This window comes from Nonomuraea sp. NPDC049269 (genome assembly GCF_043197155.1).
Lineage (GTDB): Bacteria > Actinomycetota > Actinomycetes > Streptosporangiales > Streptosporangiaceae > Nonomuraea.
In genome coordinates this window covers 730810-786506 of record NZ_JBICSO010000006.1, presented here as the reverse complement: position 1 = coordinate 786506, position 55697 = coordinate 730810, and the positions used below count along the sequence as shown (strand labels likewise).

At 69.7% G+C, this 55697-nt stretch carries 55 protein-coding genes (2 of these 55 only partly in view); 28 read left to right on the top strand and 27 right to left on the bottom strand.

Annotated features, from left to right (window positions below; translation table 11 throughout):
* From ACGFNP_RS35630 to ACGFNP_RS35615, 4 genes are all read left to right on the top strand, one after another.
* Positions 1 to 482 carry the 3' portion of an ATP-binding protein gene (locus ACGFNP_RS35630; protein WP_393326168.1) on the top strand. It extends 940 nt beyond the left edge of the window, so 482 of the gene's 1422 nt are visible here — the last part of the coding sequence; its start codon lies off the left edge, out of view; its stop codon occupies positions 480 to 482.
* A 65-nt stretch (positions 483 to 547) separates the two neighbouring features.
* Positions 548 to 1204, top strand: a complete 657-nt coding sequence (locus ACGFNP_RS35625; protein ID WP_358340608.1) for a response regulator transcription factor — start codon at positions 548 to 550, stop codon at positions 1202 to 1204.
* 9 nt (positions 1205 to 1213) lie between these two features.
* Complete coding sequence (locus ACGFNP_RS35620) at positions 1214 to 2989, top strand: ABC transporter (protein ID WP_393326164.1); 1776 nt, start codon at positions 1214 to 1216, stop codon at positions 2987 to 2989.
* On the top strand, positions 2986 to 4632 hold the full coding sequence (locus tag ACGFNP_RS35615) for a GTPase (protein ID WP_393326162.1): 1647 nt from the start codon (positions 2986 to 2988) through the stop codon (positions 4630 to 4632). The genes ACGFNP_RS35620 and ACGFNP_RS35615 overlap by 4 nt, the downstream gene beginning before the upstream one ends.
* 7 nt (positions 4633 to 4639) lie before the next feature.
* On the opposite strand, the gene ACGFNP_RS35610 is transcribed toward ACGFNP_RS35615, so the two are convergent.
* The 4 genes from ACGFNP_RS35610 to tdh all read right to left on the bottom strand — a co-directional run bounded on the left by ACGFNP_RS35610 (position 4640) and on the right by tdh (position 9122).
* Positions 4640 to 5812 (bottom strand): MFS transporter, encoded by a 1173-nt coding sequence (locus ACGFNP_RS35610; RefSeq protein WP_393326159.1) that lies wholly within the window; start codon positions 5810 to 5812, stop codon positions 4640 to 4642.
* 5 nt (positions 5813 to 5817) lie between these two features.
* Entirely contained in the window at positions 5818 to 6819 is a 1002-nt protein-coding gene (locus ACGFNP_RS35605) for a LysR family transcriptional regulator (protein ID WP_393326157.1), read from the bottom strand.
* Between the two features lie 99 nt (positions 6820 to 6918).
* A complete protein-coding gene (locus ACGFNP_RS35600; RefSeq protein WP_393326154.1) occupies positions 6919 to 8094 on the bottom strand; it encodes a glycine C-acetyltransferase in 1176 nt (391 codons plus the stop codon).
* The gene (tdh, locus tag ACGFNP_RS35595) at positions 8094 to 9122 is read right to left on the bottom strand and encodes an L-threonine 3-dehydrogenase (protein ID WP_358340544.1); all 1029 of its coding nucleotides are present in this window, start codon (positions 9120 to 9122) and stop codon (positions 8094 to 8096) included. Before tdh ends, ACGFNP_RS35600 begins: the two co-directional genes overlap by 1 nt.
* 177 nt (positions 9123 to 9299) lie before the next feature.
* Here tdh and ACGFNP_RS35590 point away from each other — a divergent pair, with 177 nt between their 5' ends.
* The 3 genes from ACGFNP_RS35590 to ACGFNP_RS35580 are packed head-to-tail and all read left to right on the top strand — an operon-like array spanning position 9300 to position 11659.
* Positions 9300 to 10475 (top strand): Gfo/Idh/MocA family protein, encoded by a 1176-nt coding sequence (locus ACGFNP_RS35590; protein ID WP_393326150.1) that lies wholly within the window; start codon positions 9300 to 9302, stop codon positions 10473 to 10475.
* A 30-nt stretch (positions 10476 to 10505) separates the two neighbouring features.
* Positions 10506 to 11093 carry an RNA polymerase sigma factor gene (locus ACGFNP_RS35585; protein ID WP_393326148.1) on the top strand — a complete coding sequence of 196 codons (588 nt, stop codon included), beginning with the start codon at positions 10506 to 10508 and terminating at the stop codon, positions 11091 to 11093.
* Entirely contained in the window at positions 11090 to 11659 is a 570-nt protein-coding gene (locus tag ACGFNP_RS35580) for a hypothetical protein (RefSeq protein WP_358340550.1), read from the top strand. The genes ACGFNP_RS35585 and ACGFNP_RS35580 overlap by 4 nt, the downstream gene beginning before the upstream one ends.
* A 27-nt stretch (positions 11660 to 11686) precedes the next feature.
* Here the strand turns inward: ACGFNP_RS35580 and ACGFNP_RS35575 are convergent, their stop codons facing one another.
* Together ACGFNP_RS35575 and ACGFNP_RS35570 are read right to left on the bottom strand one after the other, a co-directional pair.
* Positions 11687 to 12517: an oxidoreductase gene (locus ACGFNP_RS35575; RefSeq protein ID WP_393326145.1), complete on the bottom strand. Its 831-nt coding sequence runs from the start codon at positions 12515 to 12517 to the stop codon at positions 11687 to 11689.
* Between the two features lie 2 nt (positions 12518 to 12519).
* On the bottom strand, positions 12520 to 13377 hold the full coding sequence (locus ACGFNP_RS35570; RefSeq protein ID WP_393326143.1) for a helix-turn-helix transcriptional regulator: 858 nt from the start codon (positions 13375 to 13377) through the stop codon (positions 12520 to 12522).
* A gap of 121 nt (positions 13378 to 13498) precedes the next feature.
* Here ACGFNP_RS35570 and ACGFNP_RS35565 point away from each other — a divergent pair, with 121 nt between their 5' ends.
* Both ACGFNP_RS35565 and ACGFNP_RS35560 read left to right on the top strand, forming a co-directional pair.
* A complete protein-coding gene (locus tag ACGFNP_RS35565; RefSeq protein WP_358340556.1) occupies positions 13499 to 13753 on the top strand; it encodes a hypothetical protein in 255 nt (84 codons plus the stop codon).
* Complete coding sequence (locus ACGFNP_RS35560) at positions 13750 to 14388, top strand: hypothetical protein (protein WP_393326141.1); 639 nt, start codon at positions 13750 to 13752, stop codon at positions 14386 to 14388. The genes ACGFNP_RS35565 and ACGFNP_RS35560 overlap by 4 nt, the downstream gene beginning before the upstream one ends.
* Before the next feature lie 21 nt (positions 14389 to 14409).
* Here ACGFNP_RS35560 and ACGFNP_RS35555 read toward each other — a convergent pair whose 3' ends face one another.
* The 7 genes from ACGFNP_RS35555 to ACGFNP_RS35525 form a co-directional block, all read right to left on the bottom strand.
* Positions 14410 to 15483 (bottom strand): SPFH domain-containing protein, encoded by a 1074-nt coding sequence (locus tag ACGFNP_RS35555; protein ID WP_358340560.1) that lies wholly within the window; start codon positions 15481 to 15483, stop codon positions 14410 to 14412.
* A 2-nt stretch (positions 15484 to 15485) separates the two neighbouring features.
* Positions 15486 to 15917 carry an NfeD family protein gene (locus ACGFNP_RS35550; protein WP_358340562.1) on the bottom strand — a complete coding sequence of 144 codons (432 nt, stop codon included), beginning with the start codon at positions 15915 to 15917 and terminating at the stop codon, positions 15486 to 15488.
* A 72-nt stretch (positions 15918 to 15989) separates the two neighbouring features.
* Complete coding sequence (locus ACGFNP_RS35545) at positions 15990 to 17147, bottom strand: Ig-like domain-containing protein (protein WP_358340564.1); 1158 nt, start codon at positions 17145 to 17147, stop codon at positions 15990 to 15992.
* Positions 17148 to 17217: 70 nt separating this feature from the next.
* Positions 17218 to 18321, bottom strand: a complete 1104-nt coding sequence (gene fahA / locus ACGFNP_RS35540) for a fumarylacetoacetase (protein ID WP_393326137.1) — start codon at positions 18319 to 18321, stop codon at positions 17218 to 17220.
* Positions 18318 to 19088: a hypothetical protein gene (locus ACGFNP_RS35535; protein WP_358340568.1), complete on the bottom strand. Its 771-nt coding sequence runs from the start codon at positions 19086 to 19088 to the stop codon at positions 18318 to 18320. The genes fahA and ACGFNP_RS35535 overlap by 4 nt, the downstream gene beginning before the upstream one ends.
* On the bottom strand, positions 19070 to 20239 hold the full coding sequence (locus tag ACGFNP_RS35530) for a homogentisate 1,2-dioxygenase domain-containing protein (protein ID WP_358340570.1): 1170 nt from the start codon (positions 20237 to 20239) through the stop codon (positions 19070 to 19072). Before ACGFNP_RS35530 ends, ACGFNP_RS35535 begins: the two co-directional genes overlap by 19 nt.
* A gap of 78 nt (positions 20240 to 20317) precedes the next feature.
* Positions 20318 to 20947 (bottom strand): helix-turn-helix domain-containing protein, encoded by a 630-nt coding sequence (locus tag ACGFNP_RS35525; protein WP_358340572.1) that lies wholly within the window; start codon positions 20945 to 20947, stop codon positions 20318 to 20320.
* Positions 20948 to 21076: 129 nt separating this feature from the next.
* Between ACGFNP_RS35525 and ACGFNP_RS35520 the strand changes: the two genes are divergently transcribed.
* On the top strand, positions 21077 to 21658 hold the full coding sequence (locus ACGFNP_RS35520; RefSeq protein ID WP_393326133.1) for a hypothetical protein: 582 nt from the start codon (positions 21077 to 21079) through the stop codon (positions 21656 to 21658).
* 102 nt (positions 21659 to 21760) lie between these two features.
* Positions 21761 to 22297, top strand: a complete 537-nt coding sequence (locus tag ACGFNP_RS35515) for a hypothetical protein (protein ID WP_393326130.1) — start codon at positions 21761 to 21763, stop codon at positions 22295 to 22297.
* Here ACGFNP_RS35515 and ACGFNP_RS35510 read toward each other — a convergent pair.
* Positions 22256 to 23506, bottom strand: a complete 1251-nt coding sequence (locus ACGFNP_RS35510; protein WP_358340577.1) for an MFS transporter — start codon at positions 23504 to 23506, stop codon at positions 22256 to 22258. The two genes, ACGFNP_RS35515 and ACGFNP_RS35510, sit on opposite strands and share 42 nt — an antisense overlap.
* A 243-nt stretch (positions 23507 to 23749) precedes the next feature.
* On the opposite strand from ACGFNP_RS35510, the gene ACGFNP_RS35505 reads away from it, so the two are divergent.
* From ACGFNP_RS35505 to ACGFNP_RS35490, 4 genes are all read left to right on the top strand, one after another.
* On the top strand, positions 23750 to 26740 hold the full coding sequence (locus tag ACGFNP_RS35505; protein WP_393326128.1) for an MMPL family transporter: 2991 nt from the start codon (positions 23750 to 23752) through the stop codon (positions 26738 to 26740).
* A 229-nt stretch (positions 26741 to 26969) separates the two neighbouring features.
* On the top strand, positions 26970 to 27197 hold the full coding sequence (locus tag ACGFNP_RS35500) for a hypothetical protein (protein WP_393326125.1): 228 nt from the start codon (positions 26970 to 26972) through the stop codon (positions 27195 to 27197).
* Complete coding sequence (locus ACGFNP_RS35495; protein ID WP_393326122.1) at positions 27194 to 28423, top strand: glycosyltransferase; 1230 nt, start codon at positions 27194 to 27196, stop codon at positions 28421 to 28423. The genes ACGFNP_RS35500 and ACGFNP_RS35495 overlap by 4 nt, the downstream gene beginning before the upstream one ends.
* A gap of 154 nt (positions 28424 to 28577) precedes the next feature.
* Complete coding sequence (locus ACGFNP_RS35490; RefSeq protein ID WP_393326119.1) at positions 28578 to 29759, top strand: hypothetical protein; 1182 nt, start codon at positions 28578 to 28580, stop codon at positions 29757 to 29759.
* Between the two features lie 298 nt (positions 29760 to 30057).
* On the opposite strand, the gene ACGFNP_RS35485 is transcribed toward ACGFNP_RS35490, so the two are convergent.
* The 4 genes from ACGFNP_RS35485 to ACGFNP_RS35470 form a co-directional block, all read right to left on the bottom strand.
* Complete coding sequence (locus ACGFNP_RS35485) at positions 30058 to 30282, bottom strand: hypothetical protein (protein ID WP_219527799.1); 225 nt, start codon at positions 30280 to 30282, stop codon at positions 30058 to 30060.
* 182 nt (positions 30283 to 30464) lie between these two features.
* On the bottom strand, positions 30465 to 31655 hold the full coding sequence (locus ACGFNP_RS35480) for a helix-turn-helix domain-containing protein (protein ID WP_358340585.1): 1191 nt from the start codon (positions 31653 to 31655) through the stop codon (positions 30465 to 30467).
* A 60-nt stretch (positions 31656 to 31715) separates the two neighbouring features.
* Positions 31716 to 31919: an EF-hand domain-containing protein gene (locus tag ACGFNP_RS35475; RefSeq protein ID WP_358340587.1), complete on the bottom strand. Its 204-nt coding sequence runs from the start codon at positions 31917 to 31919 to the stop codon at positions 31716 to 31718.
* Positions 31920 to 31948: 29 nt separating this feature from the next.
* Positions 31949 to 32833 (bottom strand): LysR family transcriptional regulator, encoded by an 885-nt coding sequence (locus tag ACGFNP_RS35470; protein ID WP_393326115.1) that lies wholly within the window; start codon positions 32831 to 32833, stop codon positions 31949 to 31951.
* A 56-nt stretch (positions 32834 to 32889) separates the two neighbouring features.
* Between ACGFNP_RS35470 and ACGFNP_RS35465 the strand changes: the two genes are divergently transcribed.
* From ACGFNP_RS35465 to ACGFNP_RS35455, 3 genes are read left to right on the top strand one after another with little or no spacing between them, the layout of a single operon-like run.
* The gene (locus ACGFNP_RS35465; RefSeq protein WP_393326112.1) at positions 32890 to 33873 is read left to right on the top strand and encodes an aldo/keto reductase; all 984 of its coding nucleotides are present in this window, start codon (positions 32890 to 32892) and stop codon (positions 33871 to 33873) included.
* 33 nt (positions 33874 to 33906) lie between these two features.
* Positions 33907 to 35568, top strand: coding sequence for an alpha-amylase family protein (locus ACGFNP_RS35460; protein ID WP_393326109.1), 1662 nt, complete (start codon positions 33907 to 33909; stop codon positions 35566 to 35568).
* 54 nt (positions 35569 to 35622) lie between these two features.
* Positions 35623 to 37365, top strand: a complete 1743-nt coding sequence (locus ACGFNP_RS35455; protein ID WP_358340595.1) for a 5'-nucleotidase C-terminal domain-containing protein — start codon at positions 35623 to 35625, stop codon at positions 37363 to 37365.
* A 94-nt stretch (positions 37366 to 37459) separates the two neighbouring features.
* Here the strand turns inward: ACGFNP_RS35455 and ACGFNP_RS35450 are convergent, their stop codons facing one another.
* Positions 37460 to 37768 (bottom strand): hypothetical protein, encoded by a 309-nt coding sequence (locus tag ACGFNP_RS35450; protein WP_358340597.1) that lies wholly within the window; start codon positions 37766 to 37768, stop codon positions 37460 to 37462.
* A 29-nt stretch (positions 37769 to 37797) separates the two neighbouring features.
* A complete protein-coding gene (locus ACGFNP_RS35445) occupies positions 37798 to 38241 on the bottom strand; it encodes an ATP-binding protein (protein ID WP_393326106.1) in 444 nt (147 codons plus the stop codon).
* Positions 38242 to 38433: 192 nt separating this feature from the next.
* On the opposite strand from ACGFNP_RS35445, the gene ACGFNP_RS35440 reads away from it, so the two are divergent.
* The 7 genes from ACGFNP_RS35440 to ACGFNP_RS35410 all read left to right on the top strand — a co-directional run bounded on the left by ACGFNP_RS35440 (position 38434) and on the right by ACGFNP_RS35410 (position 44444).
* Entirely contained in the window at positions 38434 to 39255 is an 822-nt protein-coding gene (locus tag ACGFNP_RS35440; protein WP_393326281.1) for a Scr1 family TA system antitoxin-like transcriptional regulator, read from the top strand.
* Entirely contained in the window at positions 39248 to 39466 is a 219-nt protein-coding gene (locus ACGFNP_RS35435; protein ID WP_357957810.1) for a DUF397 domain-containing protein, read from the top strand. The genes ACGFNP_RS35440 and ACGFNP_RS35435 overlap by 8 nt, the downstream gene beginning before the upstream one ends.
* 457 nt (positions 39467 to 39923) lie before the next feature.
* Complete coding sequence (locus ACGFNP_RS35430; protein WP_393326103.1) at positions 39924 to 42374, top strand: DNRLRE domain-containing protein; 2451 nt, start codon at positions 39924 to 39926, stop codon at positions 42372 to 42374.
* Positions 42371 to 42847, top strand: coding sequence for a hypothetical protein (locus ACGFNP_RS35425; protein ID WP_358332251.1), 477 nt, complete (start codon positions 42371 to 42373; stop codon positions 42845 to 42847). The genes ACGFNP_RS35430 and ACGFNP_RS35425 overlap by 4 nt, the downstream gene beginning before the upstream one ends.
* A gap of 279 nt (positions 42848 to 43126) precedes the next feature.
* Positions 43127 to 43612: a hypothetical protein gene (locus tag ACGFNP_RS35420; protein WP_358332248.1), complete on the top strand. Its 486-nt coding sequence runs from the start codon at positions 43127 to 43129 to the stop codon at positions 43610 to 43612.
* Between the two features lie 173 nt (positions 43613 to 43785).
* A complete protein-coding gene (locus ACGFNP_RS35415) occupies positions 43786 to 44031 on the top strand; it encodes a type II toxin-antitoxin system VapB family antitoxin (RefSeq protein WP_357651335.1) in 246 nt (81 codons plus the stop codon).
* A complete protein-coding gene (locus ACGFNP_RS35410) occupies positions 44028 to 44444 on the top strand; it encodes a PIN domain nuclease (RefSeq protein WP_358332245.1) in 417 nt (138 codons plus the stop codon). The genes ACGFNP_RS35415 and ACGFNP_RS35410 overlap by 4 nt, the downstream gene beginning before the upstream one ends.
* Positions 44445 to 44538: 94 nt before the next feature.
* Here the strand turns inward: ACGFNP_RS35410 and ACGFNP_RS35405 are convergent, their stop codons facing one another.
* The 4 genes from ACGFNP_RS35405 to ACGFNP_RS35390 form a co-directional block, all read right to left on the bottom strand.
* Entirely contained in the window at positions 44539 to 45279 is a 741-nt protein-coding gene (locus ACGFNP_RS35405; RefSeq protein WP_393326099.1) for a cytochrome d ubiquinol oxidase subunit II, read from the bottom strand.
* Positions 45280 to 45288: 9 nt separating this feature from the next.
* On the bottom strand, positions 45289 to 46539 hold the full coding sequence (locus ACGFNP_RS35400; RefSeq protein WP_393326096.1) for a cytochrome ubiquinol oxidase subunit I: 1251 nt from the start codon (positions 46537 to 46539) through the stop codon (positions 45289 to 45291).
* 96 nt (positions 46540 to 46635) lie between these two features.
* On the bottom strand, positions 46636 to 47304 hold the full coding sequence (locus ACGFNP_RS35395) for a response regulator transcription factor (protein WP_358332236.1): 669 nt from the start codon (positions 47302 to 47304) through the stop codon (positions 46636 to 46638).
* Positions 47301 to 48425 (bottom strand): histidine kinase, encoded by a 1125-nt coding sequence (locus ACGFNP_RS35390; protein ID WP_393326093.1) that lies wholly within the window; start codon positions 48423 to 48425, stop codon positions 47301 to 47303. Before ACGFNP_RS35390 ends, ACGFNP_RS35395 begins: the two co-directional genes overlap by 4 nt.
* 65 nt (positions 48426 to 48490) lie before the next feature.
* Here ACGFNP_RS35390 and ACGFNP_RS35385 point away from each other — a divergent pair, with 65 nt between their 5' ends.
* Complete coding sequence (locus ACGFNP_RS35385) at positions 48491 to 48703, top strand: hypothetical protein (RefSeq protein ID WP_393326091.1); 213 nt, start codon at positions 48491 to 48493, stop codon at positions 48701 to 48703.
* Between the two features lie 13 nt (positions 48704 to 48716).
* On the opposite strand, the gene ACGFNP_RS35380 is transcribed toward ACGFNP_RS35385, so the two are convergent.
* A complete protein-coding gene (locus ACGFNP_RS35380; RefSeq protein ID WP_358332230.1) occupies positions 48717 to 49730 on the bottom strand; it encodes an acyl-CoA desaturase in 1014 nt (337 codons plus the stop codon).
* A 198-nt stretch (positions 49731 to 49928) separates the two neighbouring features.
* On the opposite strand from ACGFNP_RS35380, the gene ACGFNP_RS35375 reads away from it, so the two are divergent.
* On the top strand, positions 49929 to 51251 hold the full coding sequence (locus tag ACGFNP_RS35375; protein ID WP_393326088.1) for an FAD-dependent monooxygenase: 1323 nt from the start codon (positions 49929 to 49931) through the stop codon (positions 51249 to 51251).
* Here the strand turns inward: ACGFNP_RS35375 and ACGFNP_RS35370 are convergent.
* Positions 51173 to 54055 (bottom strand): BTAD domain-containing putative transcriptional regulator, encoded by a 2883-nt coding sequence (locus ACGFNP_RS35370; protein WP_393326085.1) that lies wholly within the window; start codon positions 54053 to 54055, stop codon positions 51173 to 51175. The genes ACGFNP_RS35375 and ACGFNP_RS35370 overlap by 79 nt on opposite strands.
* A gap of 35 nt (positions 54056 to 54090) precedes the next feature.
* Entirely contained in the window at positions 54091 to 55341 is a 1251-nt protein-coding gene (locus ACGFNP_RS35365; RefSeq protein WP_393326083.1) for an FAD-dependent oxidoreductase, read from the bottom strand.
* A 64-nt stretch (positions 55342 to 55405) separates the two neighbouring features.
* Between ACGFNP_RS35365 and ACGFNP_RS35360 the strand changes: the two genes are divergently transcribed.
* Positions 55406 to 55697, top strand: the 5' end (the start) of a protein-coding gene (locus ACGFNP_RS35360) for a TetR/AcrR family transcriptional regulator (RefSeq protein ID WP_393326080.1). The gene runs 302 nt beyond the window's last position; 292 of the gene's 594 nt are visible here — the first part of the coding sequence; the start codon lies at positions 55406 to 55408; its stop codon lies off the right edge, out of view.

The following is a 55697-nucleotide window of genomic DNA, read 5'->3' as shown; positions in this document are numbered from 1 at the left end:
CGCTGCGCATGCGGCCGGTCGACATGCTGGCGCTGGCCGCCGACGCGGTGCACGACGCGCGCATCCTGGCGCCCGACCGGGTGGTCAGCCTGGACGTCGTCGGCGGCGCGGCGCTGATCGTCTCCGGTGACGAAGTACGCCTGCGCCAGGTGGTCACCAACCTCATGACCAACGCCCTGACCCACACCGAACCGGCCACCCCGGTGACGGTACGTGTCGGAGCAGGAGACGACACGGCGTTCCTGGAAGTGGCCGACAAGGGGCCCGGTCTCACCCCCGAGCAGGTCGAGCGGGTGTTCGAGCGGTTCTACCGGGCCGACTCGGCCAGGTCGCGCCAGCGTTCGGGCGACGACCGGGGCAGCGGGCTCGGCCTGGCCATCGTGCAGGCGCTGGTGAAGGCGCACGGCGGCACGGTGCTGCTCGACAGCGCGCCCGGCTCGGGCTCCACGTTCCGGGTCGAACTCCCACTCGCCTTGGAGTGAGCATTCAGCTATTCCTCAGCCTCCTGAGTCACTCTGGGTAGGTGACTAAACCCGAGGCGCTGATCATGGTGGTGGACGACGAGCCCAGCATCCGGGACCTTCTGTCCGCGAGCCTGCGCTTCTCCGGCTTCGAGGTGCTGACCGCCGCGGACGGCTACGAGGCCGTCGAGGTGGCCGAGCGGACCACACCGGATCTGGTCGTCCTCGACGTCATGCTGCCCGATCTCGACGGGTTCGAGGTGGCCAAGCGGATCGGCGTGCCGGTGCTCTTCCTGACCGCCCGTGACGCCACCGAGGACAAGATCCTCGGGCTGGGTGTGGGCGACGACTACGTGACCAAGCCGTTCAGCCTGGAAGAGGTCCAGGCCAGGATCCGCGCGGTGCTCCGGCGTACGCGCGGGGAGAGCGCGCCCGCGAGCCGCCTGCAGGTCGCCGACCTGGAGCTGGACGAGGAGGCCCGCGAGGTCTGGCGCGACGGGCGGCAGGTGCGGCTGTCGCCGACGGAGTTCAAGCTGCTGCACTACTTCATGTCCAACGCCGGGCGGGTGCTGTCCAAGGCACAGATCCTCGACCACGTCTGGAACTACGACTTCGGCGGCGACGCCGGTGTGGTCGAGTCGTATGTGTCCTATCTGCGGCGCAAGGTCGACGACGTCGAGCCCAGGCTCATCCACACGCTGCGTAGCGTCGGTTATGTGCTGCGGGAGCCACCGGCGGGCTAGCGTGGTCCTATGGATCTGCTGGGCGCGTTGGAGGAGTTGCGCCACCGGCTCGACGGCGAGCTGTTCCCGCTCGAGATCGGTGCGGCCGCCGACGACCGGCGCGCGCTCAAGGAGCTCACCGGCCAGCTCGACGACTACCTGCTGCCCCGGCTGCGGGCCATCGACGCGCCGTTGCTCGCCGTGGTCGGCGGCTCCACCGGGGCGGGCAAGTCGACGCTGGTCAACTCGCTGGTCGGGGCCGACGTCGCCGAGCCGGGCGTGCTGCGGCCCACCACGCTGGTGCCGACGCTGGTGGTGAGCCCGGCCGACCGCGACTGGTTCATGGGCCAGAACGTCCTGCCCGGGCTGTCCCGCGGCACCGGATCGGCCGTCGGAGCGCTGCGGGTGGTCACCTCTCCGTCGCTCGCCCCGGGGCTGGCGCTGCTCGACGCGCCCGACATCGACTCGGTGGTGACCGCGAACCGCGAGCTGGCCGCGCAACTACTGGCCGCCGCTGATCTGTGGTTGTTCGTCACCACCGCCGCCCGTTACGCCGACGAGGTGCCGTGGAGCTTCCTGCGCTCGGCGCGCGAACGCAGCACGGCGCTCGCCCTCGTGCTCGACCGCGTGCCCGCCGAGGCCGTCGAGCCCGTCACCCGCGACCTCGAACGCCTGCTGGTCGAGAACGGTCTCGCCGGCACCCGGCTGTTCACCGTGCCCGAGGCGGCACTGCCGTCGGAGAAGGCGCGGCTGCCCGCCGCCCTGGTGTCACCGATCTCCGCGTGGCTGTCCGAGCTGGCCGCCGACGCGGCCGAGCGGTCCCGGGTCGTCCGGCAGACGCTGTCCGGGGCGCTCGACAGCCTGGTCACGCGGGTGCCGGTGCTGGCCGACGCCGTCACGCGGCAGCAGGCCGGGTTCGACGCGCTGCGGTCCATCGTGTCGGGGGCCTACTCGGGCGGGCTGGCCGACTTCGACGAGGGCATGCGCGACGGGTCGCTGCTCCGCGGCGAGGTGCTGGCCCGCTGGCAGGACTTCATCGGCACCGGCGACCTGATGCGCTCGCTGGAGAGCCGGGTGGGATGGCTGCGTGACCGGGTCGTCGGCTTCTTCACCGGGCGGGTGCCCGCCGAGTCGCTGCGCGACGCGCTGGAGAGCGGCGTCGAGACGCTGATCAGAGGCGCCGCCGACGCCGCCGCCGAACGCAGCCTGGAGGGCTGGTCGGCCGCGCCCGGCGGTCCCGGGATCATCGCCCACGTCGGCGCGGTGGAAGCGGCCCGGCTGGGCCGGACCTCCCCTGACCTGAGCAAACGGGCCTCGGCGGCGGTACGGGGGTGGCAGGAGTACGTCCTCGACCTGGTACGCCACGAAGGCGCGGAGAAGCGGACCACGGCCCGGATCGCCTCCTTCGGGGTGAACGGGGCCGGCTTGCTGCTGATGCTGGCCGTGTTCGCCTCCACGGGTGGGTTGACCGGGATCGAGGTCGGGATCGCGGGTGGGACGAGCGTGCTGTCGCAGAAGCTGCTGGAGGCGGTGTTCGGCGATCAGGCGGTGCGGACGCTGACCGTCCGGGCGCGCGAGGATCTGCGCGAACGGGTGCGGAGACTGCTGGAGGAGGAGGCCGGGCGGTTCACCGAACTGCTGGCGGCGGTCGAGCCACCGGCCGGGGCGGCGGGGGCCCTGCGGGAGGCCGCCCAGTCGGTCCGCGCCCATCGCACCGAACTGCCGTCGGGCATGGCTCCGGTCGACGTCGCCGAAGGCCCGGCTGAGGGTTTGGCTGAGGGTCTCGCTGAAGGTGAGGGGTCGTGAAGCTGCTGCGTCGTAAGGAGGGGCCGTCGCTGGACTCCCGGCTGGCCGCGCTGCTGGAGGCGGCCGAGCTGGCCGAGGGGCGGCTGCCGGCCGACGTGGTGTCCCACGCGCGGGGGGTGGCGGAACGGGCCGGGGTACGGCGCAGCCTGTCGGTGGATCACACCGTGGCGGCGCTGGCCGGGGCCACGGGGAGCGGGAAGTCGTCGTTGTTCAACGCGCTGGCCGGGGACGAGCTCGCGGCCGTGGGCGTCACCCGGCCGACCACCTCGACCGCGCAGGCGGCGCTGTGGGACGGGGCGGGGGCGGGTCCGCTGCTCGACTGGCTGGAGATCCCCCAACGGCACGCCCCGGCCGCTGTCGGACCCGATTTTTCCGGACTTATCCTGCTAGACCTCCCCGACCATGACTCCATCCGGCTGACGCACCGCCTGGAGGTCGACCGGCTGGTGGAGCTCGTGGATCTGCTGGTGTGGGTGCTGGACCCGCAGAAGTACGCCGACGCGGCGGTCCACGAGCGCTACCTGCGTCCGCTGGCCGGGCACCGGGACGTGACGGTGGTGGTGCTCAACCAGATCGACCGCCTGCCGCCCGACGCGGTGGGCCGGTGCCTGCGCGACCTGCGCCGCCTCCTGGACGACGACGGGCTGGCGGGGGTGCCGATCGTCGGTGCCTCCGCGCGTACGGGTGCGGGCCTGGCCGAGCTGCGCACGCTCCTGGCGGAGCGGGTGGCCGAGCGCCGCTCCTGGTCCGCCCGCCTGTCCGCCGACGTGTCCGCCGCTGCGGACCACCTGGCCGATCCGTCCGCCGCGCCGCATTCGTCGGCCGCGCCGCGTCCGGGCGCAGGTACGCCGGGTGGCGCGGTGGCCGGGCTGGGGAAGCCGCTCACCGACGCGCTGTCCGAGGCCGCCGGGGTGCCGCTGGTCGTGGCGGCCGTGCGGAAGGGGCACCGGCACCGGGCCGTGGTGGCGACCGGCTGGCCGGTCACCAAGTGGGTCCGGCGGTTCCGGCCTGACCCGTTGCGCAGGCTGCGCATCGGCACGAGCACCACTTCGCGCGAGTTGGAGACCGTCGGCCGTACGTCCGTCCCGGCTGCTTCGGCCGTACAGAAAGCACAGGTCGAGACCGCCATCCGCGACGTCGGCGAGGCAGCGGCGAGTGACCTGGAAGGGGCGTGGGCGGCGGCGGTACGGCAGGCGGCGCGGTCTCGGGCCGGAGAGCTGACCGACGCCGTGGACCGGGCGGTGGCGACGACCTCGCTCGGGGCGACCAGGCGGCCGAGGTGGTGGCGGGTGGTGGGGATGCTGCAGTGGCTGGTGTTCGCAGTCATGGTCGCCGGTGGGCTGTGGCTGGGGGTGCTGTTCGGCATGGACTACCTGCGCCTGCCCCAGCCGCCCCTGCCGACGCTGGGCGTGGTGCCGTGGCCGACGGTGCTGCTCGGCGGCGGTGCGCTGGCCGGGGTGCTGATCGCGTTGCTGTCCCGGCTGGCGGCCTGGGCGGGCGGGCATCGCCGGGCGCGCCGGGTGGCGAAGGACCTGCGGTCGGCCATCGCCAAGGTCGGCGCCGAGTACGTACTGGAGCCGGTGAAGGGCGAACTGGCCAGGCACACCCGTTTCACGGAGGCGATCACCCGCGCCCGCGCCTGATGGTCGGTCAGGGGCGGCCGGCAGGCCCGAGGAGGAGGGTCGACAGAGCCGCGCCCAGGCCGGCGAAACCGGCGGCCACCAGGAACGGCATCGACGGCCCGAACTGCTGCCCCACCACCCCGGCCAGCCCCGACCCCGCCGCGCCCCCCACGCCCACCGCCGTCGACACCCACCCGAACGCCTCCGCCTGCGCCCCCGGCGCGAGCTCGTCCACCAGCAGCGACGTGGTCGTCAGCGCCGGGTTGAGCATGAGTCCCCCGGCGAAGAGCACCACCCAGAACAGCGGCAGCGACGACACCAGCACCAGCGGCCCCAGTGCGAGACCGAAGACCAGCAGCAGCCCGGTCAGCCGGCGAGCGGGATCGGCCGTCCACCGGCGGGCACCGTAGACGGCCGCCCCGGCGACGCCGCCCAGCGACAGCGCCGCCACCAGCAGGCCCGTCGCGGCCGGAATGCCCCGGGCCGCCGCGAGAGCGGGCACCCCGACGTCCAGCGCCCCGATGGCCCCGCCGAGCAGTACCACCACGACGAGCAGCAACCGCATCCCGAGATGCCGGAACACCCGCCCCCGCCTCGCCGACCGCGAGGGACCGGTGACCCGCAGCACCCGGGAGAAGGCCAAGGTGCCCGCCCCCGCGGCGACGGCCACCACACCCAGCGCCAGCGAGGCCGACGCCAGCGCGATCAGCACCCCTAACAGCAGCGGGCCGGTGAGCATGGCCAGCTCCTGCACCAGGTACACGAGGCTGTAGGCGGCGGTACGGCCCTCGGTGGCCAGGCGGGCGCCCCACTCGACGCGCATGGTCACCGAGACCGGTGGCAGTCCGGCCCCCGCCATCCAGGCCAGTGCCACGATCGTCCACCCCGGCCACCCGGACCCGGCGCCGGCCACCACCGCGATCAGGGCCGTGACGTGCGCCAACGCGCTGACGGCCAGTACCCCCCGCGGCCCCCGCCGGTCGATGAGGCGCCCCTGGACGGGCCTGGCCATCCCCGCGCCGATGGCGAACGCCGCCGCGGCCAGCCCCGCCAGCACCAGCGAGCCGCTCGAAACCTGCACCACCAGCACGATCCCCACCGGCGCGACCTGCTGCGTGAGCTGGGCCAGGAACCCGAGGACGGCCTGCGCCGTCACACCCGGCAGACCGAACAGCTTCCGGTACTGCACACCCTGCCCCATGCGTGTCACCCGGCCCCGAGGGAGTCGGCGATCGTGTGCAGGGTGCCGAGCAGCGGCCGAAGAAGAGGATGAGCCTCGGCACCCCGCCGTACGGCCGCGAAGACCCGCCGCTCGGGGCCCGGCGCGCGACGTACCGCCACGCCCGGCACCGCGACCCCCGGCAGTGCCACGCCTGGCACCGCGACGCCTGGCACCGCGACGCCTGACACGGCCACGCCCGGCAGCACCATGTCGCGCAGGGCCAGTCGGGGCACCAGTGCCACGCCCGCGCCGGCTCCGACCAGTGCCACCACGGCGCGGAAGTCGTCGGAGCAGTGTGCGAAGTTCGGTGAGAAGCCCGCCTGCTCGCAGGCGAACGTGATCACGTCGTGGACAGGGTTGCCGGGGTAGGGCCCGATCCACGTCTCGCCCGCGAGCTCGCCGAGCCGGACCGCGTCCGCCGGGGGCGGGCCGCCGGCGCTCGCCAGAGGGTGATCCTGGGGGAGCACCAGGTCGAACGGCTCGGCGTACAGGGCGGACCGGTGCAGGCGGGGATCGGCCGCGTCCGGGGCGCCGCGATACTCCACCGCGATGGCCAGATCGGCCCGGTCGTCGAGCAGCATGGTCAGGCTGTGGTCGCCCTCGGCGTCGAGTACGCGTATCCGCAGCCCCGGGGAGCCGGTGCGCAGGGCGGTGATGGCGGGGGAGAGCACGGCGCTGATCGCGGTGGCGAAGCAGGCGACGGTCACCTCGCCCGCCGCGCCCGTGCTGTAGGCGGCGACCTCGGCTTCGGCGCGTTCGAGCTGGGCGAGCACCTCGTTGGCGTGGGTGAGCATGATCTGGCCGACCGCGGTCAGGCGGACGCCGCGCGCGTCGCGGGTGAACAGCCGGTGGCCCACCTCGTGCTCCAGCGCCCCGAGCTGCTGGGAGACGGCCGAAGGGGTGAGGTGCAGTGCGGCGGCCGCGGCGGTGACCGTGCCATGGTCGGCCACCGCGCGCAACGTACGCAGCCGCCGCGTGTCTATCACGCAGCGAGAATACTCAGCTCCTGGGTCCGGAGCGCCGGCGAGGCGTCCGGGCCGCGGCCCAGAGGGTCAGTACGACGTGCGGGCCGCGATCCGGAGGGGTCAGTGCGACGCGCGGGCCTGGATGAAGGCGTCGACCGCGCGGTCCACGTCCTCGGCCGAGTGGGCCGCCGACAGCTGGACCCGGATCCGGGCCTGGCCGTGCGGCACGACCGGGTACGAGAACCCGATCACGTACACGCCGAGCTCCAGCAGCCGCTCGGCCATCGCCCCGGCCTCGGCGGCGTCGCCGATCATCACGGGGGTGATCGGATGGTCGCCGGGCAGGATGTCGAACCCGGCCTCGGTCATCTTGGCGCGGAACCGGGCGGTGTTCGCGCGCAGTTGCTCCCTGGCCTCGCTGGAGGTCTCCAGCAGGTCGAGGATGCGCAGCGAGGCCGCGGCGATGACCGGGGCGAGCGAGTTGGAGAAGAGGTACGGGCGGGAGCGCTGGCGCAGCAGCTCGCAGATCTCCTTGCGGGCCGCGACGTAGCCGCCGCTGGCCCCGCCGAGCGCCTTGCCCAGGGTGCCGGTGATGATGTCCACCCGGTCGGTGACGCCGTGCAGCTCGGGCGTGCCGCGACCGGTCGGCCCGACGAACCCGACCGCGTGGGAGTCGTCGACCATGACCATCGCGTCGTAGCGTTCGGCCAGGTCGCAGATGTCGGCCAGCGGCGCCAGGTAGCCGTCCATGGAGAACACGCCGTCGGTCACGATCAGCCGGCGCCGCGCGTCGGACGCCTCCTTCAGCCTGGCCTCCAGCTCGGCCATGTCGCGGTTGGCGTAGCGGTAGCGGCGGGCCTTCGACAGCCGGATGCCGTCGATGATGCTCGCGTGGTTCAGGGCGTCGGAGATCACCGCGTCCTGCGCGTCGAGCAGCGTCTCGAAGACGCCGCCGTTCGCGTCGAAGCACGAGCTGTAGAGGACGGAGTCCTCCTGGCCGAGGAAGTCAGAAAGGCGGGCTTCGAGCTCCTTGTGCACTTCCTGGGTGCCGCAGATGAACCGTACCGAGGCCATCCCGAAGCCCCAGCGGTCGAGCGCCTCCTTGGCGGCGGCGACCACCTCGGGGTTGTCGGCCAGGCCGAGGTAGTTGTTGGCGCAGAAGTTCAGCACCTCTCGCCCGGCCACGCTCACCTGTGAGCTCTGTGGCGTGGTGATCACCCGCTCGGGCTTGTGCAGCCCCGCCTCGGTGATCTCGTCGAGCGTCGCACGCAGCTGATCGCGTACGTTCGTGAACATCAAACGCTCCAATCCAGGATGACCTTGCCCGTGCGGCCGCTGGCCGCCGTGTCGAAGGCGGCGTCGAAATCGCGGTACGAGTAGCGGTCGGTGATCACCGGGGACAGGTCGAGACCCTTCTCCAGCAGCACCGACATGTTGTACCAGGTCTCGTACATCTCCCGGCCGTAGATGCCCTTGATGGTGAGCATCGAGGTCACCACCGTGGCCCAGTCGATGGCGAACTCCTCGGCGGGCAGCCCGAGCATCGCGATCTTCCCGCCGTGCGTCATGTTCGCGATCATGTCGCGTACGGCCCGCGGGTTCCCGGACATCTCCAGCCCGACGTCGAAGCCCTCGCGCAGGCCGAGCCGCGTGACGCCCTCGGCGATCGAGGTCCGCGCGACGTTCAGGGCCAGGGAGACGCCGAGCTTGCCGGCCAGGTCGAGCCGTTCCTCGCTGACGTCGGTGATCACCACGTTGCGCGCGCCCACGTGCGTGGCCACCGCCGCCGCCATCAGCCCGATCGGGCCCGCGCCCGTGATCAGCACGTCCTCGCCGACCAAGGGGAACGACAGCGCGGTGTGTACGGCGTTGCCGAACGGGTCGAAGATGGCCGCCACGTCGGGATGGACCGGCACCCGGTGCTTCCAGACGTTGGAGGCGGGCAGCGTGACGTATTCGGCGAAGGCGCCGTCCCTGTTCACGCCGAGCCCGATGGTGTTGCGGCACAGATGGCGGCGCCCGGCCATGCAGTTGCGGCACTTGCCGCAGACGATGTGCCCCTCGCCGCTCACCAGGTCGCCGACCGAGATGTCCTCGACGCCGGGCGCGACCTCGACCACGTGCCCGGAGAACTCATGCCCCACGATCAGCGGAAGCTTCAGAGTATGCCGCGCCCAATCGTCATATTTCCGGATGTGGAGGTCGGTGCCACAGATGCCGGTACGCAGCACCCGGATCAGCACCTCACCCGGCCCAGGTGTGGGCTCCGGCACGTCGGCCAGCCACAATCCGGGCTCGGCTCGCTCCTTGACCAGCGCTTTCATGGGTTCATCTCTCCCTCTGCCCCGAACCTAACGCACTGTGCCCGCTCGCTTAGGGACGTGTCCATCGACGGATTCTTAAGTGCCCCCACAGCTTCCCTTCACGCCACTCGTACGGCGTGCCCGATATAGCACTTTTGGCGCTGGTTATTTGCATAAACGAGCGCTAGCCTCGCTTGGGTGGAAGACCTGCGCATCGGAATCATCGGCCTCGGCCTCCGCGCCAACCTGGCACGCTACGCGCACCGACCTGGTCAGGGCTCGGTCGTGGCCGCGCTCTGCGACTCCGACCCGGCGGTGCTCAAGAGCCAGGCGAAGAGGTTCGACGCGGAGTTCCTGACCGAGGACTACCACCGGCTGCTCGACCGCCCGGACCTCGACGCGGTCATCGTCCTGACGCCCGACGACACGCACGAGCGCGTCGCGATCGACTGCCTGGAAGCCGGCAAGGCCGTCTACCTGGAGAAGCCGCTGGCCATCACCGTGGAGGGCTGCGACAACATCCTGCGCGCCGCGCGGCGGACCGGAACCCGGCTGTACGTGGGGCACAACATGCGGCACATGGGCGTGGTCCGGCTGATGCGCGACATCATCCAGCGGGGCGTCATCGGCGAGCCGAAGACGATCTGGGTGCGCCACTTCGTGTCCTACGGCGGCGACTACTACTTCAAGGACTGGCACGCCGACCGCACCCGGACCACGGGCCTGCTCCTGCAGAAGGCCGCGCACGACCTCGACGTGATCCACTGGCTCGCCGGCGGCTACACGACCAGGGTGAACGCCCTCGGCGACCTCATGCTCTACGGCGACCTGCCGCGCCGCGAGCCGGACACGCCCAGGCCGGAGGGCTGGCTGCGCGAGTACGACTGGCCGCCGGCCAGCCGCGGCGACCTCAACCACGTCGTCGACGTCGAGGACGTGTCGGTGATGAACATGCGCCTCGACAACGGCGTCATCGCCGCCTACCAGCAGTGCCACTTCACCCCCGACTACGTGCGCAACTACACGGTGATCGGCACCGAGGGCCGGCTGGAGAACTTCGGCGACGGCCCCGGCGACACGGTCAAGGTCTGGAACACCGGCCCGTCGGGCTACCGGAGCGACGGCGACATCGCGTACCGGGTGCCCGACGCCACCGGCTCGCACGGCGGTGCCGACACGGAGATCATGCGGGAGTTCTGCGGTTTCGTCCGGGACGGCGGGGTCACCGACACCTCCCCGGTGGCCGCCCGGATGAGCGTCGCCGCCGGTTACATGGCCACGATGTCCCTGCGCGACGGCGGCATGCCGTACGACGTGCCGCTGATCGACCCGGAGCTGGCGGCGTACTTCGACCGTGGACAGCTGGAACCCTGACGTGTGTGCGGACAGTTCCTTTACGTGGATATGTCGACACGTGCCCGGATACGCGCCGGGGACAAGGCGGCCTTCGCGCAGCTCTTCGACGACTACGCGAAGGCCGTGTACAACCATGCCTTCCGCCTGACCGCGAACTGGTCCGCGGCCGAGGACGTGATGGCGCTGACCTTCCTGGAGGCCTGGCGATTACGCGGCAGGATCGACGCCGAGGGCGGCTCGCTGCGGCCGTGGCTGCTCGTCATCGCCACCAACGTGGCCCGCAACGCCCGCCGGGCCGCCCGCAGGCACGACGACGCCCTGGCCAGGATGCCCAGGGGCGGGGCCGTGCCGGACTTCGCCGACGAAGTCGTGGGCCGGATCGACGACGCGGAACGGCTGGCCGCCGTCCGCGCGGCCTACGGCTCGCTGCGCCGCCAGGAGCAGGACGTGTTCGCGCTCTGCGTCTGGTCCGGGCTCGGTTACGCGGAGGCGGCCGAGGCGCTCGGCGTCCCCGTGGGCACGGTACGGTCCCGGTTGTCGCGAGCGCGCCAGAAACTCGGCCAACTGGCGGAACCGCCGCCCGCGCCCCGACAGGTAGTAGGTGACAAAGGCCCCGCAAAGGAGGAGATCCGATGAGCTGGCCAAACGACCGCGATCTTCCCGAGGGCCGTCACCGACTGCTCAAGGAGTTCGTGATGACCGAGATCGACAAGCCGAAGCGACGCCTGCTGCGACCCATCGTCCTGGCGCCCGCGCTGGGGCTGGCCGCCGCGGCGGCGGTGGCGATCCCGCTGCTGTTCGGCGGCACCCCCGCGTATGCCATCGCCGACAACCCCGACGGAACCATCAACATCCAGATCAACGAGGTGAAGGACGCCGACAAGCTCCAGGCGGACCTGCGGGACAGGGGGGTCAACGTGGTGGTGAACTACATCCCCACGGGCAAGAAGTGCAGCCCGCAGCCCCGTGCCGACTTCATTCCAAGGGAGGAGGACCGGCTTGACGTCTGGCCGCCGAAGGTGGAGGAGGGCTTCACCATCGACCCGAGCGCCATCAAGGAGGGACAGACCGGAGTGCTGGAGTTCAGCGTCAGTGACCCCCCGGCCAAGATCCAGGTGGCGGGCATCTGGGCGCGGGTCGCCAATGGTCCGGTCGCCGACTGCACGCTGGTCGACACCACGGAAGCGCCGCTGTCGCACTGAGCGCACGGGGGCTCCGGCCGTACGCGGTCATTCGGCGTAGGCGGTGCTGAGGGTCAGCTCCTTCCACCCGTCGAAGTCACGTCGGAGCGTGTCGAGTTTGGCGTTCGCGACGTTCAGGGCGTCACCCCCCAGAAGCAGGCGCAGCGGCGGGTTCTCCGACCGCACCACGGTGAGAATGGCCTCGGCGGCGCGTACCGGGTCGCCGGGCTGGCTCCCGTATGTGCCGAGGGTGGTCTCCCGGCGCTTGCCGGCCGTCTGGGAGTAGTCGTCGATGCGGGTCCCCGACTGCTTCATCGAGGGCCCCGACCAGTTCGTACGGAAACCGCCGGGTTCGACGATGGTCACCCTGATCCCGAGCGGCGCCACCTCCGCCGCGAGCGACTCCGACAGCCCTTCGACCGCGAACTTCGTGGCGTGGTAGTAACCGGTGGCCCCGAAAGCGGCAAGACCGCCGACCGAGGACACGTTGAGGATGTGGCCGTGCCGCCTGGCCCGCATGCCGGGCAGCACCGCCTTGGTGACGGACACGAGCCCGAAGACGTTGGCTTCGAACAGCTCGCGGACCTGCGCGTCCTCGCCCTCCTCGATCGCCGCGAGGTAGCCGTACCCCGCGTTGTTGACCAGCACGTCGATGCCGCCGAAGACCTCCTCGGCGCGCTCGACGGACGCGGTCACCTGCGCGGGGTCGGTGACGTCCAGCGGCAGGGCCAGGGCCCGATCACCGTGGTCGGCCACGATGTCGGCGACCTGGTCCGGATCCCGGGCGGTCACCACGGCCTGCTCGCCGCGGTTGAGGACGAGCGTGGCCAGTTCCCGGCCGAAGCCGGTGGAGCATCCGGTGATGAACCAGACAGACATGATTACCCTTCCTGTTCGGTCATGGCGACGTCGCGCATCACGGGTGGCGCGGTGATGCTGCCCAGCAGGGACAGCGCCTGCTCGGAGGCACTCCCTGGCTCGGCCTGATAGACGACGAGCTGCTGGCCGGGGGCGCTGTTGACGGTCAGGGCCTCGTAGCTGAGGTCCAGCTCGCCGACCACCGGATGGCGCAACCGCTTGAACTCCGCCGTCTTGCCGCGTACGTCGTGACGTGCCCACAGGCGGGCGAACTCGACGCTCTTGAGCGACAGCTCACCGACCAGGTCGGTCAGACGGGGATCGTCCAGATCCGCGCCGGCGGTCGCACGCAGGGACGCGACGCAGTCCTGGGTGACCTTCTGCCAGTCGCTATAGAAGTCGCGGGCCTGCGGATCGAGAAACACCGACCGGACCAGGCTGCGGTCGCTCAGCCAGCCGAACAGCGCCGCGCCGAGCGCGTTGCAGGCCAGCACGTCCATGTAGCGGCCGAGCACCAGCGCCGGGGTGTCCGGCCAGCGCTCCATCAGCCGGACCAGCCCCGGGCCGACCCGCTCGGGCCGCCTCGCCCGCCGCCTGCGCCGCGGTTGCGGGCGGGCCAGCTCGTGCAGGTGCGCGACGGCGTCCTCCTCCAGCGTCAGCGCGTTCGCCAGCGCCTCGAGCACCTGTGCCGACGGATGCTTGTCCCGGCCCTGTTCCAGACGGATGTAGTAGTCGGTGCTGACCCCGGCGAGCATCGCGACCTCTTCCCGCCGCATTCCGGGAGTGCGGCGGCGGCCCGCCGCGGGCATCCCATGGGCTTCGGGTCTGGCCAGCTCCCGCCGCGCTCGCAGGAACTCGCCCAGCCGGTTGTCGCTGTCCATGCCTTCGAGGTTATGCACGACCAGGCCGAACAGGGTGGACCTGTCACTCCCAGGGTGCAGGTTGGGGCTCCTGGCTTGGAAGTGCCGTTCTAAGTGTGTAACACTGTTGCACAGTTAGAACATGGTTGGTCGAGGAAGACATCAACACAACGAGATCAACGCGGTGCTCAAGGCAATCCGCAAGATCAATAGCGCTCTCACCGTTGAGGAGGACCACAACGGGCATCGCTGGGGCTGGATCACCTGCCGGTGCGGGGACAAGCCGTTCACGGTCAACTGCACGCCCCGCAACCCCGGCATCCATGCCAAACAGATCCGCCAATGGGCCACTCGGCACTTCGAGTGCAAGAGCGACGATCAAGAGGGGACGTCATGACTAGCTGGGACTTCCAGGTCATGCTCAACCGTGAGCCGGACGCTGCCGAGTTCGACCGGCTCCACGAGGCGGGCATGGATGACTGCGCGCTGGTCGGCGGGGCGCAGCCGTACTTCATGTGCGATCGTGAGTCGGACAGCCTGCTGGAGGCCATCATGTCCGTGCTCATCCAGATCAGCACGGTTGACAAGCTCTGGGCCGTGGGCGTCGGGCACGACGACGCGGTGACGCTCGGCGATGCGGCAAGGCGCCACGGTGGCCGCACACAGGCCAGCTTCCGCCAACTGGCGAGTGGACAGCGCGGGCCCGGCGGGTTCCCCGCTCCGCTGATCGAGGCCGACAACGTCAGCGTCTACTCGTGGGCGGAGATCTCCGAGTGGCTCCGCACCGAGGTGGGCGACGACGTCCCTCAAGCAAACCGGGACGTCACCCTGGCCGACGCGGCGGTCAAGCTGGCCTGCCGGGCCAATGTCGTGCACCGTGCGCCTCAGGTGCGGGATCTCTTCGAAGCGGCCTGCCGCCCCACCCTCGTCGGAGCCAAGGTCAAAGCCAAGCCCAAGGTCAAGTTCAAGACCAAGATCAAGACCAAAGTCGCCCAAGATAAGTCGGCGTCGGCGAAGGTGCCCGCCGGGTGATCGCGGCGGGCACCTGGCCGGTCAGCGCTCCTGGTGCTCCTTCTCCAGGTCGGAGAAGGCAGCCGACGGGTCCTCCACACCCTGGGTGAGCTGGCGAGGCCCGTTGGGGCTGTCGTGGTCCTGGGCGTCGGCCACGGCCTCCGCCGCCGCCTCCGAGGCCCTGGCGACCTCCTCGTCCGCCGCCGAGCTCTCCGGCATGTCGTCCCGCGTCGCCGCTGACCTGGGCAGTGCTTCGGTGAACGCCTTCGACACACCCTGCAGCGCCGAGGTCACCTCGCTGGGGATCACCCAGAACGTGTTGCCGGGGCCCTGGGCGAGCTGCGGCAGCATCTGCAGATACTGGTAGGCGAGCAGCTGGGGGTCGGGGTCGTTGCGGTGGACCGCCTGGAAGACCTGGTCGATGGCCCGCGACTGGCCTTCCGCCTCCAGGATGGCCGCGGTGCGCTGGCCTTCGGCGCGCAGGATGCGGCTCTGCTTGTCGCCTTCGGCGGTGAGGATCTGCGACTGGCGCTGGCCTTCGGCGTTGAGGATCGCCGCCCGCTTGTCACGCTCGGCCCGCATCTGCTTCTCCATCGCGTCCTTGATGGTCTTCGGCGGGTCGATCGCCTTGACCTCCACGCGGTTGACGCGGATGCCCCACTTGCCGGTGGCCTCGTCGAGCACGCCGCGCAGCTGGCTGTTGATGGTGTCGCGGGAGGTGAGCGTCTTCTCCAGGTCCATGGAGCCGATGACGTTACGCATGGTGGTGACGGTGAGCTGCTCTATCGCCTGGATGTAGTTGGCGATCTCGTAGGCCGCCGCCCGGGGATCGGTGACCTGGAAGTAGAGGACGTTGTCGATCTCGACGACCAGGTTGTCCTCGGTGATGACCGGCTGCGGGCGGAAGGTCACGACCTGCTCGCGCAGGTCGATCATCGGGTAGACGCGGTCGACGTACGGGATGACGAAGTTGAGTCCGGGCTTCAGCGTACGGTTGTAGCGGCCGAGGCGTTCAACATTGCGGGCGCGTGCCTGGGGCACGATCCGCACGGCCTTGAGCACCGTGAACACCGCGAACAGGATGACGAACAGTCCGACCAGCAACAGCGGGTCCATGGTCACTCCCGGGGATATACGAGGGCTGTGGCGCCCTCGATCTCTATGACGTCGACGGTCGCGCCCGTGGGGATCACCAGGGTCTCGTCATAGGCGCGCGCGGACCACTCCTCGCCGCCGATGCGTACCCTGCCCTCGCGTCCGGTGACCTCCGACACGACGTACGCCTGCCTGCCGACCAGCGCCTCCACGCCGAAGCGCTGCAGTTGCGGCTGCTGGAGGTGGCGCATGGCGACCGGCCGGATCACGATCAGACCGGCTGTGGAAGACAAGGCGAAGACCAGCAGCTGCAGGGGGACGGGCAGACCGATGGCGGCGGTCGCCGCGGTGAGGAGGGCGGCCGCGCCGAGCAGACCGAGCGCTGCGGTGACGGTGAAGATCTCCGCCACGCCGAGGACGACTGCCAGGATTATCCAGATGATCCATTCATCCATGTTCCGGCCCTCCTGATGGCATAACGGGCCTGGGTACTCGGCTGGTTCCCCCCTTCTACCGTAATGCCGGAATCATTGCTGTGGCAGGGGCGTGGGGCGGTACAAGGCGCTGCCCTGCCGCCACTTCTCCCACGGCAGTTGCCAGAACCCCCAGCCGTTGTCCCACCGGAGTGGGCGGGCGGTGCCGGTGATCGTCACCGGGTCGCCGCGCAGCGAGGTGGCGAAGAACCAGGCCGCCTGGTCGGGGCGGGCGTTGACGCAGCCGTGGCTGACGTTCGCGTGGCCCTGGGCCCATACGTTGTTCTTGGCGTGGACGTATTCGCCGCTGTTGGAGATGCGCACGGCATGGTCGATCAGCACGTCGTAGAAGCCGGGCTCGCCCTTGACGCGGCCCGGCGAGATCATGCGGACCGGGTTGCCCTTGTCCATGGTCAGGTGGATGCCGCTGGTCGTGGTGTATTCGGGGGTGGTGGCCATGCCCGCGCTGATGGCCATGCGCTGCGCGATCCGGTCGCCGCGCCTGACGACCATCTGGTGGGTCCGGGTGTCGACCGAGCTGGACTGCTCGCGGCCCACGGTGAAGGCGAACGTGCGGTCGGTCACGCCGTAGACACCCGGCGCCATGCGTACCCCGGTCAGGTGGGCCGTGACCGTGATCTGCTGATCCGGCGTCCAGAAGTCGCGGGTGCGATAGATCGCCCGGGTGTCGCCGACCCAGCGCCACGCGCCCTCGGTGGCGGGTTTGACCTCCAGCGCCCGCTCCACGGCCGCCTTGTCGCTTATCGGGGTGTCGAAGTCGAGAATGATCGGCATGCCGACGCCGACGGTCTCGCCCGGCAGCGGGGTGACGGAGGCGACCTGAAACGTGTGGTCGGTGGCGCGGGTGCGGAAGCGGCCCATGGCCACCGTCGACGGGGCGCCTGGGCGCGCCGCGGTGGCGGTCACCGTGTATTCGGACCCGGGGGCCAGCGTCCAGGAGGAGCGCCAGGTCGTACCGGACGCGTCGAGTGTGCCCGGCACCGGTGCGCCCGCCACGAAGGCGAGCACCTGGCGGAGCTTGCCGCCCTGCGCCTTGACGACCAGGCCATGATCCGTACGGGCGTGCGGCGCGTCGAAGGCCGGGGAGACCTGGACGACGGGTGGCGCGGGCGCCGGCCGCTCGGCGGTTACCGAGCCGCAGCCCGCGGTGAGGAGTAGGGCCACGAGAAAGGTGGCCGCGGCGCGCCGCATCTCAATCCTGCTTTCCGGGAAGGGGATACCCAGGTTAGCGAAGAGTCATGGAATGAGCACGCCGAGTCACCTATCGGATGGTTCCGGATACCTCCCCCAATGTGCGGCCGCCGGCCGTGGCGCTGATCGTCACAGTGTCGCCGTCCTCAAGGAATGTCCTGGTCTCTCCACCGGCGAGCTTTATCGGATCGGTGCCGTTCCAGGTCAGCTCGATGAGCGAGCCCCGCTCCTCGCGCTGCGCGCCGGAGATCGTGCCGCTGGCGAACAGGTCGCCGGTCCGCAGGGAAGCGCCGTTGACCGTCATGTGGGCGAGCATCTGGTCCGGCGTCCAGTACATGCCGGAGTACGGCGGCCGGGACACGACCTCGCCGTTGAGCGACACCTCGACGGAGACGTCCAGCCCCCAGTCGCCCTGCCTGCGCAGGTAGCCGAGCGGCTCGGGCTCCTGCGCGCGGCCCGGTATCCGGGGCAGCGCCTCCAGCGGCGTGATCCACGGCGAGATCGAGGTGGCGAACGACTTGCCCAGGAACGGCCCGAGCGGCACGTACTCCCACGCCTGGATGTCGCGCGCGCTCCAGTCGTTGACCAGCGTCACCCCGAACACGTGGTCCTCGAACGCCCCGGCGGGCGCGCCGAGCTCGGACGGCACGCCGATCACGAAGCCCAGCTCGGCTTCGAGGTCGAGCTTGGCGGACGGCCCGAACCGCCCGGCCCCGAGCTGGCCGTGCGGCCGGGTGATCGGGGTCCCGGACACCACGACCGTGCCCGCCCGGCCGTGGTAGCCGACCGGCAGGTGCCGCCAGTTGGGCAGCAGCCCCTCAGTGCCGGGCCGGAACATCCGGCCGACGTTGGTGGCGTGCTCCAGCGAGCAGTAGAAGTCGACGTAGTCGGCCACCTCGAACGGCATGTGCAGCCGCACCTGCTCCAGCGGGACCAGGTGCGGCTCGGTGATCGCGAGGTCGGAGGTGAGCTTGTTGACGATCAGTGTCCTGGTGTCGTGCCAGGCGGCGCGCCCCCTTGCCATGAAGGGGTTGAGGGTGGGCGCGGCGAACACCTCGTCGTGCAGCGCGGCGGCCAGGTCGAGGACCCGGTCGCCGTAGCGCACGCCCACCCGTGGCGCCTCGCCGCGCCGGGAGAACACCCCGTAGGGCAGGTTGTCGACACCCCAGGTCACGTGTCCTCCTCGATCAGTCCCAGCGCTCGCAGGTCGTCCAGTGGTGCCCCGGTGTTGCACGAGCCGTAGCTCACCAGCAGTGCCCTGGCCCGTTTCGCCGTCTCCTCGGACACGGCGCGGGCCAGTTGTACGAGGTGGCTCACATCCGTGGTGCGCAGCACGGGCACGGGGTCGCGCTGCTCCACCGCCTCACAGACGGCGAGCAGCAGGTTGAGGAAGCCGTGCCGGTCGACGCCGAGCGTGGGGTCGAAATGGCGTACGGCGTGGTGCAGACCGGCGGTGGCCTTGAACGGTATGTCGTGCTCCGCGCAGAACCGGATGAACCCCGCGAGATGCTCGGCCGATGGGAAGTCTTCGGCGGTCAGGCCGCCGCAGCGCACCTTGAGCGCGGCGCCCTGGGGCACGTCGGCGACGTACTTCCCGGCGGGCACCTCGACGAACAGCCGCACGTCCGGCGGGAGACCGCCTTCGGGCAGCAGGGCGAGGGCGTCCACGCGTATTTCGACCGAGTCCACGGGCAGATCGTCGAACGGCGGGATCTCCGGCGTGTCGACGATCAGCCCGATCCGGCGCGGTAGGACGTCCTCGCGGCGCAGTCCGTCGAGGCGGCTGGTGGGGCAGAGGAAGCGGTGGGTCAGCACCTGGAAGCCCCGCTCCTGGTCGCGTTGGTGGCGGGCCAGCGCTTCTGACATGTGCAGGGAGGCCGGCGGGAACAGGCCGGCGTCGTCGACCAGCGCGATATAGAGCATCATCGGGCCCAAGTCCATGCGTAGCCGGGGTCCTCGCAGGTCAGAGCGGCCTGGCCGAGGTCGAGCGGGCGGAAGGTGTCGATCATCACGGCCATCTCGCTGGTGGTCGTGATGCCGCGGCCGACCGCGTCGATGACCGCCTCCACCGCCCCGGGCTGCGGACCGTGCGTGAAGCCGGCCGGATGCAGCGAGATCGAGCCGACGTCGATGCCGGAGCCCTTGCGGGCCGAGTAGTCGCCGCCCACGTAGAACATGAACTCGTCGGAGTCGACGTTGTGGTGGTTGTAGGGGATCGGCACGGACTCGGGGTGGAAGTCCAGCGGACGCGGGCAGAACGAGCAGACCACGAACCCCGGCCCCTCGAACGTCTGGTGGACCGGCGGCGGCGCGTGCGTCTTCTTCACGATCGGCTCGAAGTCATTGATGTTGAACGCGAACGGGTACAGGTAGCCGTCCCAGCCGACCACGTCGAACGGGTGGTTGCGGTAGACCAGCCTGGTCAGCCCGCCCCGGGTGCGGACCAGCACCGGGACCTCCTCGCCCTCGACGACGAGCGGCTCGGCCGGACCACGCAGGTCGCGCTCGCAGTAGGGGGCTTGCTCCAGGAGCTGCCCGTACTGGGACAGATAGCGCTTGGGCGGCCTGATGTGCCCGGACGCCTCGATGGCCAGCACGTTGACCCGTCCGTCGGGCACCCACCGGTGGATCGTGCCGGTCGGGATGACGATGTAGTCGCCCGCGCCGGCCTCGATGACGCCGTACGTCGACTCGAAGCGGGCCCGGCCCGCCTGAACGTACACGCACTCGTCGCCCATGGAGTTGCGGTAGAGCTCGCTGGGCCGGTCGCTGGTGGCGTACGACAACCGGACGTCGGCGTTGCCGGCCAGCTGCATCCGCCCCGCCACCAGGTCGCCCGCGCTGCCGAGGTCCTGGGTGCGGAAGTGGCGCGGCGACAGCGGCAGGTTCGGCTCCAGGCGGACGTCCACCGGCGGCGTGACGGCCTCGGCCTTGACGATCGCGGTCGGCAGGTACCGGTGGTAGAGCAGCGAGGAGTCGGACGAGAAGCCTTCCTCGCCCATCAGCTCCTCGGCGTAGAGGCCGCCGTCGGGCCGCCTGAACTGGGTGTGCCGCTTGCGGGGCACCTCGCCCACGACGCGGTAGTAAGGCATCGTCGCCTCCCGAGCGTCCGCTTATCGGACGTCTGTGTCCTCTATATGCAACTACCGTCCGCCATCGGACGGGCGATGTCAACCCAGCGCGCCGGCCAGCTCGGCGGCGGCCTCGACCACGCGCCGCCCGGCCGACTCGTCGAGCGGCCCGAACGTCACCACGCCGACCGACGCCTCCAGCCACGGCAGCCCGGTCACGGGCGCGGCGATGCCCCGCGCGCCCTCCTGCAACTGCCCCTCCGTCACCAGATAGTCGTCCCGGCCTTCGCGCAGCGCCAGGATCGCCTGCCCGGCGGCTCCCCGCAGCAGGGAGTGACGTGACCCTTCCCGGTAGGCCACGTGCATGTTCGTCCACGACGGTTCGACCACCGCCACGGCCAGCCCGTCGTCGCCCTCCGCCACGGTCAGGTGCGCGGTCGCGCCCACGTCCTCGGCGAGCCGCCGCAGCGTCGGCAGCGCCGCCGCCCGAAGCAGCGGTTGTACGGCCTGAGCCAGCACGAGCACCCCGAACCCGAGATGCACCCGCCCCTCGGCGTCCCGGCGCACGAACCCCTCGCTCAGCAGCGTGGTCACCAGCCGGTACACCACCGGCCGCGACAGCGACAGCTCGGCGCTCAGCTCGGTGGGCGTCCGTCCGCCCTTGCCGTCGGCGAGCAGCCTCAGCAGGCGGAGCCCGCGCTCCAGGGTCTGGGCGGATTCAGCGGCCATGAGCCGATTATCTACGCGTGAGCCAGGAGTAACGCTGCGCGGTGCCGGGGTACGTATCGGGGAGACAGACCGGGGGGCGAAATGCGGCTGACGTGGGGATTGGTTGTTGCCGGGTTGGGTTTGTGCGCGGTGGTTCCCGCCCTGCCGGTCACGCGTACCGTGGCCGTGTCGAGCGACCTGCCCGTCCTGCACATGGATCCCCCGACCAAGCGGCTCGTCGAGACCGTCTTCTACGTCACGCAGGGCATCGAGGTGGATGATCACCTGATGCCGTTCGAGGACGACGTCACGATCCACCCCGCCGCCCTCGCACCGGGCGTGACCTTGGACGCCTTGGGCCGGCTGCACGGCGTGCCCCAGCGTCCCGGCACCTTCGCCGCCCCCGTCCGGCTCTGCCGTGGCCAGGACTGCGTCGATCAGCAGATCACGATCGTCGTGCTGCGGAACCTGCCCTGGCAGCCGAGCGCGCTGGCCTTCCCCGGCAAGGTGGGCAACCGTTACGACGAGCAGATCACGATCGAGGGCGGGCCCACGGGTGTGCCACCCACGTTCTCCGTGACCAACCACGGCAAGCTGCCGAAAGGCGTCACGATCGGGCCCGACGGCCACATCGGCGGCATCCCGGAGTCCGCCGGGGTGTCCGAGGTGCCGGTCCGCGTCTGCGTGGCGGGCAACTGCGCGGGCGTGGTGGTGACCCTGATCGTCGTCTGACGGTAGGGCCAGCCTGACCGGCCATTCGGGGGACGGCGTGCCTGATCCGGCGGGGTCGCGCGGCGCACACTTGCCAGGAAGCGATCACCCTGGAGGCCCGTCATGACCATTCTCACGTCCCGTTCAGCGCCGAACCCCACCGAGCCCCCTCCCGCCGTGCAGGCCGCCGCCACGCTGTGGCTGGTCGCGGTCGCGGCAGGGGCGTTCGAGACCGTACTGGTCGTCGGCGACCTGCTGTCCTCGGGGACGGCCTCGGCCGGCGAGTTGCTGTCCGGCGTCGGGATCCGGCTCGTCGTCTTCGTCACGGCCGTCTTCCTGGCGCTGCGACTCAGGCGGGGCGGCAACTGGGCCCGCTGGACGCTGGCGGTGACGCTGGGCGTGTTCGGCACGCTCTCGCTCGTCATGGGACCCGTCCAATGGCTGATGGACGGACACTCCGTCGCCGAGGCATTCGCCGGGGCCGACGCGATGGGCCTGATGTTCGCCGGCAGCCGGGTGCTGCACGTGCTGGCCGTGCTCGGCGCCGTGGCGCTGATGTTCCAGCCGAGGTCCAACGCGTACTTCCGCTCGGCCCGGCACGACCTCGCCCAGGACGACTCAGCCCGGCACGCTCTCCGCGACCGGAACGGGCGCGCGTAGGTCGCGCACCCCGGGAGACAGCAGCGCGGCGAGCGTGGACAGCACGACGAGGGCGGCGCAGCCCAGCAGCGCCGCTCGCGTGCCGACCAGGTTCGCCACCGGCCCGGCCAGCATGAGGCCGATCGGGCCGAACATCATCGAGCCCAGCGCGTCGTACGAGCTGACCCGCGACAGCGACTCCGGCGGGATCTCGCGTTGCATGGTCGTCTGCCACAGCACCCCGAACACGTCGAAGCAGACGCCCAGCACGAACGCGCCCGCCACGATCGCCCACAGCGGCGCGCCGGTGCCCAGCAGCACGTACGGCAGAGCGGTCGGCAGGCAGAGCAGCGTCCCGACCAGGATGGGCCGGCCGGGCCGGACACGCAGCGAGACGATCACCCCCACGATCGTGCCCACCGCCTCACCGGCCAGGAACGCCGACCAGGCCGCGGGCCCGCCCAGACTCTCCTTGGCCAGCAGCGGCCCGAGCACGCCGTGACCCGCCTGCAGCGCCATCACGAGCACGGAGAACTGCGCGACCACCACCCAGATCCACTGCCGGGACCTGAACTCGTGCCACCCGTCACGCAGGTCGGCCAGCACCGAATGCCCGGCCGCCGCGTCCCGCTCGCCGGGCGTGAGCCGCAGCGCCGCGATCAGCACCCCGGCCACCGTGAACATCAGCCCGCTCACGGCCAGCGCCCACCCGCCGCCGAACAGCACGACCGTGCCACCGCCCAGCACCGCGCCGGCCACCCGCGAGCTGTTGGCGCCCAGGCCGAGCAGCGCGTTGCCGGCCTGCAGCCGGTCGGCGGGCACGACCTCGGGGATGATGCCGGTGAGTGCGGGGAACATCATCGCCATCGCCACCCCGCTGCAGGCGGCGGCAGTGGCCAGCGCGGGCAGTGGGGTCCAGCCCGACAGCATCATCGCGGCCAGGGCGAAGAAGGCCAGCGCGCTCATGAACTCGCTGACCGTCATCACCCTGTACCTGGGGAACCGGTCCGCGATCACCCCGCCGACCAGCATGAACACCACCATCGGCAGCGCCTCGGCGGTGAGCACCACCGAGAGGGTGGTGGCGTCCGCGCCGGGCAGGGCGAGGACGCCGAAGGCGAGTGCCACGGGCGCGAAGGCGCTGCCCAGCACCGACATGGTCCTGGCGGTCAACAGCAGTGTGAACCGCCGATCTCGGAGCAGACCGAGATCGTGAAGATAGCCGTGCACGTGGTGGCCCCCTAATCGCCCAAACGCTCACTATTGTGCGGGTTCCTGGCATCCGCTGTCGTCTGGATTTCTGCTGCTTGTTACGCGGCTGATAAGACCGGAAGCGGAATGTGACGGCGTTTGGCAAGAATCGCGATGCTTTCTGGCGTAATTTTCTAGGTTCCTGCAGTCGGCGAGGGGACCCGGGCATGCCCGAGGCACTGATCGAGCGCGTCTGCCCGCGGGCGTACCTGGAGGGCGCCCTTGTTTGAGTCGGCGGGGCGCCTGATCTACGGCGGCAGGTGGACGCTGCTGGTGCTGAGCCTGGTGGCGGCCATCCTGGTCGCGCCCTTCGGGCTGCAGCTGTTCGGCCGGATGGCCGACGGCGGCTTCGCGGACCCTGCCGCCGACTCGACCACCGCCGCCCGCTGGAACGACGCCTGGTACGGCGGCAACAGCCCCGACGTCGTCGTCCTCTACCGCCACCCGCAGGTCAAGGTGCGCGACGCGCGCTTCAAGAAGGCCGTACACGACTCGCTGCGCGCCCTGCCCGCCCAGTACGTCCGCAAGCTGGCCACGTACTGGACCACCGGCTCCAAACAGCTGATGTCCACCGACGAACACGCCACCTATGCCCTGATCACCCTGAAAGGCGCCAAGCAGCAGGCGTACGCCGTCATCAAGGACCGGCTGCCCGTTGCGAACCTTCAGGTCCAGGTCGGCGGCTCGGTGCCGCTGCTGAAGGAGCTCAACGACCAGACGGCCGCCGACCTGGCGCGCGCCGAGGCGATCTCGATGCCGGTGCTGCTGGTCATGCTCGTGGTGGTGTTCGGCAGCCTGGTGGCCGCCGGGCTGCCGCTGCTCGTCGGGCTGCTCGCCGTGATCGGCGCGCTCGTGCTGCTCAGGCTGCTGACCGAGGTGACGGAGGTCTCGGTCTTCTCGCTGAACGTCGTCACCATGCTCGGGCTCGGGCTGGCCATCGACTATTCGCTCTTCGTGCTGAACGCCTTCCGCGAGCAGATCAGGTCCGGCCTCCCGACCCGTGAGGCCGTGGTGCGCACCATGGCGACGGCCGGCCGTACCGTCGCCTTCTCCGGTTTGACCGTGGCGACCTCGCTGCTGGGACTGCTGCTGTTCCCGCAGATGTTCCTGCGCTCGATCGGGCTGGGCGCGGCTGCCGTGGTGCTGGTGGCCATGGTGTCGGCGCTGGTCGTCCTTCCTGCCGCGCTCGCTGTCCTGGGTCCCCGCGTGGACGCCATCCGCGTCACGCCCCACTTCGGCGCGGTCCGCGCGGGCGCCGGGGTCTGGCACGCGATCGCCTCCAGCGTGATGAGACGGCCCGTGCTCTACCTGGTCGCGGTCACGTCCGTACTCCTCGCGCTGGCCGGGCCGTTCGCCCACGTACGGTTCGGCAACGTCGACCACCGGGTCCTGCCCGCCGCCTCCGAGAACCGTCGCGTCGCCGAGACCGTCGACCGCGACTTCGCCAAGAATTCGATGGCCATGATCGACGTCCACGTTCTCATCGAACGCTCCTTCACCACCCGTCCCGCCGCCCCCGGCCCCCTCGGCCAGGGCTACGCCCCGATCAGCGCCGTCACCCCGATCGACCCCACCGACGCCAAGCCCCTCGCCGACCGCCTGCGCGACCTGCCCGGGGTCACGGGCGTCGACCTCGCCGGCCTCTCCCAGCCCAACGGCGCGATCCGCCTGGCGGTCCGCTACTCCTACGACCCCATGTCGGACGCGGCCCAGCACCTGGTGACGCTGATCAGATCGATGACCCCGGAGCCGAACGTCCGCCAGGTCGTCGTAGGCGGCCCGACGGCCGCCCAGATGGACCTCCTGTCCAGCCTGCTCGGCCGGCTGCCGTGGATGGCGCTGGTGGTCGGCGGAGTCACGTTCCTGCTGCTGTTCGCCGCCTTCGGCTCCGTCGTCCTGCCCGTCAAGGCCCTGCTCATGAACGTCCTGTCGATCGGGGCCTCGTTCGGGGTGATCGTCTGGGCCTTCCAGGACGGCCACCTGGCACCGTGGCTGCGTTTCACGTCCACGGGGACCATCGAGGCCACGGTGACGGTGCTGATCCTGGCGCTGGTGTTCGGGCTGTCGATGAACTATGAGCTGTTCCTGCTGTCGAGGGTGCGGGCGGAGTGGCTGCGGACCGGCGACAACACGGCGGCGGTGGCGACCGGCCTGCAGCGGACCGGGGGTGTCATCACCAGCGCCGCGCTGCTGTCGCTGGTGGTGATCGGGGCCTTCTCGACGGCCGGGATGACGATCGTGAAGCTGCTCGGGGTGGGGATGTTCGTGGCGATCGTGGTGGATGCCACGCTCGTGCGGGCCCTGCTGGTGCCGGCGACGATGCGGTTGCTGGGTGGGGCGAACTGGTGGCTGCCGGGGGTGTTGCGGGGGATTCATCGGCGGATCGAGTTCCGTGAATCTCCGCCGCCGGAGGGGCGCCCGCTTCCTGAACGCCCGCTTCCTGAACGCCCGCTTCCTGAACGCCCGCTTCCTGAACGCCCGCTTCCTGAACGCCCGCTTTCTGGGCGGGCGGTCTCCAGGGATGCGGTCTCCAGGGATGCGGTCTCCAGGGGTATCGCTTCCGGGGATGGGGCTTCCCCACTGGCGCTGTCACCGGGCGCCGCGTCGGCGAGTGCGGGCGGCGGCGGGGCTCGGCGCCCCGAGACGGCGCTCAGCCCGCGTCCTGGGAGGGCGATCAAGCCCAACCCGGACGGCCCCGGCTGGCACTGGGCGGAGGACGACCCCGGCGTGCCAGCGGTGACCGTCAACGGCCGCCCGGCCATCTTCGGCGTGGACACCGACCCGATCCCGGTATCCGCCGAACACGACCCTGCTCCCCCCGCTCCCGCCTTGGAGGCGACCGTTCCCGCGCCTGGTCGTCCCGCCCCCGCGCCTGCGCCCGCTCCCGTGCCCACCCCAGCCCCCGCGCCCGATCCCGCCCCAGCCCCCGCGCCTGCGCCCGCCCCCGCGCCTGCGTCGGGTCGTCTCGCCTCCCCGCCTGCGTCCGGCAGCGACCCCGCCAAACCGCTCCGTGCCTCGCCCTCCGTCAGAAAGCGGCCCTACAGCACCGCCAAGTCCGCAGTCCCCAAGCGGCCACCGGCCGTCGACGTCCCAGACGCTTCCGGCTCCGGAACGCTGCGGCCCACCTGGGAGAAGGTCACCGCCGGTCGTACCAGGGTCGTCAGGGCGAACCCCGACGGGCCCGGCTGGACCTGGGCGGAGGTGGACACGTAACCCTGGCTTTGGCCCCCGCCCAGCCCGCCACCCGCCCCCTCCTGGCCGTCATCGCGCTGGCCGCCGTCCCGATACCGGAAACGCACTCCGAACTGCGGCGCAGGGTGGATGTGCCCGGATTGCCGGCGTCGGTGGTGTCTCTGGCTTTCGGGACGTTCGCGCTGAGGCGAGTACGGCTGGGCGTCGCCGCCCATCCGTGCTCGCGGTGGCCGGATGCGTGGGCGGGGGAATGCTGTTCCTACAGGGGGTGCTCGGGTTCACGTCTTGGTCGAGCGGCAGGACGGTCGCCTGCGGGTTGGTGCTGGTGGCGGGTGGGATCTTCTCCGTAAGTCGTGAGATTTCCGGCCTGTTGGGGATTGCGGCTATTGGGGTGATCGTGCACGAGGTCGGGAGCTTTTCTCAGGGGTATGCGCTCGTACTACTGGGCGCATTGATCGCCTCGCTGGCACTGCCGTGAGGGTCGCGGTGCTGGCAATGGGGTCGCGGGGGGACATCCAGCCGTGCGTGGCGCTGGCTCAGGAGTTCGGCGGGCGCGGGCACGAGGTCACGCTCGTGGCGCCGGAACGCTACGAACGCCTGGCGGCAGGGCGCTATGACCGTCCCGGAGTGCGGTTCGCGGCGCTGGGGGTGGATCCGGTGGCGATCGTGGAGAGCGAGGAAGGACAGGCGTGGTTGCGTAGCGGGCCGCTGGGGTTCGTGCGGGGCCTCCGAGCCGTCGTCGAGCCCCTCGCCGCGACGCTCCTCGCCGAGGTGGACGCCGCCTGCGCGAACGCCGAACTGGTCCTCGCGCCCGCCCTCGGCTCCTTCGGCCGGCACCTGCACGAGAGGTACGGCATGCCGTACGGGATCCTGCAGTTCCAGCCCAGCGAGCCGACCGGCGAGTTCCCGAACCCGCTGATCCCGCGCCGGACCCTGGGCCGGATCGGCAACCGGGCCAGCTATGCCATGGTCGAACGGCTCGGCTGGCTGATGCTGGCCCCCATGGTGAACCGGCTGCGCGGGCAGGTGCTCGGGCTGCGGCCGTTGCGGGGTAGCCCGTTCGCGGCCGACCGGCGGGATCGGGTGCCGGTGCTGTGCGGGGTCAGCCCGCTGGTGGTGCCCAGGCCGTATGACTGGGCCGGCTACGTGCACCTCACCGGCTACTGGCGCCTCCCATCCGACCCGGACGGCTCGCTCCCCTCCGACCTCGCCGACTTCCTGGACGATGGGCCGCCCCCCGTGTACGTCGGGTTCGGGAGCATGGTGCCGGACGAGCCGGAGGCGGTCGCCGAGCAGGTGGTCGCGGCATTACGGCTGGCCGGGATGCGGGCGGTGGTTCAGGGGCTGCCCGTGGCGGCGTCGGCGGACGTCTGCCCGGCGGGTGAGGTGGCGCATGAGGTGCTGTTCCCGAGGATGGCCGCCGTCGTGCATCACGGTGGGGCGGGGACCACGGCGGCGGGGTTGGCGGCCGGGGTGCCCAATGTCGTCTGCCCTTTCTTCTCCGACCAGCCGTTCTGGGGACGCAGGGTGGCGGCGTTGGGGGCGGGGCCGCCACCGTTGCCGATCAGGGCGCTGAGCGGGCGATCTCTGGCCGAGCGACTGCGAGCCGTATCGGAATATCGCGAAAAAGCCGCGCAACTCGGGAAACTACTAAAGGTTGAACGCGGGGTGAAGAACGCCGTAGATCTGATTGAAGGTAGCTGATCATCCATATATTGTGCGATGTGTCCACGATCACCCCTGGAAGTAAGGCGCCATGCGACTGAGGAAGATTTTCGTCATCGGATTGGCACTCTCACTGTTAGGCATAGGTGTTCCAGCCTGGTCGGAGGACGATCCGCGTAGCTGTAACGACCTGATGTCCGGTGACACGCCGGCGTACGTCGTCTGCCGCTGGATGGCCACGCCGGAAGAGGCGCTCGACATCGCCAACTTCTGGCTCTCGAACGACGCCGAGCATCTGCAGGAAGCCGGCCCGCTGAACCCGATCACCGTCGACTGCACCGAAGCCGGCAACGAGTGCGCCAACGACTCCGAGGGCGACGGCCAGTTGCACGACGTCGACTCGCCCGACGTCGAGGGCGCCGAGGACGGCGGCTCGCCCGAGTGCCAGTCCAGCGAGGACTGCTTCGTCAACCCCGAGGGCCTGTCGGCGACCGAGATCCAGGCCGCCGAGAAGACCGCCGGTGGCCAGGCCGTCAAGGCCGCCGCCGCGGCCGGGATGCGCGTCTGGATCGACGCCGAGCTGGCCGACGACTGGAAGTCGGGCAAGCTCGCCGAGGCGGCCAAGAAGGTCGCCGCGGTCGCGGCGCAGCAGGGGGCCGTGGGGATCAGGTTCAGCTCGCAGCTCGGGTTCAACAAGACGTTCGAGACGGCTGACGAGATGGACAAGTTCGTCACGGAGGCCACGACCACGCTCCACAACCTCGCGCCGGGCAAGAAGCTGGCCGTGCACACGGTGGTGCCGCTGCTCGGCTGTGGCGCCAACGACGCGTGCAAGACCGAGATGACCAAGAAGTACCCGCTGCTCGACCCCGAGCGGATAGGCGCCTGGCTCACCAAGGGCCTGGTCGACCAGCTCGCCCTGGACAGCGGACACCTGGCGACGGAGTACGCCACCTGGAAGATCGACGCCACCGAGGCCCAGCGCAACCAGTGGATCCAGGTCAGGGCGCGCGCGTGGGACGCCTACGGTCAGATCGCCGCGGAAGACGCGGGCTTCGCCACCGTGGGCTCGCCGCAGCTCACCACCGAGCAGGCGGCCAAGTCGATCACCGACCGCATCGCCACCCCGCTCCAGGCCGACGCCGCCGAGACGGTCAACCTCTGGTCCCGCTGGCAGAACGACCAGGGGCAGGTCAGCAGGCTGTACGGGGAGAAGTGGGCGGAGAACGCCACCTGGGAGCAGCTGAAGAAGCTGACCTCGATCCGTCCCCGGCTGGCCACGATCTACGACCCGTCGGCGCCGGAAGTCGACACGGCCACGGACCTCAAGAAGCTGTCCGAGGTGTTCGGCCAGGTCTACCTGCACACCACCTGACATACGACATGAGAAAGGCGCGTCTTCGGCTTCGGCCGGAGGCGCGCTTCTGTCGTTGTTTCCGGTAGCACGAACTGGCCAGACGGCTTGGGCCCGGGGAGCGCGAGCGGCCGGACGGCCATCTCGCCGGAAGTGCGGGGACTTGTCCCTACTATCACCGCCTGAGCTCCAACGGCGCTGAGCGCCTGAAGGCGATGACCATGCTTTCATGGGCCGGGCCCGATAACACGCGTCAAGACAGACTGACAGCGCCCTCTGGCGAACGCTGCCGGCGGGTTTCTGTATTGCCAGGCTGGTCTTAGAGCTTGATCAGCTTGGCGTACGGGGTCGTGATCCGTTCCTGGCGTGAACCGAAGTCGATGAGCACGGCTTCATCCTCGACGCCGATGACCCGACCGAGACCGTACCGGTCGTGGGACACCTGGTCGTCCAAGGTGAAGACCTCGACCGGCGGGGCCGGGGGCGGGGGTTTGAAGGGGCTGGTGGGCAGGTGGCGCCGGGTCGCGGCGCTGGGCGGCTTCATCTACTCCAGTATGCGCCACCCTGAGATCTTAGAACGCCACATTCGCCGCAGTGGTTAGGTTTTCGGGCGCGAAAACCGGGGAAAACCAGCGGTTTGTCTGATTTGAGGGTGTCCGGAAAGCCGTCGTACCTCGTGCTGTCAGGGTCGGACGCCGAGCGGCCGGGTCGCGGGCTCGTGCAGGCTCACAACGGGCGAGCGGCCAGGGCGGCCGCCCGGCGGGCGCGCAGCACGATCTCCAGTTCGAAGCGGATGTCCGGATCGGCGAGCTGGTCCCCGTAAAGCTCCTCCAACTGCCGCAGCCGATACCGGACCGTCTGCGGATGCACGTGCAGCCGAGCCGCCACCTCCCCCGCCCCCCGGCCGTACCGCAGCCAGGCCAGCAGCGTCTCCGCCAGCCGGTCCTGCTGCGTGGGCCGCAGGTGGGCCAGCGGCGCCAGCCGTACCTCCGCCAGCGCGTCGACCAGCTCCTCGTCCTTGAACACGACCAGCGTCGCCATATGGTCCGTGCAGCGCAGCAGGCCACGCGGCAGCACGCCGCGCCCGGACAGCTCCAGCGCCTCGGCCGCCCACCGCAGCGACGACGCGGCGGCGGGCAAGGGTACGGCGGGTCCGATCGCGCCCAGGTAGCCGCGGAGCGCGGTCTCCAGCATCCGGGCCTGACCGGGGCCGTTCGGGTCGGGTACGAGCAGGCAGGGCGTGGTTCGGTCAAGGCCGGTCAGCACGTCGGGCGGCACCGCGGGGGAGCGGCAGGTGCCGTGCTGGTCGTCGAGCGCGACGCAGGCCACGGTCTTCGGCAGCCGCCACCCGGCGGCCTTGGCCAGGTCGGAGATGGCCTCCGAACCGGCGGGCGGCCGGCTCAGCAGCAGGTCGAGCAGCCGGTTGCGCCGCCGCTCGATCTCGCCCGCCGCGTGTGCCCGAGCTTCGTCGAAGCCCTCGGCCGCGGCGTCGGCGAGCTGGTCGAGGTAGATGAAGATGGCCTCGCCCAGGTCGTACAGGGACTGCGGGGAGAGCCCGAGCGGGTCGGCGATCTCGGTCAGCCGCCGCCAGCCGACCCGGGCGCCCAGCCGCATCGCGGCCTGCAGCGGCTCCAGGTTGCGGCCCTCCGCCGCCTCGCCCTTGCCGATCATGCGGAACGGCTCGGGGTCCCAGGGGGCGGCGGGGTCCTGGATGTGGTCGAGGAAGCCGTCGATGGCCTGCTCGACGGTCGTCCTGACGACCTTGATGTAGACCTCGTCGGATGGCCGGGCGTACTCGGGGATGCGGGCCTGGATCTCCCCGATCACCTCGGCGGAGATCCGGCCGATTCCGGCCCTGAGCGTCTTCACGATGTCCGCGGAGATCCGGGTGTCGCTGGTGTCACTCTTGCTGGCCATCGTCCCTCCTGTCGCCCATTGTTACCCGCGCGGCAGAGGTTTGTGTAGCAAGTGCTTGTTTTACTTCTGCAGGAAGGCGCCGAACTCTTCCACGTCGATCAGGCCGTCCCCGTCCTTGTCGAGCCGCTGCACCCCGGCCTGCGCGGCCTCCAGCGTGATCGGCTGACCCAGCACCTCCATCAGCCCCACCAGCTCTTCGGCGGAGATCCGGCCGTCCTTGTCAACATCGATCAGGTCAAAGGTGATCGTGTAATCGGTGCTCATGGGTCGCCCTTTCGCGAGATCCGTGTCGGTCAGACCTTAGTGGCGCTTTCTCGGAGTGCGTCGATGAATGCCCTGACTTCTGGCCTTTTATCACCGGAGCGCCAGGCGATGGCCAGCTCGCCCGGCGGGAGGCCGGTCACCGGGCGGTAGACCAGGCCGGGCCGTTTGTAGAGCGCGGCGTTGCCCTCGGCCACGAGGACGACGCCCAGACCACTGGTCACGGCCTCGAACACCTCTTCAGGCGTGTTGGCCGTGACCCCGATGACCGGCTCGTCGTCCCGGAAGTCGCGGGCGAGCCAGTAGTCGCGCAGCGGCCCCGCCGAGACGGGCAGCGCGATGAACGGCTCGTCGCGCAGGGCCTCGAACGGGATCTCCGCCAGTTTGGCGAGGGGGTGATCGTCCGGCATGGCGACGCCTCTGCCCTCAGTGGCGAGAACATGCGTGTTCAGTCCCTCGGGTACGGGCAGCCAGATGAAGGCCACGTCGGAGCCGCCGTCGGCCAGGCCGCCGCTGGGATCGTCCCAGCCGACCAGCCGCAGCGACACCTCCCAGCCGGGCATCGCCGCGCGGAACCGGCGCAGCGCCTCCTGCTGGATCCCCCGCCCGACCGCCGTCTGCATGCCGATGACCAGGGTGCCCGTGGGCGCGGCGGCCCGCGCGGTCTCCAGCCCGGCGTTCCACTTGTCGAGCAGCTCACGCGCGACCGGTAGCAGCGCCTCGCCCTGCCTGGTGAGGGCCACGCCGGAGGACACGCGCTCGAAGAGACTGAAGCCGAGCTGCCGTTCCAGCGCCCTGAGCTGCTTGGACAGTGCGGGCTGGGAGACGAACAGCCGCTCGGCCGCCCTGGTCACGTTCAGCTCCTCGGCCGTGGCGACGAAATAACGCAGGTCCCGCAGGTGCACGTCCATAACCATCGGTTATAGCAGAAGGTCTTGGACGCGCCGCCCGTACCGCCAGCAGGATGAACCGCATGAAGACACGTGAACTCGGAAACAACCTGCGGGTCCCCGCGATCGGCTTCGGCGCGATGGTGCTGTCCCCCGGCGTGTACGGCGACATCGACGACACCCGCGCCGAGACGGCGCTCAAGGCGGCACTCGACGCCGGAGCGACCCACATCGACACCAGTGACGCCTACGGCGCGAACGGCCACAACGAGCGCCTGGTCGGCCGGGCGATCAAGGGCCGGCGCGACGAGGTGGTGGTCGCCACCAAGTTCGGCCTGGCCATTCCGGAGGGGGAGGCGAGCAGATCGCAGCCGGTGGGCTACGCGTTCGGCGAGCTGCGGGTGAACGCCGAGCCGCGGATGATCCGCCGCTACGCCGAGCGGAGCCTGCGCAACCTGGACACCGACGTGATCGACCTCTACTACTCGCACTACGTGGACCCGGGCGTGCCGATCGAGGAGACGGCCGGGGCGGTGGCCGAGCTGGTCGAGGCCGGGCTGGTCCGGCACCTTGGCCTGTCGAACGTGACCGCCGACGAGCTACGCAGGGCCCATGCCGTGCACCCGGTGGCGGCCGTGCAGAACGAATGGTCGATGTGGCGACCGGTCGATCCCGACCTCCTCAAGGCGGCCCGCGAGCTGAACGTGGGCATCGTGGCCTGGAGCCCGCTCGGCAACGGCTTCCTCACCGGCACCGTCCAGCAGCTGGGCGAGGGCGACTTCCGGCACAACGCGCCCCGCTTCTCCGCCGACAACCTCGCGAGCAACAACGATCGCTACGCCCCGATCAGGGACCTGGCCACCCACCTGGGCATCAGCCCCGCCCAGCTGGCCCTGGCCTGGCTGCTGCACCAGTACGAGCACGTGGTGGCCATCCCGGGCAGCCGCACCCCCGCGCACATCGAGGAGAACCTGGCCGCCGCCGACCTCGTCCTGCACCGCGACACGCTGGCCCGCGTGGACGAGGCGCTCGCCGGATTCGAGGTGACGGGCGGCACTCTGCTCTGAATGTGTGCGCCGCTGCTGGGTAGCGGTGGCGCCATGCGACTGACGTACACCTCTGATCTGTGGTGGAAGAACGCCGTTGTCTACTGCCTGGACGTCGAGACCTTCAAGGACGGGAACGACGACGGGGTCGGCGACTTCCGGGGGCTCACGCAGGAGATCGACTACCTGGCGGGGCTCGGGGTCACCTGCCTGTGGCTGATGCCGTTCTTCCCTACCCCCAACAGGGACGACGGCTACGACATCACCGACTTCTACGCCATCGACCCGAGGCTCGGGACGCTGGGCGACTTCGTGGAGTTCATGCGGACCGCCAAGGACCGGGGCCTGCGGGTGATCGCGGACCTGGTCGTGAACCACACCTCCGACCAGCATCCTTGGTTCATCGAGTCGCGGTCGAGCAAGAAGTCGCCGAAGCGCGACTGGTACGTCTGGTCGGACAAGCCGCAGCCGGACGACCCCAAGCAGGTGGTCTTCCCCGACGAGGAGGACAGCATCTGGCAGCTCGACACCTCGACCGGCCAGTACTACCTGCACAGCTTCTACCGCCACCAGCCCGACCTGAACGTCAGCAACCCCGAGGTGCGCGACGAGATCGCCAGGATCCTGGGCTTCTGGATGGAGCTGGGGCTGTCGGGGTTCCGGGTGGACGCCGTGCCGTTCCTCATCGAGAACGTCCAGCCCCAACTGGCCGACCCGCACGAGTTCCTGGCGGATCTGCGCGCCTTCATGACCCGGCGCGAGGGCGCCTCGGTGCTGCTCGGCGAGGTCAACCTGCCCTACAAGGACCTGCTCGGCTACTTCGGCGAGGGGCTCGGCGACCAGCTCACCATGTGCTTCGACTTCATCGGCATGCAGCGCGGGTGGTTGTCGCTGGCACGCGGCGAGGCCGAGCCGCTCGCCGACGCGCTCAGGTCCCGGCCCAGGCCGCCCAAGGACTGCCAGTGGGCGATGTTCCTGCGCAACCACGACGAGCTGACACTGGACAAGCTCACGGACAAGGAACGCCAGGAGGTCTTCCGGGCGTTCGGCCCGGAGGAGGACATGCAGATCTACGGCCGTGGCCTGCGCAGACGCCTGCCGGCCATGATGGGCGGGGACATCCGCCGCATCAAGATGGCCTACAGCCTGCTCTTCTCCCTCCCCGGCACCCCGGTCATGTTCTACGGCGAAGAGATCGGCATGGGCGAGAACCTCAAGGCAGAGGGCCGCATGGCCGTACGGACGCCGATGCAGTGGTCACCGGACGGCGGCTTCACCCGGGGCACCCCCGAACGCGAGATGCCGGACGGCGCCTACTCGCCCGCGCGGATCAACGTGGCCGACCAGAAGCGGGACCGGGATTCGCTGCTGCGCTGGTTCCAACTGCTCATCGAGCGTTATCGCGAGTGCCCGGAGCTGGCCTGGGGCGACTGCACGGTGCTGGAGGCGGCCGATCCCGCGATCCTGGCGCACCGCTGCGACGCCGACGGCGCCACGGTGGTGGTGCTCCACAACCTGGGCGAAACAGCCCAGGACGTGGAGCTGAAGCTGGCCGGGCTGGAGTCGCACACGCTCACGGACCTCCTGGTGGACGGGACGCTGGAGGTCTCCGAGGAGGGCGTGGCCCGGCTGACCCTGGACCCGCACGGCTGCCGCTGGCTGCGCGCCTCGCCGAAGGAGATCCCAGCGGAGGACGCCTCGGTCAAGTCCCGCTGATCCGGCCAGATTGCCGTAACCCGTGGGTTATTTGCCGCAGTTAGCCTCCTCGCCATGCACATCATCAAGCTTGGGGCCGTCACGCTGACCGCGCTGGCCCTGATCGGCCTGCCCGCGCACGCGGCCGGTGGCAAAACCATCACTGTCACCGTGATGGGCACCTCCGACATCCATGGCAACGGCCTCAACTGGGACTACTACAAGGACGCGGCCTACGCGGACAGCGCCGGCAACAACGTCGGCCTGGCCAAGGTGTCGACGCTGGTCAACAAGGTGCGGGTGGAGCGCGGCGCCGACCGGACGCTGCTGTTCGACTCGGGTGACACCATCCAGGGCACCCCGCTGGCGTACTACTACGCCAAGGTCGAGCCGATCACCAGGAACGGCCCCGTCCACCCGATGGCCAAGGCCATGAACGCCATCGGCTACGACGCCGTCACCCTGGGGAACCACGAGTTCAACTACGGCCTGCCCCTGCTGGCCACCTGGATCCACCAGATGAAGGCCCCGGTGCTCGGCGCGAACGCCGTCAGCGCGAAGACCGGCCGGCCCGCCTACCTGCCGTTCGTGATCAAGACCATGAACGTCAAGGGCGACAAGCCAGTCAAGGTGGGCGTGCTCGGCCTGACCAACCCGGGTGTCGCGATCTGGGACAAGGCGAACGTCGAGGGCAAGCTCCGCTTCACCGACCTGGTGGAGTCGGCCAAGAAGTGGGTGCCGATCATCCGCAAGCTGGGCGCGGACGTGGTCGTGGTGACCGCGCACGCGGGCGACAGCGGCATCTCGTCCTACGGCGGCGACCTGCCCGTGGAGAACGCCTCCGCGATGGTCGCCGAGCAGGTGCCGGGCATCGACGCGGTGCTGTTCGGGCACGCGCACAACGACGTGGCCCAGCGGTTCGTCACGAACCAGGCCACCGGCAAACAGGTCCTGCTCACCGAGCCGAGCAAGTGGGGCCAGCGCCTCAGCGTGATCGACTTCCAGCTGGCCAAGCACGGCGGCAAATGGACCGTCACCGGCAAGTCCTCGACCACGCTCAACACGAACACGGCCGCCGAGGACCCCAAGATCACCGCTCTGCTCAAGCCGCAGCACGACGCCACGGTCGGCTATGTCAACAAGGTCGTGGCCAAGTCGTCGGAGCAGCTCTCGGCCGCCGAGTCCCCCTACAAGGACACCCCGATCCTCGACTACATCCAGCAGGTCCAGGTCGAGACCGTCAAGCAGGCGCTGCCGGACAACCAGCTCCCGGTCCTGTCGATCGCCGCGCCGTTCAGCCGGACCGCCGTCTTCCCCGCCGGCGATATCCGGGTCCGCGACGTGGCCGGGCTGTACGTGTACGACAACACGCTGCTGGCCGTGAAGCTGACGGGTGCCCAGATCAAGGACTACCTGGAGTACTCCGCCAAGTACTTCAACCAGCTCGCCCCCGGCGACCCCGTGGACGTCGCGAAGCTGACCAACGCCGGGAACACGCCGGACTACAACTACGACCAGTTGTCGGGCGTCTCGTACGACATCGACATCGCCAAGCCGGTCGGGCAGCGGATCACGAACCTCAGCTACGAGGGCACGCCGGTTCCGGCGGACAAGGAGTTCGTGGTCGCGATCAACAACTACCGCCAGTCGGGTGGCGGCGGGTTCCCGCACGTCGTGGGCGCGCCGGTGCTGTACAACGCCCAGGTGGAGATCCGCCAGGCGCTGATCGACTACGCGACCGCGAAGGGCACGATCAATCCGACCGACTTCACCGCCGCCAACTGGCGCCTTACGCGTGCCGGCGTGCCGGTCTTCTGACGTACGGCAAGCAGTGGATCCCGGCCAAGCCCGGGCCGTTCCTCAGCAGGCGTGGCGGCGTCGTCCCTCCAGATTCCCCGCCGCCACGCCTGTTCTAACGGGCTCTTCCGGACAACAATCCCGTCCAGATCGCCCGAGTCTCATTGATCGGCCGGATAGAGGTCTCGTGCACCTCGTGCTCGCGGCCGAACTGGACGGTCCGGCGGATGAACGCCTGCCCCGCGCTCTCACACAGCTCGTAGACCGTCGCTCGGCAGAAACAGGTCCAGGCCACCACGCGCGCCCGCGCCAGCACCGGGTACGGCGTGCGCCACTCCAGCCGCACATGATCACGCTGAACCATGGCCACGTGCGGACTCAGACACTCATCCAGCACAGTCGGGGTGGTTCTGGAGTTGTCCATGGGTCGCACCTCCCGTGTGCGCGTGCCTATCAGGTGTGGGGATCTATGGGAATTCGGGCTTGAACCATGCGTTCATGGCTCTCCGTCAGGCTCGTATTCCAGACGCCGTTGCAAATATGATCAACGATCTGTAGTCCCCTGCCTCCCATTGTGAGACCGCTCAACTTCCGCGAGTCCGCCCATGGCCGTTGCGGATATTCGGAGGGATGGCCGGGGTCCGTCACTGTCACGCGGATAGACGCTGGGTCCGTATCGATGCTGAGCTGAACCCACTCCCGACCCGGGATGAAATGTGCATGTTTAACGGAGTTGGTCACCAACTCGGAGACCACCAACACGACATCCTCCAGCAGATCACTTTTCAGCCCCAAGCCGAGGGCTGACCATATGCGCACGACTTGGCGGGCTTGACGTGGGGTGTCGGGACTGGCGCGAAGCAACGTCCGGTGTACTTGGGGGCTATGTGCATGCATTGATCCACCCTGGGGTGATACAAGATCGGACATGCCTGGGGCATCGGGACTTACAGTCCTACGATTTCGGTAGGCCCTCTCACAATGGCGTTCTATCCCTGTCCAGTCCTCAAAAGTAGGCGTACAGTTTCTTCCGGATTCACTGCTTGGCCGTAAGTGAGGGAGTACGGGCAGAAGGCCGAAAGGGTTGTTATGACCGAAAATGGGCAGGATCCTGGTCGGAAGGCATGGAAGGAATTCGCCTCCCGCCTACGTTCATACCGGACGCAACAAAAGTTGAGCCAGGAGCGCCTGGCGGAGCGACTCTCCTACAGCGAGAGCGCCGTGGGGCACGTCGAGCGCATGATGCGCAAGCCGAGCGAAGAGCTGACACGAGAGATCGAGAAAGCTCTTGGCCTCCACGGACAGCTCCTGGAGCTCCTCCCACAGATCCACAACTCTCTCGGGCCGAAGTGGTTCCAGGAGTGGCCGCGTGTAGAGGCCGCCGCGCACACCATACGTACCTCGGAGCCGATGATCATTCCCGGCCTGCTCCAGACGGAAAGCTACGCTAGGCAAGTTTTCCTAGGTGAACCAGGCGCGACAGAAGACCAAGCCGAGAAAGCGGTACAGCTTCGAATTCGACGACAGTCTGTATTTCTCCGTAAGCCACCTCCGATGTATTCGACTCTGGTCGATGAAAATGTTCTTCACCGACCGGTAGGCGGAAGAGAGGTGATGCGCGAGCAGCTTGCGAAAATCTTGGAGATCCTCAATCCTCCTTACGTCACAGTCAGGGTGCTACCCCTTGCGGCAGGGCTGACCACGGGTCTGCTGGGCGCGTTCGAGGTGGCTACTCTGAGGGACGGCGGACCTGACCACGCCTACATAGAGAGCGTCGAGGAAGGTCGAGTAACCAATCGCACTCAGACCGTGCAAGCGCTTATCGTGCGATGGGATGCCCTGTCCAACATGGCGCATCCCGTTGACGCCAGCAGGGAGATCATACGCGAGGTGATGGGCCGCTATGAGTAACACACCAGGTCTGCCAGTAGGAGTCTGGACCAAGGCGAAAGCGTCGGGCGGCAACGGCGGTAGCTGCGTCGAGGTGATGCGGCGCGCCGATGACTCGGTTCTGGTGAGGGACACCAAGGATCACGGATCGGGGCCCGTCCTGGCGTTCACTCACGCAGAGTGGTCAGCCTTCCTGGACGGAGCCGGCAAGGGAGAGTTCGACCTCTCGTAGCTCACTTTCCGTAGAAGGGGTCCGGCTGAACCGGACCCCTTTTGCCTGCCCGAGATCCCCTACGCCGAAAGTACGGGAGGCATCCGTACATGCCATGCTGCGGAAATCCACGCTCCGGTCATCATGCCATGACTCAGTGTTGATCTTGCCGTCAAGCCGTTCGTGATCTACGCTCACTCCGAGTTTTCCGGATTGTCAGGATCTTCATGGAGATGGCGCCTTTGCGGTTTAGACGGTTATTACGAAGCTCAGCTCTCGTCGTCACAGCGGGTGCGGCCCTCGCCGCCTCGGTCCTCAACCCTCCGCCCGTCCAAGCACAACAAGCCGGCCCGTCGCCCGTTTCCATGGCGACCGCGACCAAGCAGCTGCCAGGCGAGATCCTGGGCGCCGCCACAGAATCTCGGCGAGTGGTCCGTCGGCAGGACGGGCAGGTGATCATCGAACCTGGTCCCGTCCCGTGCGGCTCAAGCAGAACAACGGAGCGTGGGCCTGGATCAACACGGGGCTCGTCGAGAAGGACGGCGCTCTTCGGCCGAAACTCGTGAAGGCTCCGCTCGCTTTCACGGCTGGCGGGAAGTCCGAACCGTTCGCCCAGCTGTCGACCGCCGAAGGTCAATCGCTCGCCCTGTCATGGCCGACCCCGCTCCCGCGCCCTCAGGTCTCGGCGAACCGAGCGACGTACGACCTGGGCGACGGCGCCCAGCTCGTGGTCAGCGCCATGGCAGCGGGATTCCGCTACGAGATCGTCCTGCAGCGTCGCCCGGCGAAACCCCTGGACCTCACACTTCCCGTGCAGATGAAGGGCGCCTCACCCAGCGAGCAGCGGGAGGAGCTCGTGGACGCTCAGGGGCGAACCATTCTGCACGCGTCAACGCCCCGCCTGCACATCAAGCCAGGACAGCGGACGGCCACGAAATCAGCCCCCAGCGCGTTCAAGAGCGAGCAGTCCGGCGACAACCTGCGGGTGGCGCTGGACGGCGCGAAGCTGGACACCGCGGCCTTCCCCGTGACGATCAGCGGCTCGGTCGCGATGCCGGCGAGTGCGGACGTGGACGTCTCCGACGAGGGCGGCGCGGGCGACCCGTCTTCGCCGTTGCTGATGGCCGGCGGCATCTTCGGCATACGTAACCGCGTCCTGCTGCGCTTCGACACCATGGCTCTCACGGGTCAGCGCATCATCGACGCGAAGTTGTCGGTGGTGAACACCGATGGCCCGGGCTGTGGAGAGGTTGGAGACGGTATCCAGGTCCGGCGGACCACCAGCCGCTGGGATCCGTACAACCTCACCTGGGCCAACAAGCCGGCCACGACCACCGAGGGCGCCACGATCGTCACCCAGTCCCACGCCAGCGACTGCGGCAGAGGGACACTCGACTGGCCTGTCAAGGAGATCGCCGCAGCCTGGGCTAGCGGCAGCCCCAACTACGGGCTCACACTGCAGGAGCCGAACGAGGCCAACACCTCCGACAACTTCCGCGAGCTCGCCTCCACCGAGTACGGCGACCCCGGCACCGAGGTGCCGAAGCTGACGGTCGTCACCCAACCGGTCCCGGCACCTCAGGTCCTGTACCCGGCGGGACCCGACGGGGTGGAAGTGTTCACCGCGCCCGCGGACTGGAAGCTGGACGGGCTACCGGTCTCCTCCGAGAACGTGCACGCGTTGAACGGCGCTGACGACCGTGCACAGACCAACGCCACCACCTTGGCCCCGCCCTACTTCGACCCGGCCAGCGGGCAGGTGGTCGCTCCCGCGACGCTTGCGGGCAAGGGCACCGCTAGCCAGGTGCTGAGCGGGATCGCGCTGGACAACGGCGACGCCGATGAAACCCTCGCGACCGGTTTCGAGAACGAGGATTCGCCGGCGGCCAGGACTGCCGCGGTGGCCGCCGCGGAAACCCCGTACTCGATCACTCCCCGATATGCCGAGGTCGCCAACAGCTACCAGGCGCTGAACACCATCACCGACCAGGTGCTCGATCTGGACGAGACGATCCCGGCGGGAACCGCGCTGTTCGCCACGCACATCTGGCCCGAGCGCAACCTGGTCGTGGTGCAGTCCACCGACGCCTCCGCCGGGCTGCGTAAGGCATTGGCGGACCGGTACGGCACGTACAACGTCGCCATCTGGCTGCGGTCGGAGAGTGACCGTCCGCGCCTGGACGTCGGCACGACATCCTCCGCCTCCACCTCCGCCGCGGACAGCCGACAGAATGACACGGGAAAGCTTAACGGCGGCTCAACGTTCTCTTCCTTGAATCCCGACGGCACCAGAGGGGGGTGCACGACTGGATTCGCCATGGGGACTGCGGCCGACCACCTCATGGCGAGCGCCGGGCACTGCGTTGCGCCTGGCGGAACCCCGAGCGCTGGTGTCCTCGAATGGACGAACTGGGTGGCCGGTCAAGGAACGATCAAACTGCCGAACCAGCCGACCTATTATGGCGACGTGTCCCTGATACAGACGGTACTCGGCCGGGTCACCAGCCCCACCATCTTCATCGGTCCCAGGGACTCAACAGTAAAGGAATGGGTGGGTGGGCGATTCTCGATCCCCGCGAAAGAAAAAGACCAATACTGCGTCGGCGGTGCCAGCCCGAATACAAAGGTCCTGTCCAACGGACAGATCTGCGGCTTCAAAGTCACCGACATCGGCGTGAAGCTCGAGGCCTCGGATAGCACTACACGCTGGGTTCAGGTCGGTAAGAAATCCGGCCGGTGCACGATCGGGGGTGACTCGGGCGCTCCTGTCTACACCTTCCGCAAGGGCGATGGATTCGTGGTGGCCAAGGGCATCCACCACGGCAGCAACAACGTCGAAGGCAAGCCTAGCGTGTCCACCTGCGAGAACTTCTTCACCGACATCCATGACGTAATGAAGGCAGTCGGCAAGGACGTCTACAAGAAATGAACCCCCTGGGCCCGTCCTTCCTGTGGCGCATGTTCTGCCTCCTGGTGCTGGCCGTCGCCGTCTCCATGGTGGCTGGCATGCGGGAGTCCCGGCCGGTCGAACCGCCCTTTCCCGGGCGGATCGACACGGTCATGGTGGAAGGACGGGTCCTGATCCTGCAGGTCTTCGGCGGGGCGAGCGACTCGGCATGTCTCCAGACCGACAAAGTCGAAGCCGTCGAGTCCGAGGCGAGTGTTCGGCTTCGGATAGTGCTTCGTGATGCCTGCCCGCCCCCCGAACGCACGCTGCTGGAGATGTGGCGGGACGAGTTGTGGCCTCCTGCCGTGCTCGACATCCTCCGTGGCGTCGAAGTGCCCGTCCTACTCGAGCGGCCCTTGGGACGCAGGAAGGTCGTCGACGAGACAGGCCGCGAGCTCCGGGTCTGCCCGATCACGGGCTCGCGACGGAAGACCATGCAACAGTGCCTGACGTAGGTGCGGGTGCCGAACGCTGCAGCCAAGCTCCCTCGGAGGTCAGCCGAACCGGCCTCCGACAGGTGATCACCGACCTGCTCCATCGAGACCGCCGCAGCAAGCTCTCCGGTCTACGGGCTGTCGCACGCCGCTCCGGCGTAATTCTCTGAGCTTCCCATCCGACTTGGGGTGGCGAGGAGAAGCGATTTGGCCATCTGTGTGTTGGTGAGTGGCCAGCCAATCGGGCCGATGGGGAAGCGTACCCACCTCGCGCGTCCAAAACCTGGCGATATCCGCAGGATGGAAGATCCCGCCGCTCGGACCACCGCCACGTTCTATGACGTGTACGGCGACGTCGACGCCGTGGGCGCGGCCCTGCTGCTCGATCGGTTCACGGTCGCGGACGAATCCTTGCTGGCGGCGCTGACCGAGGCCACCACACAGCCGCTGCGGCTGCGGTCCGGATCGGCCGTGATCGTGGACGAGTCCGATGCGGAGTGGCCGCACCCGGGGAGCTCCCTGCTTCGCGCGGCGGTGGGCAGCTCGCGGAGCCCGTGGGTGCGGCGGTCAGAGCTGGTCGCCGACGGCCGGGTGTACGGCCGGCTGGCGCACTGGGACTTCCCGTTCGACCCGGCGAAGATCGCGCACCGTGTTGTGGCCGCGCCCGAGCCGGAGGGGCGGGTCGTGCTGTTCCGGGTCGAAGGGCCGCCTGAGCACGCTGAGCTGTTGGTGGACCGGGAACTCGAGGCATGGCCGCCGGGTCTGAGGGAGCATCTCGCACCCTGAGGGCAGGGGGTCAGTGGGGAGGCACCCCTGTTGATCGGTACCCGGCCTTGCGACTGGACGCACCTTGCGGTGCAGCGTCGCGAGGGGAGTCCCACGCCCAGCGGGAAATGATATCTATCTTCCTGCGTGTGCGGTATCGTTTGGGGGAGGATGGCCAACGGAGGGGTCCTGTCATGTCCCGAACTGTCATCGACCTCGATGACGAGATGGTGGCCGAGGCCATGCGCATCTATGGCTCAAAGACCAAAGCGAAGGCTGTGCGCATGGCCATGGAGGATGCCGTCAAGCGCCATCTCCGTCAGGAGCTCGCGAACGCGATCAAGAGCGGGGAGCTCGACCTCAGCGAGATCGTGGAGAACACCGGTCCCCGCAATGCCGACGGCACCCTTCAGCGCTCCACGCAGCAAGGTGCTGCGTGACCGATTACCTCGCTGACAAATCCGCGCTCGCGCGCTGGGGCCATCCCTCCGTCGGCCGGGTTCTGGATGATTTCAGTGACCGGGGCGTCCTGGCCACCTGCGCGGCGGTGGAATGGGAGATGGTCTACAGCGCTCGCAACAAGCCGGACATGGCCCGCATCCACTTCCTGCTGCGCGGCTTCAACTTTCTCTACTGCGGAGACGAGGTGTTCGAGCGCGTGCTCGAGGTTCAAGGCGTCGCGTTGGAGCGTGGTTTTCACCGTGCCCTGTCCATGGCGGATCTCCTTATTGCCGCCACTGCCGAACGTCACCGGGCGACCGTGCTCCACTACGACGGCGACTTCGATATGGTCGCATCGATCACCGGACAGCCCACCCAGTGGGTCGTGCCCACAGGGACAGCGGACCGCTGATCTGGGGGGTCAAGGGGTCGCAGGTGCAAATCCTGTCGTCCCGGACGGAGCGATGCTCTGCCGAAGACCCTGAGGGCCAGCTGGGACTTGGGAGTTACAGGTACGACGGGCCCGTCACCCGGTGCCGGAAGGTCCACCAGACCCATGCCTGTGAGGCCACCAGGAACGGGATCATCGTGAGGACGACCGGCACCAGGAGCGCGCCCGAGGTGCCCGGTGCCAGTGGCAGCCGGAAGCCCGTCAGGACGCCAATCGCCACCAGGGCCGTCGCCGTCAGGGCGTAGGTGCGGCCCTCGCCGGCGCCGCCGGACAGCACCGCCGCCCGCTCCCGGAGCACGCCCCGCAGTCGCAGTGCCGCGAACGACAGCCCGTGCGTGGCGAACAGCGCGGCCACCAGCAGGGCGGGCACCAGCGCGATGGGCCCGTGGATGCCGAGCAGCACGTCACTGAGCAGGCAACCCCAGCTCAGCGCCAGCCCCCAGCTACCGACGACGACGGCGCCGTCCCAGAGCCCCTGCCAGCGAGCGCCGGGCAGCCGCCCGCGCAGCCACAGGCCGCTGTCCCGGATGACCCAGGAGAGCAGCAGCATCACGACGAGCGAGTAGTTGCCGCTCAGCAACGAGCCCTCCAGCGCGGGGAAGAGCCCGGCGAGCACTCCCGCGGCGGCCACCAGCCACACCTCGTTGCCGAGGAAGAACGGCGCGATCGCGGCGATCGCCTCGCGCCGCTCGTCCGCGCCGCGCCCCAGGTACGGCAGCACCATGCCGACGCCGATGTCGGCCCCGGCCAGCACGAGGTAGCCGAGCGCGAAGAAGGCCAGGATCAGGATCTCCATGACGGCTCCTCAGAAGGTCAGGACGGGGGCGGCGGTCTCGATCGGGCGGTCGCCCAGCGCGACCTCACCCGGTCCCTTGCGGGCGGTCCTGGCCAGCAGCCAGTAGTTGACCAGGATGAGCACGGTGAACACGGTGACGAAGGCGGTCAGCGAGAACCTGATCTGGCCGTACGACACCGGTGACATGGCGTCGGCCGTCTTCAGCAGGCCGTACACGGCCCAGGGCTGGCGGCCCATCTCGCGGAAGATCCACCCGGCGATCATGGTCACGAACGGGACGGGGATCAACGCGGTCAGCAGCCAATGCCACGGCCGGAAGCCCCGCACGACCGGCCGGAACAGCATCAACAGGAAGCTCGCCCCGGAGACGAAGAAGAGCACCGCGAAGAGCGTCAACATGGTGATCCCGCCGGCGTGCACCCAGCCCAAAGGTGGCAGGTAGTCACCTGGTCCGTACTTGGCCACCATCTCCGCCTGCGCCTCGGCCAGCCGGTGCGCGCTGCCCGACCAGGCGGCCAGCTTCGTCGGCTGCAGCGTCTGGAAGCCGATGCCGCCGAACGTCGCGGTGAACAGCGTCGCGGGCAGCGCCACGCCGATCCCGAGGCGCAGCGACTTACGGAAGAAGTCCTGCTCGGCGGTGCGCTTGGCCAGGTGGTAGGCGCTCACCCCGGCCATCAGGAAGCCGCCGACGATCAGCGCTCCGCCGCCGATGTGGAAGAAGGCGACCAGCGCCGCCGGGTTGGCCACCAGCGCGCCGAAGTCGGTGAGCCGCAGGACGCCGTCCTTGAGCTGGTAGCCCACCGGGTTCTGCAGGAAGCCGTTGGAGATCAGGATCCAGAACGCCGAGGCGTAGGCCGTCAGCGTGACGACCCAGATCAGCGCCAGGTGCGCCCACCGGTTCAGCTTGTTCCAGCCGAAGATCCACAGGCCCAGGAAGGTGGACTCGACGAAGAACGCCACGATCGTCTCGATCGCCAGCGAGGAGCCGAACACGTTCCCGGCGAACTCGGTGAGCCCGCTCCACGACAGCCCGAGCTGGAACTCCATGACCAGCCCGGTGACGATGCCCATCGCGTAGTTGATGATGTAGAGCTGCCCCCAGAACCGGGTCATCCGCAGGTGCACCGGGCTGTCGGTCAAGGTGGCCCAGGTCTGGATGACGGCCACCAGCGTCGCCAGCCCGAGGGTCAGCGCGACGAACAGGAAGTGCGCCCCTGCGGTGAGGGCGAACTGCAGGCGGGCGAGGTCTACGGTCTCCATGCTCAGAGGTTCCGGTCAAGGTCACCTCCGCCGCGTCATGCCGGGGCGTGCACCTGTCGTACACCTGTGGTGTCAACGGGCCGCCCGCTGTACAACTCAGGGGGTAAGCCAGCCCGGGGTGATCATGCCGGCCTCGTAGGCGAGCACCACGATCTGCGCCCTGTCGCGCGAGCCGAGCTTGGTCATGATGCGGCTGACGTGCGTCTTGGCCGTGGCCGGGCTGAGCACCAGCCGGGCCGCGATCTCGTCGTTGGACAGCCCGGCCGCGACCAGCGCCATGACCTCCCGCTCGCGCTCGGTGAGTGCGTTGAGTCGGGGGCCCGGCTCCGGGCGCTTGACCCGGCCGGCGAACTCGGCGATCAGCCGCCGGGTCACCGAGGGCGCGATCAGCGCGTCCCCTCTGGCCACCACCCGGACCGCGTGGATCAGCTCGGCCGGCTCGGTGTCCTTGACCAGGAAGCCGCTCGCGCCCGCACGCAGCGCGCCGTAGACGTAGTCGTCCAGGTCGAACGTGGTCAGGATGATCACCTTGACGCCGTCGAGCCGCGGGTCCGTGACGATCATCCGGGTCGCCTCCAGGCCGTCCAACTCGGGCATCCGGATGTCCATCAGCACCACGTCAGGTCGTAGCTCGCGGGTCCTGGCCACGGCCTCGGCGCCGTTGGCCGCCTCGCCGACCACCTCGATGCCGTCCTCGTCGTTCAGGATGGACCGGAATCCGGCCCGTACGAGGTTCTGGTCGTCGGCGAGCACCGTGCGGATCATCGCACTCCGTTCAGTGGAAGGTCGGCGACGACCAGGAAGCCGCCGTCAGGCCGGGGGCCCGCCTCCAGGGTGCCGCCCAGCGCGGTGGCGCGCTCACGCATGCCCTGGAGCCCGTACCCGGTCCCGTCGGTGAACGTCGCCCCCGGTCCATCATCCTCCACGCGGATCACGATATGTCCGGACTCGTTGGTGACAGTCAGCCGAGCCGCGTCGGCTCCCGAGTGCCGGGAGACGTTCGTCAGGGCCTCCCTGATGATGCGGGTCGCGGCCAGGTCCACCTCGGTCGGCACCTCGTCCAGCCGCCCGGACAGCTCGGTCCGCACGTCCAGCCCCGAGCCCGCGACCAGCGCCTCCATCCGGGCCAGGCTGTCGGCGGGCGCGGTCGGCGCGCCCTCGTCCACCTGCCGCAGCACCCCGAGCGTGGTACGCAGCTCGCGCAGCGTCTCCTTGCTGGTCTCCTTGATCGTCCGCAGCGCGTCCTCCGCGGCCTCCGGCCGCTTCTTCAGCCCGTGCAGCGCCGCCGCGGCCTGTACGTTGATCATCGAGATGTTGTGCCCGAGTACGTCGTGCAGCTCTCTGGCGATGCGCAGCCGTTCCTCACTCGCCCGCAGCCTGGCCTCCTCCTCCTTGCTGTGCAGGGCGTCGAGCACGCGCCGTTCGGCCTCCCGCAGGTAGGCGCGCCGGTTGCGGGTGACGCCGCCACCGGCGACGGCGGCCACCACCCAACCGGCGATCATCAGGAACATGCTGTCGTCCACGTGCCTGATCCCGCCGGTCTCGCCCAGCCCCATGGCCAGCAGCGAGGCCGCGCCCGCGGCGATGGCGGCGATCAGGTGGCCCAGCTCGGCGGCGGTGTAAAGCACCACGAACGACAGGACGATCATCGGCCCGTCGAGCCGGGCGAACGGATAGTAGAGCGCGACGGCCACCAGCACGACGATCAGCGCCGCCACCGGGTACCGCTGCCGCGCCAGCACCCCGGCACCGGCCACGAGCGGCAGCAGGACGTCCAGCGCGTTCGGAGCGATGCCCGGATGGAGGAAGGACGTGGCCACCGTGCCCGCCAGCACGGCGATGACCACCGCGAGCGACACGATGGTGCCGGCCGACAACGTGCGCATGCCGCCCATTCTGTACGGCCTGCCGTCCGGGTGCCCAACCGCCCCGCAATGGGTAGAGCCGGAGCATGAGCGTAGAAGACGAGTTGCGTCAGGTCGAAGAGGACCTGACCAGGTTGCGAGCCCAGACCAAGGATCTGCGCGACCAGATCGGTGACATGGGCGCCACCGATCAGGTGGAGATCGGCGCGATGATCGGCATGGCCGACGAGCAGGAAGAGCTGATCGCGGACCTGGAACGTCGCCGCGACGACCTCCTCCGGCGTCGCGACGGCGGCTGATCCGCTGGGCTGCTCAGCGCAGGGGGGCGCCCACTTCGTGCAGGTGGCGCAGCGCCTGGCCGTAGGAGGCGATCAGCCCGGTCTCCAGGTAGCTGACGCCCAGGTCGGCGCAGTACTGCCGGACGATCGGCTGGGCCTTGCGCAGGTTCGGCGACGGCATGTTGGGGAACAGGTGGTGCTCGATCTGGTAGTTGAGCTGGCCGAGCGCCACGTCCACGAACACGCCGCCCTTGACGTTGCGCGAGGTCAGCACCTGCTTGCGGAGGTAGTCGAGTTTGTCGGCCTTGGTGAGGATCGGCATGCCCTTGTGATTGGGCGCGAACGTGCTGCCCAGATAGACGCCGAACAGCCCCTGGTGCACCACCACGAAGACCAGGGCCATACCGAGCGGCAGCACGGCGAAGACGATGCCGAAGTAGCAGGCGAAGTGCGCCAGCAGCAGCGCCCCCTCCCACTTCCGGTGCTTCGTCGTCGGCTGGAACACCGCCTTCACACTGGCGATGTGCAGGTGCCACGCCTCCAGCGTGAGCAGGGGGAAGAACCAGAACGCCTGCCACTTGGCGATGAACCTCGGCAGACCCTGGCTCCGGCGCACCTGATCGGTCGACCAGACGATCACGGCGGGGGAGACGTCGGGGTCCTCGTCCTCGTGGTTGGGGTTGGCGTGGTGGCGGTTGTGCTTGGTGTTCCACCAGCCCCAGCCCAGCCCGATGCCGAAGTCGCCGATGAGCAGCCCGACGATGTCACTCGCCCGGCGGGTCCTGAAGACCTGCCGATGCCCCAGGTCGTGGGCGACGAAGCCGATCTGCGCGGAGGCCACGCCGAGCGCCACGGCCACCAGCAGTTGCCACCATGAGTCGCCGACCCACCAGAACAACGCCCACATACCGACGTAAGCGGCCAACACCAGGGTCAGCCGCACGGCGTAGTAGACCGGACGCCGGTCGAGCAGGCCGGCGTCCTGGATTTGTCGGGCTAGTTTCGCGAAGTCACTACCACGGGTTTCGAGCGTGCCTGTATCGGCCACAGGTCTCCTCACTTAGAGGTGGAAGTTGCCCCCACCCTGCGCATTCTCCGTGATGACGGGAGATCACGGCTAGTATCCGCCGTCGCGCCTGCAAATAGTCTCGTCTAAGCCAAGACATGGTTTCGCCCATGCCGCAGTCGAAACCCCGCGACAGCGGCTGACAGAGATCTGGCAGCGGCCGCGCGCATCGTGGCCGGCATGACACACGTACTCATCGTCGGCTCCGGGCCGACAGGACTGACCCTGGCCATCGAGCTCGCCCGCCGCGGCGTGGACCTGCGCATCGTCGAGAGGTCGGCCGAGCCCCCCACGGGAGTGCGCGGCAAGGGGCTGCAGCCCCGCACACTGGAGGTCTTCGACGACCTCGGCGTCATCGACGAGATCCTCGCCACCGGGAGCGGCTACCCGGGCATCAGGAGCTACAAGGGCGAGCAGATCGTCTGGGAAGGCCGGATGGACGAGCCCAAGGAGCCGTCGCCGGGCATCCCGTACCCGAACCTGATCATGCAGCCGCAGTGGCGCACCGAGCGGATCCTCCGCGACCGGCTCGCCGAGCTGGGCCATCGGGTCGAGTTCGGCACCGAGGTGACCGGCTTCGAGCAGGACGAGCAAGGGGTGACGGCCACGCTCGGCGGCGGCGAGACCGTCCGCTGCGCCTACCTCGTCGGCGCCGACGGTGGCCGCAGCACCATCCGCAAGCAGCTCGGCGTCGGCTTCGCGGGGGAGACGTACGAGAGCGAGCGCATGCTGCTGGCCGATGTCAAGACCGGCGACCTGGACCGCGACCACTGGCACCTCTGGGGCTCCATGGAGGAGCAGGTCATGTACTTCGGCCTCTGCCCGCTGCCGAACACGGACGTCTTCCAGCTCGTCGCGCCGTACACGGGCGAGGACGACCTACGCGCGCTCGTCACGAGGCACGCCCCGCACGTCCACCTCGACGAGATCCTGTGGCGCTCGGACTACCGGGCCAACGTCCGGATGGCCGAGCGGTTCCGCGTGGGCCGGGTGTTCCTGGCCGGGGACGCCGCGCACGTGCACTCGCCGGCCGGTGGCCAGGGGCTCAACACCGGGGTCCAGGACGCCTACAACCTGGCCTGGAAGCTCGCGGCCGGCTCGGCGGCGCTGATCGACACCTACGAGGACGAGCGGATGGCGGTGGCCGCGCACGTGCTGGGTCTCAGCACCCGGCTGCACCGGGAGCGCGACATCGAGCGCGGTGACGACACCAACCAGCTCGACCTGGCCTACCTCGGCAGCGCCCTGTCCGTGGGCGAGCGGGGCGGCGAACGCCTGGGGACGCTCTTCGACGAGCAGCGCGGCACGCACTTCCTGCTGCTCGGCGCCACCGGCCGGGAGTACGGCGACGGGATCAGGGTCCTGCCGCCGCTCGACGGGCAGGAAGGCGTCATCCTGGTCCGCCCCGACGGCTACATCGGCTATCACGGGGACGAGAGCGGGCTCAGCGCGTACCTCTCCGGGTTCGGGATCGACGCCCCCTTGACCAGGGCCTCCTCATAGCGCCGCTCGCCCAGCGCCGTCCGGCAGCGCGTGGCCAGCGCGACCACGAACGGGTCGGCCGACTCGGTGATCCCGCGGAGCACCCTGGCCGCCCCCAGCAGCTCGGCGGCCGTCAGGGGCTCGCGGTGCTCGGCCACGCCTTCGAGCACGGTCGCGCGGGCGGTCCTGTCCTCGCAGGTGGCCATGAGCTCCAGCGCCCTGCGCAACGGCTCGTCCGGCTCGGCGACACGGGCCAGCTCGACGTTCATGAACGCCCTGAACTGGGGAGGAGCGTCCATGTCCATCGCCAGGGCGCTGCGCAGCAGCCGGGCGGCCTCGCCCTGATCGCCGGAACGCCTGGCCAGCTCGGCTCTGGCGTGCATGACCCGGGCGATGGCCAGCGGGTCTTCGGACCGCAGCGCCGCCTGCCAGGCTCGCTCCAGGGCGGTGGCCGCGCCGGCGTGGTCGCCCGAGCGCGTCATGAGCTGGCCGAGCCGCAGCAGGAAACTCATCGGCCCGAGCGGCGCCCCCAGCGCGGCGAGCTCCGCCGCGATCGGCTCCGGCTCCTTGGCCAGGACCAGCGCGCGGGCGAAGTCGCCGCGGTTCTCGGCGGCCAGCGACAGCCAGTAATAGGCGGCCCACTGTCCCCAGCGGTCGCCGGTCCGGCGCAAGCCGTCGAGCGCCGGCTCCAGCAGGGACTCGGCGCCGGTGACCGCCCCGTACTCGAACCGCACGATGCCCGCCACCAGCAGCGCCGTCGACCTGGTCCAGGTGTCGGGATGATCGCGCAGCCGCTCGGCGCCCGCCTCCGTGATGGCCACCACGTCGCGGGGCGGGCCCAGCGCGATGATCATCGCCCACGAGTGCAGCGCCGCCGGATGGTCCGACTCCAGGACCGCCCGGGTCGGCTCGGTGCCCATGGCGGCCATCATGCAGAGCCCGTGGGCCAGCTCCCGCCCCTCGGGCGCCACGTCGCCGACCCTGCGCAGCACGGCGGTCGCGTGCGCGGCGATCTCGTGCCGCCGCCCGCGCATCATCCACGGCCACAGCCTGGGCAGGATGATCCGCAGCGGGTCGTCGGAATGCCGGAGCGCCGCGTCCAGGTTGCCCTGCTCGGCGTCGAGTATCGCCAGCCACTTGACCTGCTCATCCGTCCGCAGGTGCGGCTCGGCGGACTCGGCCAGCTCGGCGTAGTAGCCGGCATGGGCCTGCCTGATCTCCGGGAGGTCGCCCGTGACGTACTGCCTGATCGTCTCCAGCATCGTGTAGCGGTCGCCGGAGACCGCGATCAGCGACTTGTCGACCAGTGAGGAGAGCAGGTCGAGGTCACCGCCGCAGATCCGGGCGATCGCCTCGGCCGTCGCGCCGCCGGAGAACACCGACAGCCCGCGCAGCAGCTCCCGCTCCTCCTCCGACAGCAGGTTCCAGCTCCAGTCGATGACCGCGCGGAGCGTGCGGTGCCTGGGCTCGGAGGTACGGCTGCCGCGGAAGGCCAGCCGGTCGCCGAGCTGCTCGACCAGCATGGACACCGACATCGTCCGCAGCCGGGCGGCGGCCAGCTCGATGGCCAGCGGGATGCCGTCGAGCTCGCGGCAGATCCGTGCCGCCTCGGCCGGCGCCAGCACCAGGTCGGGGCGGGCGGCGGCGGCCCGGTCGCGGAGCAACTCCACGGCGGGCTCCTGCGGTAACGGGAGCACGGGATGCAGGGACTCGCCGGAGATGTTCAGCGGCTCCCTGCTGGTGGCGATGATCCGCAGCCCGGCCACCTCGCCCAGCAGCCACTGCGCCACCCGCGCGGCCTCGTCGATCAGGTGCTCGCAGTTGTCCAGCACGATCACGGGTGACGTGCCGCGCAGCGCTCTGACCAGGTCAGATGTCTTGAGCACGGCTTCCAGCGCGGCCCGTACACCGGCTGCAGAGGCCAGCTCGACCAGCCACACCCCGTCGGGCACCCGCAGCGTCGCGGCGGCCTCGACGGCCAGCCGGGTCTTTCCCGCCCCGCCGGGCCCCACGAGGGTGATCAGCCGGGCGCCCGCCAGCGTCCGGATCCGGGAGACGTCGTCGTTCCGCCCGACGAAGCTGGTCAGCCGGGCGGGCAGGTTGGTCCGCGGCGCCGGCTCCTCGTCCCGCAGCGCCGCGAGGTGCGCTTCGCGCAGCTCGGCTCCCGGATCGACGCCCAGCTCGTCCGCCAGCTCCGCCCTGATCCGCTCGAAGACCTCCAGCGCCTCTCCCCGCCGCCCGCTCGCCACCATGGCCCGCATCAGCAACGCGTGGAACGGCTCACGCAGCCGGTGCTCGGCGACCAACTCCTCCAACTCGGCCACGACGTCGCCGCCCACGACGTCACCGCTCATGACGTCGCGGCCCGTGATGGCGCCGCCCGCGGCGAGGTCCGCCGCGATCCGGGTCGCCAGCGCCGCCAGCCGCAGCTCCTCCAGCCGCGCGGCCGGGGCCTCCGCGAAGGGCAGATCGACACCGGCCAGCGCCGGTCCGCGCCAGAGCGCCAGCGCCGCGTGCGCGTCTCCCACGCGGGCCAGCCGCTCGAACTCCCACGCGTCCACCTCACCGGCGGGTACGTCGAGCAGGTAGCCGTTCGGATGGGAGGAGATCAGGCCCGGCCCTTCCCTGCGCGCCCTGGACACCAGCGACTGCAGCGCGGCCATCGGATGCTCGGGCGGCTCGCCCGGCCACAGGTCGTCGATCAACCGGTCGGTCGTCACCACCCGCCCAGGGTCGAGCGCCAGCCGTACCAGCAGCGCCCGCACCCGCGCGCCGCCGACCGCGGCCCCCGCAACCTGGAGCGGCCCCAGGATCCCGATCCGCATCCACCCTCCAAGCCTCGCCCCCTACGGTACGACGCTCACGAGAAGACCTTCGCTTTGAGCGACGGGAACCGCTGGACCGTACGCAGGAACGTCTTGAAGCCGATCCTGGCGGCCCGGCTCTCGCCGATGAACTGCTCGGCCGCCCGGAGCGAGTCCCGCACGGCCGCGAAGCCGTACTCGCGCAGCTGCTCCTCGTAGCCCGCGATGGCCTTGACCGTGTCCCGCCCGCCGGTCAGCGCGAGGCAGAGCAGGCGGGCGTCGCGCAGCGCGGTGTTGGCGCCGATGCCGCGCATCGGCGTCATGCTGTGGATGGCGTCGCCGAGCAGCGTGATGGTGGTGGCCGGCCATGGCTCGATCGGGATCGAGGTACGGATCGGCAGCAGCGAGACCGTGTCGGGATCCGACAGGTCGATCAGCTTGCGCAGGTCGGGATGCCAGGACTCGACCATCCGCGCCACCGCCTGCTTGAGCCGGACGCCCGGCAGTTCGGCGACGTCGGCGGGGAAGCGGTCCTTGGTGGCGCCCACGGCCCACAGGATGTAGCTGCCGGCGTTGTCCATCAGCGCGCCCTGCTGCTCGGTCGCCCCGATGCCGCCGACCGGCGCCACGTCGCCCAGGTCGTGCGGGGCGCAGAACATGCCGAGGCCCTTGGGCGGGATGACGGTGTTCGGCCCCTCGACGAGCCGACGGGAGATGAGCGCCCTGGTCTCGTCGGTGAGCGGGAACTTGCCCGCCACCGTGGTGATACCGGTGTCCACCCGTTCGGCGTGCGGCAGATACTGCTTGCGCACCCGCGAGTTGCCGCCGTCGGCGGCGACCACGATGTCGGCCGTCTCGCTGGAGCCGTCGGCGAAGAACAGCTCGACGCGCCCGTCGGGCCGCCGCTCATAGCGCTCGTACGTCCTGCCGAACCGCACCACCTCCTCCAGCCCGCTCAGCAGCACCTGCCTGAGCGTGATGCGGCTCACGGAGTGGTGGTCGTCGACCGGGTCGGCCGCGGGCGGGGTCTCGATCAACGCCAGCGTCCTGAGCCGCTCGGTGAGGAAGCCGAAGTCCTGACCACCCTGCCCGGTAGTGGCGAGGAACGCCTGCCAGAGATCCGCAGGCAGGCAGTCGTGGAGGGCGCGGGCGCCGTTGGGGTCGATGTGCACCCGGTAGCCCTGCAGCCGGTCGGCCGGGGTGCGGTCCCGCTCGTAGACGGTGACGTGCTTGCCGGCCTTGAGCAGTCCCTGGGCGAGGCAGAGGCCGCCGACCCCGCCACCGATGATCGCGATGTGTGCTGTCATGTCCATGACTATCAACCGTACGGATAATTCTGTCAACCATCCGGATGGATGATAAAGTTCGGCCATGAGACGAGAGCCGGAGGAGAAGCAGCGCGACCCGGAGCGCACCAAGGCCCGCATCCTGCAGGCGGCGCTGGAGGAGTTCGCGGCCAAGGGGTTCGCGGGGGCGCGGGTCGGCGAGATCGCGGCCAGGGCCGGGGTCAACAAGCAGCTGATCTCCTACTACTTCGGCGGCAAGGAGGGGCTCTTCCGTGCGCTGAACACCCGCTGGCAGAGCGAGGAGAGCGTGTTCGCCGACCGGGGGTCGTCGCTGGGCCGGCTCGTCGCGGACTACGCGCGGGCCAACTCCAGCCGCC

Coding starts and splice junctions, on each gene's coding strand:
- ACGFNP_RS35625 (WP_358340608.1), top strand. CDS start 548: ATGGTGGTGGACGACGAGCCCAGCATCCGGGACCTTCTGTCCGCGAGC.
- ACGFNP_RS35470 (WP_393326115.1), bottom strand. CDS start 32,833: ATGGTTATGGACGTGCACCTGCGGGACCTGCGTTATTTCGTCGCCACG.
- ACGFNP_RS35490 (WP_393326119.1), top strand. CDS start 28,578: ATGTCCGGTGACACGCCGGCGTACGTCGTCTGCCGCTGGATGGCCACG.
- ACGFNP_RS35610 (WP_393326159.1), bottom strand. CDS start 5,812: ATGGGGCAGGGTGTGCAGTACCGGAAGCTGTTCGGTCTGCCGGGTGTG.
- tdh (WP_358340544.1), bottom strand. CDS start 9,122: ATGAAAGCGCTGGTCAAGGAGCGAGCCGAGCCCGGATTGTGGCTGGCC.
- ACGFNP_RS35550 (WP_358340562.1), bottom strand. CDS start 15,917: ATGGATGAATGGATCATCTGGATAATCCTGGCAGTCGTCCTCGGCGTG.
- ACGFNP_RS35425 (WP_358332251.1), top strand. CDS start 42,371: ATGAACCCCCTGGGCCCGTCCTTCCTGTGGCGCATGTTCTGCCTCCTG.
- ACGFNP_RS35515 (WP_393326130.1), top strand. CDS start 21,761: ATGACCATTCTCACGTCCCGTTCAGCGCCGAACCCCACCGAGCCCCCT.
- ACGFNP_RS35525 (WP_358340572.1), bottom strand. CDS start 20,947: ATGGCCGCTGAATCCGCCCAGACCCTGGAGCGCGGGCTCCGCCTGCTG.
- ACGFNP_RS35560 (WP_393326141.1), top strand. CDS start 13,750: ATGACTAGCTGGGACTTCCAGGTCATGCTCAACCGTGAGCCGGACGCT.
- ACGFNP_RS35475 (WP_358340587.1), bottom strand. CDS start 31,919: ATGAGCACCGATTACACGATCACCTTTGACCTGATCGATGTTGACAAG.
- ACGFNP_RS35405 (WP_393326099.1), bottom strand. CDS start 45,279: ATGGAGATCCTGATCCTGGCCTTCTTCGCGCTCGGCTACCTCGTGCTG.
- ACGFNP_RS35395 (WP_358332236.1), bottom strand. CDS start 47,304: ATGATCCGCACGGTGCTCGCCGACGACCAGAACCTCGTACGGGCCGGA.
- ACGFNP_RS35435 (WP_357957810.1), top strand. CDS start 39,248: ATGAGTAACACACCAGGTCTGCCAGTAGGAGTCTGGACCAAGGCGAAA.
- ACGFNP_RS35460 (WP_393326109.1), top strand. CDS start 33,907: ATGCGACTGACGTACACCTCTGATCTGTGGTGGAAGAACGCCGTTGTC.
- ACGFNP_RS35480 (WP_358340585.1), bottom strand. CDS start 31,655: ATGGCCAGCAAGAGTGACACCAGCGACACCCGGATCTCCGCGGACATC.
- ACGFNP_RS35370 (WP_393326085.1), bottom strand. CDS start 54,055: ATGCGGATCGGGATCCTGGGGCCGCTCCAGGTTGCGGGGGCCGCGGTC.
- ACGFNP_RS35365 (WP_393326083.1), bottom strand. CDS start 55,341: ATGACAGCACACATCGCGATCATCGGTGGCGGGGTCGGCGGCCTCTGC.
- ACGFNP_RS35400 (WP_393326096.1), bottom strand. CDS start 46,539: ATGGAGACCGTAGACCTCGCCCGCCTGCAGTTCGCCCTCACCGCAGGG.
- ACGFNP_RS35545 (WP_358340564.1), bottom strand. CDS start 17,147: ATGCGGCGCGCCGCGGCCACCTTTCTCGTGGCCCTACTCCTCACCGCG.
- ACGFNP_RS35530 (WP_358340570.1), bottom strand. CDS start 20,239: ATGCCTTACTACCGCGTCGTGGGCGAGGTGCCCCGCAAGCGGCACACC.
- ACGFNP_RS35580 (WP_358340550.1), top strand. CDS start 11,090: ATGAGCTGGCCAAACGACCGCGATCTTCCCGAGGGCCGTCACCGACTG.
- ACGFNP_RS35390 (WP_393326093.1), bottom strand. CDS start 48,425: ATGCGCACGTTGTCGGCCGGCACCATCGTGTCGCTCGCGGTGGTCATC.
- ACGFNP_RS35440 (WP_393326281.1), top strand. CDS start 38,434: ATGACCGAAAATGGGCAGGATCCTGGTCGGAAGGCATGGAAGGAATTC.
- ACGFNP_RS35500 (WP_393326125.1), top strand. CDS start 26,970: ATGCTGTTCCTACAGGGGGTGCTCGGGTTCACGTCTTGGTCGAGCGGC.
- ACGFNP_RS35450 (WP_358340597.1), bottom strand. CDS start 37,768: ATGGACAACTCCAGAACCACCCCGACTGTGCTGGATGAGTGTCTGAGT.
- ACGFNP_RS35420 (WP_358332248.1), top strand. CDS start 43,127: ATGGAAGATCCCGCCGCTCGGACCACCGCCACGTTCTATGACGTGTAC.
- ACGFNP_RS35570 (WP_393326143.1), bottom strand. CDS start 13,377: ATGGACAGCGACAACCGGCTGGGCGAGTTCCTGCGAGCGCGGCGGGAG.
- ACGFNP_RS35600 (WP_393326154.1), bottom strand. CDS start 8,094: ATGTTCACGAACGTACGCGATCAGCTGCGTGCGACGCTCGACGAGATC.
- ACGFNP_RS35445 (WP_393326106.1), bottom strand. CDS start 38,241: ATGCATGCACATAGCCCCCAAGTACACCGGACGTTGCTTCGCGCCAGT.
- ACGFNP_RS35485 (WP_219527799.1), bottom strand. CDS start 30,282: ATGAAGCCGCCCAGCGCCGCGACCCGGCGCCACCTGCCCACCAGCCCC.
- ACGFNP_RS35465 (WP_393326112.1), top strand. CDS start 32,890: ATGAAGACACGTGAACTCGGAAACAACCTGCGGGTCCCCGCGATCGGC.
- ACGFNP_RS35620 (WP_393326164.1), top strand. CDS start 1,214: ATGGATCTGCTGGGCGCGTTGGAGGAGTTGCGCCACCGGCTCGACGGC.
- ACGFNP_RS35455 (WP_358340595.1), top strand. CDS start 35,623: ATGCACATCATCAAGCTTGGGGCCGTCACGCTGACCGCGCTGGCCCTG.
- ACGFNP_RS35565 (WP_358340556.1), top strand. CDS start 13,499: ATGGTTGGTCGAGGAAGACATCAACACAACGAGATCAACGCGGTGCTC.
- ACGFNP_RS35415 (WP_357651335.1), top strand. CDS start 43,786: ATGTCCCGAACTGTCATCGACCTCGATGACGAGATGGTGGCCGAGGCC.
- ACGFNP_RS35385 (WP_393326091.1), top strand. CDS start 48,491: ATGAGCGTAGAAGACGAGTTGCGTCAGGTCGAAGAGGACCTGACCAGG.
- ACGFNP_RS35375 (WP_393326088.1), top strand. CDS start 49,929: ATGACACACGTACTCATCGTCGGCTCCGGGCCGACAGGACTGACCCTG.
- ACGFNP_RS35585 (WP_393326148.1), top strand. CDS start 10,506: ATGTCGACACGTGCCCGGATACGCGCCGGGGACAAGGCGGCCTTCGCG.
- ACGFNP_RS35555 (WP_358340560.1), bottom strand. CDS start 15,483: ATGGACCCGCTGTTGCTGGTCGGACTGTTCGTCATCCTGTTCGCGGTG.
- ACGFNP_RS35575 (WP_393326145.1), bottom strand. CDS start 12,517: ATGTCTGTCTGGTTCATCACCGGATGCTCCACCGGCTTCGGCCGGGAA.
- ACGFNP_RS35535 (WP_358340568.1), bottom strand. CDS start 19,088: ATGGACTTGGGCCCGATGATGCTCTATATCGCGCTGGTCGACGACGCC.